At 47.0% G+C, this 57,671-nt stretch carries 40 protein-coding genes and 2 rRNA genes (1 of these 42 running past the window's edge); 23 read left to right on the top strand and 19 right to left on the bottom strand.

Annotated elements, in window-relative coordinates:
* From P3C17_RS00005 to P3C17_RS00015, 3 genes are all read left to right on the top strand, one after another.
* A 23S ribosomal RNA gene (locus P3C17_RS00005) occupies positions 1–275 on the top strand; the annotation flags it as partial.
* 79 nt (positions 276–354) lie between these two features.
* Positions 355–469, top strand: a 5S ribosomal RNA gene (gene rrf / locus P3C17_RS00010).
* A gap of 409 nt (positions 470–878) precedes the next feature.
* Complete coding sequence (locus tag P3C17_RS00015) at positions 879–2,078, top strand: hydrolase (RefSeq protein WP_300927528.1); 1,200 nt, start codon at positions 879–881, stop codon at positions 2,076–2,078.
* A gap of 18 nt (positions 2,079–2,096) precedes the next feature.
* On the opposite strand, the gene P3C17_RS00020 is transcribed toward P3C17_RS00015, so the two are convergent.
* The 5 genes from P3C17_RS00020 to ylqF all read right to left on the bottom strand — a co-directional run bounded on the left by P3C17_RS00020 (position 2,097) and on the right by ylqF (position 7,364).
* Positions 2,097–2,987 (bottom strand): DMT family transporter, encoded by an 891-nt coding sequence (locus P3C17_RS00020; protein WP_300927529.1) that lies wholly within the window; start codon positions 2,985–2,987, stop codon positions 2,097–2,099.
* Positions 2,987–3,868 (bottom strand): cysteine synthase CysM, encoded by an 882-nt coding sequence (cysM, locus tag P3C17_RS00025; protein WP_300927530.1) that lies wholly within the window; start codon positions 3,866–3,868, stop codon positions 2,987–2,989. The genes P3C17_RS00020 and cysM overlap by 1 nt, the downstream gene beginning before the upstream one ends.
* Before the next feature lie 87 nt (positions 3,869–3,955).
* Positions 3,956–4,705: an RNA methyltransferase gene (locus tag P3C17_RS00030; RefSeq protein ID WP_300927531.1), complete on the bottom strand. Its 750-nt coding sequence runs from the start codon at positions 4,703–4,705 to the stop codon at positions 3,956–3,958.
* Positions 4,706–4,724: 19 nt separating this feature from the next.
* Positions 4,725–6,389, bottom strand: a complete 1,665-nt coding sequence (locus P3C17_RS00035; RefSeq protein WP_300927532.1) for an amidohydrolase — start codon at positions 6,387–6,389, stop codon at positions 4,725–4,727.
* A gap of 39 nt (positions 6,390–6,428) precedes the next feature.
* Entirely contained in the window at positions 6,429–7,364 is a 936-nt protein-coding gene (ylqF, locus tag P3C17_RS00040; RefSeq protein WP_008900836.1) for a ribosome biogenesis GTPase YlqF, read from the bottom strand.
* 163 nt (positions 7,365–7,527) lie between these two features.
* On the opposite strand from ylqF, the gene P3C17_RS00045 reads away from it, so the two are divergent.
* Positions 7,528–8,979, top strand: a complete 1,452-nt coding sequence (locus tag P3C17_RS00045; RefSeq protein ID WP_300927533.1) for a VCBS repeat-containing protein — start codon at positions 7,528–7,530, stop codon at positions 8,977–8,979.
* A 2-nt stretch (positions 8,980–8,981) separates the two neighbouring features.
* Here P3C17_RS00045 and P3C17_RS00050 read toward each other — a convergent pair whose 3' ends face one another.
* Positions 8,982–9,467, bottom strand: a complete 486-nt coding sequence (locus P3C17_RS00050) for a hypothetical protein (protein WP_300927534.1) — start codon at positions 9,465–9,467, stop codon at positions 8,982–8,984.
* Between the two features lie 130 nt (positions 9,468–9,597).
* On the opposite strand from P3C17_RS00050, the gene P3C17_RS00055 reads away from it, so the two are divergent.
* From P3C17_RS00055 to P3C17_RS00065, 3 genes are read left to right on the top strand one after another with little or no spacing between them, the layout of a single operon-like run.
* Positions 9,598–10,170 (top strand): aspartyl/asparaginyl beta-hydroxylase domain-containing protein, encoded by a 573-nt coding sequence (locus P3C17_RS00055; RefSeq protein WP_300927535.1) that lies wholly within the window; start codon positions 9,598–9,600, stop codon positions 10,168–10,170.
* The gene (locus P3C17_RS00060) at positions 10,163–12,145 is read left to right on the top strand and encodes a phytanoyl-CoA dioxygenase family protein (RefSeq protein WP_300927536.1); all 1,983 of its coding nucleotides are present in this window, start codon (positions 10,163–10,165) and stop codon (positions 12,143–12,145) included. The genes P3C17_RS00055 and P3C17_RS00060 overlap by 8 nt, the downstream gene beginning before the upstream one ends.
* Positions 12,145–13,260 (top strand): hypothetical protein, encoded by a 1,116-nt coding sequence (locus tag P3C17_RS00065; protein ID WP_300927537.1) that lies wholly within the window; start codon positions 12,145–12,147, stop codon positions 13,258–13,260. Before P3C17_RS00060 ends, P3C17_RS00065 begins: the two co-directional genes overlap by 1 nt.
* Here the strand turns inward: P3C17_RS00065 and P3C17_RS00070 are convergent.
* Entirely contained in the window at positions 13,230–13,997 is a 768-nt protein-coding gene (locus P3C17_RS00070) for a hypothetical protein (protein ID WP_300927538.1), read from the bottom strand. The genes P3C17_RS00065 and P3C17_RS00070 overlap by 31 nt on opposite strands.
* 116 nt (positions 13,998–14,113) lie before the next feature.
* Between P3C17_RS00070 and P3C17_RS00075 the strand changes: the two genes are divergently transcribed.
* From P3C17_RS00075 to P3C17_RS00090, 4 genes are all read left to right on the top strand, one after another.
* Entirely contained in the window at positions 14,114–14,611 is a 498-nt protein-coding gene (locus tag P3C17_RS00075; RefSeq protein ID WP_300927539.1) for a GNAT family N-acetyltransferase, read from the top strand.
* Between the two features lie 173 nt (positions 14,612–14,784).
* Positions 14,785–15,384, top strand: coding sequence for a tail fiber protein (locus P3C17_RS00080; RefSeq protein WP_300927540.1), 600 nt, complete (start codon positions 14,785–14,787; stop codon positions 15,382–15,384).
* A 93-nt stretch (positions 15,385–15,477) separates the two neighbouring features.
* Entirely contained in the window at positions 15,478–25,488 is a 10,011-nt protein-coding gene (locus tag P3C17_RS00085; RefSeq protein ID WP_300927541.1) for an Ig-like domain-containing protein, read from the top strand.
* 129 nt (positions 25,489–25,617) lie between these two features.
* The gene (locus P3C17_RS00090) at positions 25,618–25,842 is read left to right on the top strand and encodes a hypothetical protein (protein WP_300927542.1); all 225 of its coding nucleotides are present in this window, start codon (positions 25,618–25,620) and stop codon (positions 25,840–25,842) included.
* Here the strand turns inward: P3C17_RS00090 and P3C17_RS00095 are convergent.
* Positions 25,833–26,498 carry a transporter substrate-binding domain-containing protein gene (locus P3C17_RS00095; protein ID WP_300927543.1) on the bottom strand — a complete coding sequence of 222 codons (666 nt, stop codon included), beginning with the start codon at positions 26,496–26,498 and terminating at the stop codon, positions 25,833–25,835. The two genes, P3C17_RS00090 and P3C17_RS00095, sit on opposite strands and share 10 nt — an antisense overlap.
* A gap of 121 nt (positions 26,499–26,619) precedes the next feature.
* Here P3C17_RS00095 and P3C17_RS00100 point away from each other — a divergent pair, with 121 nt between their 5' ends.
* The 3 genes from P3C17_RS00100 (at position 26,620) to P3C17_RS00110 (ending at position 30,566) form a co-directional block, all read left to right on the top strand.
* The gene (locus P3C17_RS00100) at positions 26,620–28,044 is read left to right on the top strand and encodes a mannose-1-phosphate guanylyltransferase/mannose-6-phosphate isomerase (protein WP_300927544.1); all 1,425 of its coding nucleotides are present in this window, start codon (positions 26,620–26,622) and stop codon (positions 28,042–28,044) included.
* Positions 28,045–28,146: 102 nt separating this feature from the next.
* A complete protein-coding gene (locus P3C17_RS00105) occupies positions 28,147–29,319 on the top strand; it encodes a helix-turn-helix domain-containing protein (protein ID WP_300927545.1) in 1,173 nt (390 codons plus the stop codon).
* An 86-nt stretch (positions 29,320–29,405) separates the two neighbouring features.
* Complete coding sequence (locus P3C17_RS00110) at positions 29,406–30,566, top strand: nuclear transport factor 2 family protein (RefSeq protein ID WP_300927546.1); 1,161 nt, start codon at positions 29,406–29,408, stop codon at positions 30,564–30,566.
* A gap of 130 nt (positions 30,567–30,696) precedes the next feature.
* Here P3C17_RS00110 and gorA read toward each other — a convergent pair whose 3' ends face one another.
* The 5 genes from gorA to P3C17_RS00135 form a co-directional block, all read right to left on the bottom strand.
* Complete coding sequence (gorA, locus tag P3C17_RS00115; RefSeq protein WP_300927547.1) at positions 30,697–32,049, bottom strand: glutathione-disulfide reductase; 1,353 nt, start codon at positions 32,047–32,049, stop codon at positions 30,697–30,699.
* A gap of 79 nt (positions 32,050–32,128) precedes the next feature.
* A complete protein-coding gene (locus tag P3C17_RS00120) occupies positions 32,129–33,325 on the bottom strand; it encodes a HAMP domain-containing sensor histidine kinase (RefSeq protein WP_300927548.1) in 1,197 nt (398 codons plus the stop codon).
* Positions 33,322–34,023: a response regulator transcription factor gene (locus P3C17_RS00125; RefSeq protein WP_300927549.1), complete on the bottom strand. Its 702-nt coding sequence runs from the start codon at positions 34,021–34,023 to the stop codon at positions 33,322–33,324. Before P3C17_RS00125 ends, P3C17_RS00120 begins: the two co-directional genes overlap by 4 nt.
* Complete coding sequence (locus P3C17_RS00130; RefSeq protein ID WP_300927550.1) at positions 34,023–34,397, bottom strand: DUF3019 domain-containing protein; 375 nt, start codon at positions 34,395–34,397, stop codon at positions 34,023–34,025. Before P3C17_RS00130 ends, P3C17_RS00125 begins: the two co-directional genes overlap by 1 nt.
* Before the next feature lie 20 nt (positions 34,398–34,417).
* A complete protein-coding gene (locus P3C17_RS00135; protein ID WP_300927551.1) occupies positions 34,418–35,257 on the bottom strand; it encodes a MipA/OmpV family protein in 840 nt (279 codons plus the stop codon).
* Between the two features lie 192 nt (positions 35,258–35,449).
* On the opposite strand from P3C17_RS00135, the gene P3C17_RS00140 reads away from it, so the two are divergent.
* From P3C17_RS00140 to P3C17_RS00170, 7 genes are all read left to right on the top strand, one after another.
* A complete protein-coding gene (locus P3C17_RS00140; protein ID WP_300927552.1) occupies positions 35,450–40,705 on the top strand; it encodes a S8 family serine peptidase in 5,256 nt (1,751 codons plus the stop codon).
* Positions 40,706–40,911: 206 nt separating this feature from the next.
* A complete protein-coding gene (prlC, locus tag P3C17_RS00145) occupies positions 40,912–42,933 on the top strand; it encodes an oligopeptidase A (protein WP_300927553.1) in 2,022 nt (673 codons plus the stop codon).
* A 126-nt stretch (positions 42,934–43,059) separates the two neighbouring features.
* Positions 43,060–43,761 (top strand): DNA-3-methyladenine glycosylase I, encoded by a 702-nt coding sequence (locus P3C17_RS00150; RefSeq protein ID WP_300927554.1) that lies wholly within the window; start codon positions 43,060–43,062, stop codon positions 43,759–43,761.
* A gap of 161 nt (positions 43,762–43,922) precedes the next feature.
* On the top strand, positions 43,923–44,807 hold the full coding sequence (locus P3C17_RS00155; RefSeq protein ID WP_300927555.1) for an ABC transporter ATP-binding protein: 885 nt from the start codon (positions 43,923–43,925) through the stop codon (positions 44,805–44,807).
* 8 nt (positions 44,808–44,815) lie between these two features.
* Positions 44,816–48,370, top strand: a complete 3,555-nt coding sequence (locus P3C17_RS00160) for a M1 family aminopeptidase (protein ID WP_300927556.1) — start codon at positions 44,816–44,818, stop codon at positions 48,368–48,370.
* A gap of 126 nt (positions 48,371–48,496) precedes the next feature.
* Positions 48,497–49,255 (top strand): class I SAM-dependent methyltransferase, encoded by a 759-nt coding sequence (locus tag P3C17_RS00165; RefSeq protein WP_300927557.1) that lies wholly within the window; start codon positions 48,497–48,499, stop codon positions 49,253–49,255.
* A 24-nt stretch (positions 49,256–49,279) separates the two neighbouring features.
* Complete coding sequence (locus tag P3C17_RS00170) at positions 49,280–49,753, top strand: peroxiredoxin (RefSeq protein ID WP_300927558.1); 474 nt, start codon at positions 49,280–49,282, stop codon at positions 49,751–49,753.
* A gap of 52 nt (positions 49,754–49,805) precedes the next feature.
* On the opposite strand, the gene P3C17_RS00175 is transcribed toward P3C17_RS00170, so the two are convergent.
* Positions 49,806–50,774 (bottom strand): hypothetical protein, encoded by a 969-nt coding sequence (locus P3C17_RS00175; RefSeq protein ID WP_300927559.1) that lies wholly within the window; start codon positions 50,772–50,774, stop codon positions 49,806–49,808.
* A gap of 207 nt (positions 50,775–50,981) precedes the next feature.
* On the opposite strand from P3C17_RS00175, the gene glf reads away from it, so the two are divergent.
* Positions 50,982–52,136 carry a UDP-galactopyranose mutase gene (gene glf, locus P3C17_RS00180; protein ID WP_300927560.1) on the top strand — a complete coding sequence of 385 codons (1,155 nt, stop codon included), beginning with the start codon at positions 50,982–50,984 and terminating at the stop codon, positions 52,134–52,136.
* A 15-nt stretch (positions 52,137–52,151) separates the two neighbouring features.
* A complete protein-coding gene (locus P3C17_RS00185; RefSeq protein WP_300927561.1) occupies positions 52,152–52,964 on the top strand; it encodes a DUF707 domain-containing protein in 813 nt (270 codons plus the stop codon).
* Between the two features lie 146 nt (positions 52,965–53,110).
* On the opposite strand, the gene gmhB is transcribed toward P3C17_RS00185, so the two are convergent.
* The 5 genes from gmhB to P3C17_RS00210 all read right to left on the bottom strand — a co-directional run.
* Positions 53,111–53,668, bottom strand: a complete 558-nt coding sequence (gmhB, locus tag P3C17_RS00190) for a D-glycero-beta-D-manno-heptose 1,7-bisphosphate 7-phosphatase (RefSeq protein WP_300927562.1) — start codon at positions 53,666–53,668, stop codon at positions 53,111–53,113.
* A 10-nt stretch (positions 53,669–53,678) separates the two neighbouring features.
* The gene (locus tag P3C17_RS00195) at positions 53,679–54,740 is read right to left on the bottom strand and encodes a glycosyltransferase family 9 protein (RefSeq protein WP_300927563.1); all 1,062 of its coding nucleotides are present in this window, start codon (positions 54,738–54,740) and stop codon (positions 53,679–53,681) included.
* Position 54,741: 1 nt separating this feature from the next.
* Positions 54,742–56,202 (bottom strand): bifunctional D-glycero-beta-D-manno-heptose-7-phosphate kinase/D-glycero-beta-D-manno-heptose 1-phosphate adenylyltransferase HldE, encoded by a 1,461-nt coding sequence (gene hldE / locus P3C17_RS00200; protein WP_300927564.1) that lies wholly within the window; start codon positions 56,200–56,202, stop codon positions 54,742–54,744.
* Complete coding sequence (locus tag P3C17_RS00205) at positions 56,202–56,795, bottom strand: SIS domain-containing protein (RefSeq protein ID WP_300927565.1); 594 nt, start codon at positions 56,793–56,795, stop codon at positions 56,202–56,204. Before P3C17_RS00205 ends, hldE begins: the two co-directional genes overlap by 1 nt.
* Positions 56,796–57,083: 288 nt before the next feature.
* A protein-coding gene (locus P3C17_RS00210) for a glycosyltransferase (RefSeq protein ID WP_300927566.1) crosses the window boundary here: on the bottom strand, positions 57,084–57,671 show its 3' portion. Its footprint extends 561 nt past the window's final position; only the last 588 of its 1,149 coding nucleotides appear in the window; its start codon lies beyond the right edge, outside the window; it ends in the stop codon at positions 57,084–57,086.

The raw sequence follows: 57,671 nt of genomic DNA on the forward strand, positions 1-57,671 counted from the left end.
GGATGATTGATTGGAGTTGTTCCTAGTACGAGAGGACCGGAATGAACGAACCGCTGGTGTTCGGGTTGTCATGCCAATGGCACTGCCCGGTAGCTACGTTCGGAACGGATAACCGCTGAAAGCATCTAAGCGGGAAGCCGGCCAAGAGATGAGTCATCCCTTGTACCTTGAGTACACATAAGGGTCGTTGGAGACCACAACGTTGATAGGTGAGGTGTGGAAGCGCAGTGATGTGTTAAGCTAACTCATACTAATTGCCCGAGAGGCTTAACCATACAACGCCCAAGGTGTTTGTGTGGGTGTGATAAAGAATTCGATTCAGCTTGCTTGTTAAAGACATAAAAACAGTTTTTGCCTGGTGGCAATAGCGCTGTGGAACCACCTGACTCCATTCCGAACTCAGAAGTGAAACGCAGCCGCGACGATGGTAGTGTGGCAGATGCCATGCGAGAGTAGTTCACCGCCAGGCTCCCAAATACAGAACCCCGCTCAGTGAGCGGGGTTTTTTATTTGCGTTGCTATAGGCGGTCGGCAGGGTGAAACAGGAAAAACGGGACGCAAACAGTTTTGCGTCACGCCTGTTTCACGCCTTGAGCTCTGCGAAAGGCCGGACAAGACGGCCTGCTGTCGCCTCACCGCCCGGAATAAGCACCCGAATTCAGAGCTAATCCGCTGTTAAAGTAGTTCACCGCCTCCGAATTCAGAGCTAATCTGCTGTTAAAGTAGTTCACTGCACCCGAATTCAGAACCGTTCCGCTTTTAAACTAATACAGGCGCAATGCCTTCGGCGATTGCACCCTACAAACCAATCCCACCTACCTTTTACCCCCCTATTTGGCTATAATGCAGCCCGTTTTTACAGCAGTTTTGGGTGTGGTTTGATCATAGTTCGTGTGGCGCAGTATATTTGGTTCAGAATGATCCGGCTTGGCTGGCGCTCATGGCTGAAATTAATCCCATTGATGTTCATCAGCCTGGTATTGATCTCTATGTTTGCTACTCCTATTCCTGATCAGCAGTACCATTTTCCTGATGAAAACACAGCAAACAGCAACTTTCATGTGGTTGAATTTAATGATGAAGGTCAGCCCCACGATGTAAAGCAGCAACAAGCTTTGTTTGACCGCATCAAAAAGCCGGATTCCGCCACTGCAGAATTGGTGATTTTTGTGCATGGCTGGCATCAGAATGCTGCGCCAACAGACTCCAATTTCGTGGCTTTTCAGCGATATATCAAAGAATTACAAGAGGTGGCGCCACAGAGAAACCTAATAGGTCTTTATCTGGGGTGGCGGGGCGATAAATACGATCCTTTATGGCTGGACGAATCCGATAAAGCTGAAGGCTGGTTAGAGCCACTGGATTTTCCTACTATTTTCCAGCGCAAAAGAGTATCACGTCTGGTTGGTGAACAAGGGGTAAGCCAGTTACTGGACAAGCTCGATGCAGTGGTTGAGCAAGGTCAGCTGAAACGTTACATCTTTATCGGTCATAGTTTAGGTGGTTCTGTGGCTTTGCATGCCAGTAAAGTTCGGGTAAAAAAAGCTATTGATCTGGGCAAAGATAATCCGAATTTGTATCTGTTATTAAACCCTGCAGTCACCGCCAAAGAGTATAAACCGCTGGACTCTTTATTAAGCGTCGACAGGCAAAAACCAAGCATGGTGGTATTGCAGTCCAAAGGTGACTTTGCGGTGAAAGAAGCTTTTAATTTCTTAAAAGATGGTGAGCAAGCTGTAGGCAATTCATGGGCTATTACCCACGATATAGATAAATGCCCGAGAGGGAACTGTGAAACCCCTCTGCATTTACACAGTAGTTTGGCTCAGCATGATGCGATACCAGGTTGTATGATGCAGCTCAACCGGTCTGGCTGGCGTATTCGCGCCAGGGTGCAGGCGCGTCGTACTATTCAAAGTTGTGATGACGCCAATATGCAGGCGGTCTGGGTACTAGCGGTGTCAGATGATATTATTTTTGGCCATAATGGCATTCTAACGCCAAACCATGCCGGTGCTTTGGCGGAAATTTTGAGTCTGATTGATTACCACAAAAACCAAATCCCAGAAGCTATTTAGCTTTCTGTTATATAGAACTTAATGCCATAAAATCAGCACTGTGCCAGCTACCGTCAGGCTGGCACCTAGCCAGGCGCCAACTGCAGGTCGTCTTTTATAAACCAGCCATAATAAAGGCACTACCAGCACAGGGCTGACAGACGACAGCATACCTATTAAACCTGCATCACCCGTTTTTAAAGCCTGTAAAATCAGCGTCATGCCAATCACCATAGACAGAGCCGCATTTACCAAAACCATGGCAAAGATTTTCTTTGTCATTGGCAAATAAACCCGCGCTACCTTAAAGCCCAGCCAAAACAACAGAAGATGAGCCAATAATGCGACCGTCATCCTTACAGCCGAAGCACTGACCGCATCAATGTCAGTTTCCATCAAAGGTTTTAACATTAAGGTTGAAGCGGCCTGGCATAAAGCCGAAGTTAAACCTAAGGCGATACCAGAACGAAGTTGGGACTGATTCGATTCCCAATGATGTTGTTCTTCTGCTCTGCGACCGAGCACTATGGCTGTCATCACTCCTGAACTTAACAAACCACAGCCGACTAAAGTCCAGCCCCAAATAGACTCGCCTAAAAACAGATAAGCCAGCAATACAGAAAACATCGCATGAGTGGCAAATAACACACCAGCACGGCGTGGTCCTAATCGGTTCATTGAGGCAAATAACGAGGTATCACCAATTAAAATACCAATAAGTGCCGAGATGGCCAAAAGTGGCAACTGAGGCAAAGCCAAAGTGCTAAAACCACCACTGAAAAAAGCCCAGAGCCATAACATGCTGGCCGCGCAGGCTAAACGCCAACGGGTAAAAGCAAAAGCGCCTAAATGACTGGAGGCTGTGGCAGATAACAAACTGCCGACAGCCCAACACACAGCAGCCAATAAGGCTAAATATTCAAAAGGCACTAATAAATTCCTGAAGATAAATACCGATCACCGCGGTCGCAGATAATGGCCACTATCACGGCGTTATCTAGTTGCTCGGCCAGACGTAATGCCGCATAGACAGCACCGCCAGAGCTGACACCACAAAAGATACCTTCCTGCTGCGCCAGTTGCCGCATGGTGTCCAGAGCCTGATCGGCCGTGATATCGATGATTTGATCGACCCGCTGCTTTTCATAAAAGCCGGGTAAATAAGCTTCTGGCCAACGGCGTATACCCGGAATGCTGCTGCCTTCAGCGGGTTGTAAGCCGATGATTTGAATATCAGGGTTGTGCTGCTTCAGATAACGCGACACCCCCATAATAGTGCCCGTGGTGCCCATGCTGGAGACGAAATGAGTTATTTTGCCCTGACTTTGTTGCCAGATCTCAGGGCCGGTAGAGGCGAAATGTGCCGCCGGATTGTCGCTGTTATTAAACTGGTCCAGCACCAAACCCACACCTTCTGTTTGCATTTGTTTGGCTAAATCACGCGCATATTCCATGCCTTGTTCTTTACTAACCAGTATCAGCTCGGCACCATAAGCCCGCATCGATGCCTTACGTTCATCTGTCATATTGTCCGGCATAATCAGCTTCATCTTGTAGCCTTTAATAGCTGCTGCCATGGCCAGAGCTATGCCGGTGTTGCCACTGGTGGCTTCAATCAGGCAGTCGCCTGGTTTGATATCGCCCCGCGCTTCAGCCTGTTGCAACATAAAAAGGGCTGGCCTGTCTTTGACTGAGCCGGCTGGATTATTGCCTTCGAGTTTTAACAGCACAGTGCTTTGCGTATGATTGGCCATACGTTGTAGCCGCACTAAAGGCGTCTGACCAACATGATCTTCGAGGGTAGGGAACATAAAACCTCAGCGGGACATAAGAAATTGAGGCTAGTGTAGCGGATCCGACTCTTTACTCACAGACGGATCCGCTATAAGTCAGAAGCTTTATAGTCTCGACAGACGTTTAAAGTTGTCACACAAAATGGCAGTGGCTATACCCACATTCAGTGATTCTGTGTCGCTGAAAGCAGGGATAGTCACAGGGTGGCTGATCACCGATTTTAATGCAGAGCTAATACCATTGGCTTCGTTACCCATCACCAGATAACCACCGGCTTTACTGAGCTTTAATTGATGCACAGACTCACCTTCAAGATAAGCGCCATAGACAGGCATAGTGCTTTGCTCTAATACTGGCAATAACTCCTGGTAATACATCTGTACCCGCAAAAACGAGCCTTTAGCCGCCGCTATCACTTTCGGGTTGTATAAATCCACTGTGTCAGTTGAGCAGAGAATGTGGCGAATACCATACCAGTCGGCAACGCGGATAATAGTACCTAAATTACCTGGGTCGTTGATTTGATCCAACACTAACACCCAGTCGCCTTGTTGCTCTTTAAATGGCAGTGCTACTGGTATTTCAGCCACCGCCAAAGCGGCGTTATTGCTACTAAAAGTACCGACCTGCACCAATTCATGCTCAGTGCATTGCTGTACCAAATCAGCTTTAGTACAAAGACCATGATGTTGTTGCAAAAACTGCTCTGTACCAAAGACTGCCCGCACTTTCCACGAACTGTGCAGCAACTCCAGCACAGATTTTTCGCCTTCGACAAAAAACAACTGCTCGGCTTTGCGGTATTTTTTTTGCTGTAAAGATCGGATTAACTTCGACCATTTCTGACTAATCATAAAAACCTATAAAAGAGACCTACATCGAGGCCTTATATTTCTGTTGTCCTGCTACCCAGCTTTGTTGCACTTTGGTTTGCCATAAAGTTTCAGCAGGAGCTTTAAAAATGTCGCGATCAACCAAAATAAAATCAGCCCACATGCCAGGTGCTAACGATCCCATACTTTGATCCTGAAAAGCGCCATAAGCTGCATCGAGGGTAAAAGATTTTAACGCCTGAGTTAACGTCAGGCGCTGTTCTGGTAACCAGCCACCTACGGGTTGATTTTGCTGATCCTGACGTGTTACCGCGGCATGAATACCGTAAAAAGGATTGGCAAGTTCTACCGGGAAATCTGAACCAGCTACTATGCGACTGCCCTGATCCACAAAGCTTTTCCAGGCATAAGCACCACGTAAACGGGCTATGCCTAAACGGTCGGCTGCCATATTTTTATCTGAGGTTGCGTGGGTAGGTTGCATTGCAGGCAGAATATGCAGTTCTGCAAAACGTGGAATATCTTTAGGCGACACAATCTGTGCGTGTTCAATACGATGACGGCCTTGTTCTAATTGCTCTTTGCTTGCGAGTTGCTCAAACCTGTCCAACACCAAACGGTTGGTTAAATCACCTATCGCATGCACATTGGTTTGAAAACCAGCATCCAGAGTCAGCTTCATGACCGCTGTTAACTTGTCTGGCTGAGTGACAAATAAACCTTTTTGGCCAGGTTGGTCGGAATACGGTTCTATTAACGCGGCACCACGGCTGCCTAAAGCGCCGTCGCCATAAATCTTTACTGAGCGGGCGACAAACAGGTCATCTTTATCCTGTATCGGACCTGCTTTTAGCCAGTCGGCTAAATTTGGATCTGTTGCCGATAACATGGCGTAAATACGCAATGGCAGTTTGTTGTCTTTACGCAGTTGCTGGTAACTTTGTAAGTTCGCCTGCTCTACACCTGCGTCGTGGACAGAAGTAATTCCCAAAGCCAATAAGTGCTCGAAAGCAGCGTCTAATGCGGCTAGACGTTCGGCTTCAGATTGCTGCGGAATATGTTGCTCCAGCAATAACATGGCGTTGTCTATTAACACACCTGTTGGATTGCCTTCTGCATCGCGGATAATTTCACCGCCAGGTGGATCTATAGTTTCTTTGGTGATGCCCGCCAACTGCAAAGCTTTACTATTGGCCCAACCTGCATGCGCATCTACCCGTGTTAACCAGACTGCTTTGTCTTTAATGCTTTCATCCAACAAGGTTTTGCCTGGAAACTGCTGTGTAGGCCACAACACCTGGTTCCAGCCACCGCCTAAAATCCATTGTGATTGCTGATGTTGTTTGGCAAAAGCTGCAACTTGAGCGACGGCCTGTGCTTCGCTGCTACTGGTGCGTAAATCGACCCGATTCAGGTTTTGGCCTAATCCCAGTACATGTCCATGGCCATCAATCAGGCCAGGTAATAACGTTTGGCCTTTGCCGTCTAGTTGTTCTGCTTTGTTGTAGGCTGCAACTGCGGCTTTATCGCCGCGAGCCAATACTTTGCCCGTCTGGTTATCAAACACAAAATGGCTGAATTCGGCAATCTGACCTTTTTCATCAAAGCCATAACCCTGAATATTGTGCAGCACTACAGGAGCTGCTGACAAAGAGCCGCTGGCAAGCAGTAACAAGCTAAGCACTGAAGGTGTAAAACGAGACATAAAGGAACCCCTGGTTGGTCCGTTGCCGGACCTGCCGGGCTAACGGTATTTTTTCTTGGCTTTTTGCTGACGGACTTTTTCCCGCTCGGCTTTTTCAGCAGCTCTGGTGGCTTCCTCTAACTTAGCATTCTGCAATTCCTCTGTCACCATATCTGGCGTTTCCAGACTGACAGGGCCAAATAAACCAGCACGAAGTTCGGTAATTAAAATGGAACCGGCTTTTTGTAAATCAACCACGCCACCTTTACGCATACAACCACGACGTTCGCCTAAGGCATCCAATAAAGCCAGATCGTTTTCTGGCTGCTCTTTTAACTGATAACGCGCCATCACTTGTTGCGGGTAGGCTTTGAGTAAGTAATCAGCTGCAAAAATAGCGATATCTGCATAATCAAAAGCTGTGTCTTTAATGGCTCCTGTCACAGCCAAACGATAGCCACAGCTGGCTGGGCTCAGCTTGGGCCATAAAAAGCCTGGGGTGTCAGTCAGAATGACATTATTGTCTAAACGAATACGTTGTTGGATTTTAGTCACACCAGCTTCGTTGCCGGTTTTAGCAATAGTGCGGCCCGCTAAGGTATTGATAATAGTAGATTTACCAACGTTAGGAATGCCCATGATCATAGCGCGTGCGCCGCGGATATCTAAATTGCGATCTGGCAGCATTTGGTTGCAAAGTTGTAATAAAGCCTTGATTTGTTCAGGGTTTTGCTGACTAATAGGAATGGCTTTAATACCTTTTTCCTGTTCAAAGCGTTCCACCCATAAGGCGGTTACAGCCGGATCGGCCAAGTCAGCTTTGTTCAGCACTTTGATGACCGGAGTGTCACCACGCAGTTCAGGCACCAAAGGGTTTTCACTGGAAAAAGGAATGCGGGCGTCCAGCATTTCGATAATGATATCGACCTGCGGCATGACCTCGGCAATTTCTTTACGGGCCTTGTGCATATGGCCTGGGAACCAGTTTATCGACATAAAAACTCTCTTGGGTTAGCCGCTTGGCGGTTGGAACAGGAAACAATTCAATATTTTACGCTGTTATCAGCTAAGGCAGGAACTTTTTTCCGGCTTAAACCTCCGATTAGCAGCTTTTTACGTAGAAGAATCTCGTAATACATATACAACGGAGTCACAGGGAATGAAGAAGTTGAAGTATCTGGCGGGTTTAGCTATCACTGCTGCTGTGTCGGCAGCACCTGTAATGGCCTCAGAGTTTAAACAGGTTCAGGTGCAACTGGAGCATCCGGCAAACGGTGATACCTTGTTTATTCCTGGCGCAAAAGCCGTGCTGCAATCTGGTCATTCGTCTAGCAGTCGCTGGCTGAGTTGGGTGGATTTAACAACCAACACCGCAAAGCAGGTACCTATCCCAACACAAGCTCAGTTTTTTCATAAAGCTCAGATCAAAAGTCAGCCAAGTGAAGTACTGGTCGTCTTTGGCAGTGAAGGCATTAGTTTTTTTAAACCTGAAGATAGCAGCTGGCATCGTTTACTCAACACTGAATCTTTGTACCGCACTGTGGATAGCAAAAGGTTGCTGAAACTGGATTTTGTGTATGACTTAAATAACGATGGCTTATCTGACTTTGTAGTGACAGATTTTAATGCTCATCATGTGTATATGCAGCAACAGGATGGCAGTTTTAATCAGTATTCTTTGGCTGTGGACGCCAAATCCCGCATTTTTGATGAAAACCCGGATTACAGCAGCCGCAAAGCACGCTTTCTGGACTGGAATGGCGATGGCCGTACTGATATTGGCTTTGCGATAGACGATAGCTTGTTGTTGTATCTGCAAACAGAAAGTGGTTTTTCTGCCCAGGGCCAGACGATTCAGCTTGGATTGGGTTTAACACCAGACGTTCAGGCTGAGCTGAGGGGCGGCGATGGCCGAAGCTTTAAAGGGTTGTCGATTAGCAGATTGTACGATGTGAAAGACTTAAATAACGATGGCGTAGCCGATTTTATTGTACGTCAGGAGCAGTTTGCTGATGCTGTGGAGCAAAGCTATAGCTACCGTATTCATTATGGAACAGTGGAGCAGGGCGCTTTGCAGTTTAAAACTGAACCTGATGCGCGGATTAACACCAAGGGGATCCAGTCCGAACCTGTATTTACCGACTTAAACAACGACAAAAAGTTAGATTTTTTCACCCCAGCTGCTGAATTTGGTATTGGTACTCTGGTACGGGCTTTACTGGCAGGTACTGCGAATATGGAACTGCAGTTTTTTCCACAGTTACCAAGCGGAAAGTTTCCGGATAAGCCTGTCTATCGGCAAGACGCTACGGCACAGGTCAGTATTGGTAACGCGCAGGTGAATTTGCCTGTACTCAAAGCGCTGGTGTCAGAGCAGGCCCCGGCTTTGTTGTTGATAGGGGATGAAGATCATTTAAAACTGTATCAAAGCGCTAAAGAAAAACTATTCAGCAGCAAAAGTGTTCGCTTAAAACAAGCCATACCGCTAAACGGTATGCTGGCATCCACAGCAGATTTAGACCAAAACGGTAAAATGGATCTGATTTTGCCTTTTACTCATCTGGATCCGGAAGCTGTGCGTAACCAGCTGCATTTTTTACTGCAGCAATAAATTTATGGCCTTAACCATAGTTTCATTTGTGGATAGCCGTCTGTAGCGGATGGTTGTTCGCACATGCCATACCAGCTTAACAGCGGATGGCCAAAACCGTTTTCAGAGGTAAAGGCGGTTATATAGCTTTCTGAGCCGCCTTTATAGCCGTCAGTATGGAATAGAAATTCAGGCGGCAAGTTTAAATACACTAAAGCCGCCCATGACCAGGCGATAGCGGCCATTTCTTCTGCCGGGCCGTGACCAGACTTACGAACATCAGCCTGTAGTTCAGCTCGTTTGGCTGACGTGGTCACAGCAATGTGTCCAGCTTCATGCAAACAGTCTCCCGGATAACTCAGTTTTTCCGGATCAATCAACAAACAACCGTTCTCGATCCGCAAGCCCGGTAAAAAGCTTACACCTGACAAGGAGCTCAGTTGGTATGGCAGCCCTATCTGCTGAAAAAAATCAATCAGTTTAGTGAGTTGCTCAGTTTTTGTTTCCACTGTCTTTGCTTCCTTTTTTAACCGTTTTCCAACCCATCAACACAAATCATGTTTGATCGCTTCAAAATTAGCAATGTTCCTTTTTTGTGCTAATCTGGTTTCTTTATAGAATAAAAAGAATAACTTAGCTATGAGCCTTTGCCTGTTTTCTTTAATTACTAAAGCAGAACACTTGCAGCAAATGCAGCAGGAATTGCAATTGCTGGCACAGCAGCACTGGTGTCAGCATGTGAATAAAGCCGATTATCAAGGCGGCTGGGATGTATTGGCTTTGCGTTGCGCCACCAAACATCAGGATGCTCACGCCATATTGCAAAGTTTTGCCATTGAAGATGGCACAGAGTGGCAGGATTTACCTTTGCTGGAACAGGCCCCTTACGTCAAAAATTTTCTGCAGCACTTACCTGTTTCAATAAAGTCTGTACGTTTAATGCGTTTACATCCAGGTGCTGTGATTCAACCCCACAGAGATCATGGCTTGTGTCTGGAACAAGGTGAAGCTCGTTTGCATTTGCCACTACAAACCAACCCTGAGTTAAAATTTTACGTGGCAGAGCAGTTGGTGCCTATGCAGGAAGGTGAGCTGTGGTATATCAATGCGGATCAAACCCATAGAGTTGAAAATAAAGGGGGAGCCGCCAGAATTAATCTGGTGATTGATTGTGAAGCGAATGACTGGCTAAAGGGGCAAGTCTATGCCTGATCAGTGGGGTAACTCCAAAAGACTTAGCCGCACTGAACTGGAACTCTATGCCAGAGCTTTGCTGCAGTGTAGTTCACCAGGCCAGGCTAAACAGCTGATAGACCCTGTGCTGCGTGCCTTATGTCAACAAATCGAACTTGATTTACATCCGGCTATGTTTACTGATCCCGGCGCCACTGTCACGGCTTATGGCAAAGCTGTCTCTCCAACTACAGCTGCACAATGTGCTGAAGATCCAGACAGAGGCCGTGTTTTTATCCAGGGCTTGCACCAGGCCATTCTCGATCAGGTACAACAACAACCAGACAGGCCAGTGCAGTTGTTGTATGCAGGTACGGGCCCTTTGGGTTGGCTGGTTTTACCTTTGTTAACTGTATTTGATGCCAGTCAGTTGCAAGTGACAGCTTTGGATATTCACCCGCAGTCTTTGCAGAGTTTTAAAGCACTGACGGAGCACTTTGGCCTGTCAGACAGAATCACAGATTGGGTTTGTGTGGACGCTACCTTATGGCAACCCGAACCTAAACCAGCCTTTGATCTGATTGTATCTGAGACCATGAAACATTTGCTGCAGCAGGAACCGCAGGTGCAGATTTTCAGCCATTTGCAGCAATTTCTGACCGTCAAAGGCCGGTTGATCCCACAACAAATTAAACTGGATGCCTGGGTGGAATGGCGGGAGCAGGGGCAACAACAACGGCACTACTTAGGGCCTTTATTTACGCTGGACAAGCAACTTTCCACTGCACTGGCAATAGGAGATCTGTCCGCATTTTCCGGTCAGTGGTCGTTACCAGAGTTTGAACCTGGACCTGTGGATTTGAAACTCACCACTGATATTCAGGTGTATGAAACATACTGGCTGCGGGAACATCAGTCGCAACTGACAATGCCACGGTATAAATCCGGACTGATGCTGGTTCCGGCTTCTGTCGTGCAGTTTCAGTATCAACAGGGGATTTACCCGGATTTTGAATTTGAGTATCAACAGCAGTGGCCTGAACTGGTCAGCAGTGACGATTTAAGCTGTGCAGGCGTATTTCACGCCAAACGATTATGGCAAAAAACACAGCTGAAAAAGTACAGGCAAGTTGATGCAGAGTACCCGGACGAATGGTTACTGGATAAGGCGGTGCTTGACCTTTGTGGAGTAGGGCTGGAACCCGGTATGCAGGCTTTGCATAGCTGCAGCAGACTAAGCGACTGTGTTGCTTTTTTGCAGCCTTATGTGTCGGATCTGTCGGTAAGAACAAGGATAAACCAGCAGCTCAAGTCGTTAAGGCAAAACAAAACTCAGGCGGAACTACCGCAGCTGTTAACCGACGCTCAACTGGAGTTCTGGCGCACTCAGGGGTATCTGGTGATCCCCGGTGTATTAAGCAAAGAGCAATGCCAGCAAAGTTGTGATCTGATTTGGCAGTATTTGCAGGCCGACCCGGCACAACCGGACAGTTGGTATCAAAGCACAGATAAAATGCAAAAAATCATGCTTCAGCTGTTCCGCCACCCTGTGCTGGATGCGAACAGGCAACAGCCTCTGATCCGCAAGGTGTACGAACAATTATGGCAACGCACAGATTTAGTGATGAGTACAGACAGGGTCAGTTTTAATCCACCTGAAACCAACAGCTGGCGTTTCCCCGGGCCTGATTTGCACTGGGATGTTGACCTGATAGCGCCAGTACCTTTTGCCACTCAAGGGCTGGTTTATTTGACGGACACTACAGAGCAACAAGGTGCTTTTTGTTGTGTGCCGGGTTTTCACCTGAAGGTTGATCACTGGATTAACAGCCAAAACAAAAACGCCATTGAACTGCAGCAGCAAAACTGGGCAGACTGGCCTGTCAAAGCCATAGCGGCCAAAGCTGGTGATTTAATTATCTGGCATCAGGCGCTGCCTCATGGTGCCAGCCGTAACACTGCAAACTCTCCTCGTATGGTGCAGTACATCACTATGTATCCTTTGGTGGATTGATGCAAAAAGTCAGTTTGTACCACGCCTTATTGCACGATGCTGTCAGGTTAAAGACCTTATGGCAGCAGGAGCAACTGGATGAGTTTGTCGCTTTGATGCGCCAGTATTTACGCTGGCCTGAACTTAACTTTGAGCAACTACAGCGTTTTTTAGCAGAGCAAAACCAGCAAGCCTTTTGCCCTGAACTGGCCTCTTTTAGCCTGTGTTGGCAACCTTATGCTTATCAGGCACAGCGTAAAATTGTACGTTGGGCTCCGGCTTTCCTGAAACCCTCTTTGCCTTTTTTTGAAGACGATTTAGCCTTGAGTCGTCAGAGTTTGCTGGCGCAGTTGATCCAGCCTTTTAGTGAACTGGAACAGTTGTTACCCCAGCGTTTAACTGTGCCTGCAGTGCAACCGGCCTTGTTGATTTTTCACTGGTCCAGATGTGGTTCCACTTTGGTTTCCGGCAGTTTTGCCTTACACCAAAAAGTGAAAGTGCTATCCGAGTCTATGCTGGCCAGTGATCTGCTGAATGACCCTTATTGGGCCGGGCAACAACCAGAGCTGCTGGATTTAGTAGTACGTTTGCAAGGGCGTTTGCGGCACAATGAACAGCGACTGGTGATTAAATGCAATGCCTGGGATTTGCAACATTGGCCTGTCTGGTTAAGTTTGTATCCGAAAGCTGGGGTGTTGTGTGTAATTCGTCAACCTGAAGCAGTGCTGGCGTCTCATCATCATCTGGCAGGCCGCCATATGGTGAGGTTACAACCCGAACTCTGGAAAGACACCAATCAATGCGCCACTTTATTGGACTACAGAATTGAGGTGGTCCGGCAAATGGCTGTTTTGATGAATGCAATGCGACAATATTGTCACTGCACAGTGTTGAGTTACGAACAATTAAAAGACTTCACACCACCGCAATTAGCCAGTCTTGCCGGATTAACCCTGACGGACGCAGAGCAACAGCTGTGGCGGGAGTTTCGGCTTTTTGATGCAAAACAGCAGGGCGTACCTTTTCAACCAACTAAAAAATCAGCAGAAGAGCTTTTTAGTCCGGCAGAGTTAAAGCAGATCCGCTCAGATCTACAACCTTTGTATCAGCTTTTACTGGCAAAAGGCGAGGGATAGCCCAACTGTTTTGCCAATACAGCAATTTCCTTCAGTTTACTTAAATGTGGGTATTCAGCAGAGGTCTGCACTAAACCCAGGCCAAATTGATCCACTTTTTTCAAAGCGGGCCAGAACAGAGGAGTCGAGCAGTCTAAAAATGCTGCCAGCTGCAGCTTACTTTGCTCTGAAAACAGCTGACTAAAACTCAGGCTAAACCAGTCCTGCTCAGGCCATTGCTGCTGATAGTTCAGTGCCTGCCATTGCACTTCCGCCCAATACCATAGGTTTTTTTCCGCCGGGTTCAGCAAGGGCCATAACTCTTTATATTGATGCAACAAGTCTTGCTCAGCACCCGGCATATACAAGTTTTTGACGGGTAAATGTGGCAACACAGGTGGCACAAAAGCATTCAGTTTTAATAACGAAGCCACTGTATCCAGCGGGTCCCGGTGAATATGGATCACTCTGATGGGACAGTTGAGCTGTTGCCTGAACCAATTCAGATGCCGCCAACATGGGAAACCTGTCTCGATATAAATTTTACCCGACGCCAGTTGCTGCCTGATAAATACCAGGTGTTGTTCCAATAGTTCAGCATTGGCCTGCAGAGGGTGTTGCACTGTATTGAGATCAGGTCGGTAGCCAAAATGCAGAGGTTCATGCTGCACCATAAAGTCTTGATGCCATTGTTGTAATGTTTCGGTCAGCCATTGAGTGCCGCATCGGCCTGTGGAGATAACAAAGTAAACAGTCATTTCAATCAGTTTCTTACATCGTAAATTATATATTTACATCACTGTATAAAATATAAACTGGAAAATCTACATTCGGTACACTATGCTGTTCCGATTAAAAGTGTCAGGTTGTTTAAGTGGTTCAAGAACTAAATCAGATATTTGAATTAAGTACCCGTATCGCTACTGCAGAGGATGAGTTGTTTTTTGAACAGTTATTTTGTTCAACCAGGGAGTTTTTCTATGAACTGCAGCTTCCCCCCGAGATCACAGAGTCTCTGCTCAAACAACAATACAGGTTGCAGCAAAGTTCATATAAAGCCGAAGCGCCCAATGCTGTTACTTATTGGCTTGGCCTATCTGAGCAGCCAGTGGGTAAAGTGATGTTAAACAGCACTGCCAGTGAAATACTGATTATGGATTTAGCTTTTATTAAGACGATGAGAAGTAAAGGTTATGGCTCTGCGGTGTTGGATGCAATTAAACAAAAAGCTGCGGCAACCGGCGTGAGGGTGAGGTTATCTGTTGATAAAAATAACGTACGAGCAAAAAAATTGTATTTACAACATGGTTTTGTAATCACAGGTTCATCTGAAAGTCATGAGTTTATGTTTTGGTCGGGTACAAAGCTTTAGCGGTTGTCAGTAATAAAGATTGTTTTATGGATGGTGAACAGCGTAATGAAAAAAGAAGTGTAGGATTTTAATGCAGTTTTTCCTGTTGTTTAGGATCGGGCCTTCATTTCTACAATGTCATTTATTATAAAAAATAATTAATAATGTGTTAAATAAACAATAAGGAAAAACCTATGTCTGAACAATTTATTGGTGAAATCCGTATGTTTGGTGGTAGTTTCGCTCCACGTAACTGGGCATTTTGTAACGGGCAGTTGTTGAATATTCAGCAAAATACGGCATTATTTTCTATACTGGGAACGACATACGGCGGCGATGGCGTAAACACCTTTGCATTACCTAATCTGCAAGGCCGTGTTCCAGTGCATAAAGGGCAAAGCCCTGGTACCAGCTTTTATAGTCTGGGCGAGGCGGCGGGCACTGAACGAGTGACGCTTACTGCCGCCGAACTACCTGCTCATACTCATACAGTGGCATTAACAGGGACCGGCAGCGCTAGTCTAGCGTTAAGCGCTTCCTCTGAGAATGGCAATACGCCTACTCCCGGCCCAACAACTGTGCCAGCTAAAGTACCAAGTGGCTTAGCCTCATTGAATGCTTATAGCACTACAGCGCCTGACACCACGCTTTTACCTGCTACAGCAACAACAACTGTGAATGTAAGTGGAAACACCGGAGTGGCGGGCAGTAATATGCCTGTTTCCGTGGTTCAGCCTTTTTTAGCCTTAAACTTTATTATCGCTACTCACGGACTTTTTCCTAGTCGTAATTAGCATTTAATACGGGGCGGGTTGATAAGTATTAGTATGAAGTGCGTAAAAACTACGCACTTCATACTAAAAAAGACATTGGAAGGGGAAGTGGTCATGCAGGAAGTTACTTTTAAAATCATTGATATGCTTAATCGCCTGATAAGGTTGTATAAACATTTTAGTGGGCGACAATGGTTTTTAGGTAGCTTGTTGGCTCTGGCATCTTTTGGTGCTATGGCGATAACTCCCTCGGATCAAGGATTTGACTCTGAGTCGGAACGGCTTCTCGTGACCAGCGGTGAAACTATTACCGGAGCAACCTATAGGCTATTTTCACCTGCAGGTTTTTTGGCTTTAACTCAAGCACCTGCCAGTGTAAGTATTACACCAGACAGCAACGACTTAGCCGTTATGTTTAACTTTGATGGGGTGAATATTAATCCGGGGGCTTTGGATGCGAGGATCACCTCGGCCGACGGTACTGAGTTCAGAATTGTTTCGATGGAAGTGGATACAGGGGCTGGTTTAAGCACCAGTTCAAATCTCGTTGTCACTGGTTATAGAGACAGTGTTCAAGTGGCATCCGATACTATTAATACGGCAAACTCTGATTCATCGGGTTCAGTCACTTATGCAAAAAATGCTGTTGGTGGTGGTTTCGGGGGGACTATTACCTTTAATTCAGACTGGCAGTATATAGATGAAATACGTTTTACTGGTACTGATACCATTGTGGTGGTTGATGACTTAGATTTTGAACCTGGCATTTCACCCAACCTTGCTCCTACAGTGGATGCCAATGGCGCTGCTGGCGGCACATCCAATACCATCACTTTTACCGAAGACGCCCCAGCTGTCCGTATTGCAACAAGTGACGCGACCGTAACTGATGACGGCAATATAGCGGGTATGACTCTGGTATTGACGGCTACACCTGACGGCGCATCGGAAGTGATAGCGTACAGCGCCTCTCTTAATGGTGGTGCTTCACTTGTCTCACAGGGGCTAACCGGCAGTTACAATAGTGGAACCAGAACCTATACCCTGACAGGTACAACTACAGCTGCTGTATACCAAAGTGTGTTGCGCGCTCTGGTGTACAACAATAGTAGTCAAAACCCCACTACAACAGCTCGTACTGTGACTATCACTGTGACAGATGCAGGAAGCGCAACGGCGCAGGCGACATCCACCATCAATATCACTGCGGTCAATGATGCCCCTGTTGTCACAGCCTCAGGTGGCACCACTGCATTTACCGAAGGCAATAACGTCGCTTCAACACCAGTTGCGATAGACACTGGCCTGACACTGTCAGACGTCGACAACGCAAACATGGCTTCGGCGACTATCTCTATCACTGGAAATCTCCAGGCAGGGCAAGACATACTGGGTTTTAGTGACCAAAATGGTATCACTGGTAGCTACGACCCAGGCACCGGAATCTTAACCCTGTCGGGCAGTGCTACTGTGGCTCAGTATCAAGCAGCGCTGAGCTCTGTGACTTACAGCAACAGCTCTGAAGACCCCAATACAAGCAATAGGACTATCAGCTTTGTCGTAAACGACGGCACTGGTAATAGCTCCGCCAGTACCAAGACGGTTAGCGTGACGGCTGTTAACGATACCCCAACCGATATTGCGCTGAGTGCGAATACTCTGAACCAAAGTGCTGCCAATGACACTGTGGTTGGTACTTTCAGCAGTACTGATGTGGATAGTGTGAGCTTTACTTACAGTTTTGCCAGCGGTGCGGGTGATACGGATAATGCTTCTTTTAGTATCAGTGGCGATCAACTGATTGCAACCACTCCTTCTGCTATTGCTGGAGGTAATCGTACAGTTCGCGTGCAGACCAGTGATGGCAATAGCAGTTTCTCTAAAGCTCTTACTGTTGTTGTGACAGATGATATAGCGCCAAATGCACCATCTGTGCCGGATCTGGCTGCTGGGTCCGATAGTGGCAGTAGCCAGACTGATAATATTACCAATGTCACTACTCCAACCTTTACCGGAACGGCAGAGCCAAACAGCACAGTCACTTTGTATGACACAGATGGGACTACTGTGTTGGGTAGTACTACAGCAACTGGCGGCAACTGGAGTATTACCAGCTCAGCTTTGAGTGCAGGCAGCCATGTTCTGACAGCAAAAGCAACAGATGGTGCTGGTAACGCGTCGGTGTCATCTGCTGGTTTGACTATTACTATTGATACTACTGCACCAGCCAAGCCTGCTACTCCTGATTTAGCTGATGCTTCGGATACGGGCAGCAGTAACTCGGATAATGTAACCAACGCCACCAGCCTGACTTTTAACGGCACTGCAGAAGATGGCAGTACCGTCAGCCTGAGCTCCAGTGTAAACAATGGCTTGGGAACGACAGCGGCCACAGGTGGCAGCTGGAGTTTAACCACTGCAGCTGTCACCAGCGAAGGGGCGCATAGCATCACACTAACGGCCACAGACGAGGCGGGTAATGTCAGTGTGGCTTCGGATCCACTGGCGATCACCTTAGACAAAACCCCACCTGCTATTGGCGGTGTGGCTTTTGATCAGGCGTCCATAACGAGCGCTAATCAGGCTGCAGTGAGCTTTACTTTGGCTGGTGCTGAGGTGGGTGCAACGGCAGAGTACGAAATTACCAGCAATAATGGCGGCACCGCAGTAAGCAACTCTTTTGTGGTTGCAAGTGCAGCGCAGCAAGTGACAGGATTGAATGTCGGTGCTTTAAATGACGGCACTTTAACTATCAGCATTATTCTGACAGACCCAGCTGGTAACAGCAGCACCCCGGCAGTTGAAGCTACTGTGAATAAAGATGCGAATGATCCTCTAGTCTCGGCAGTTGCTATTGCATCTGGCAACTACAAAGCAGGAGACAGCATTAGCTTTACAGTTACTTTTACTGAGGCTTTGGTATTATCCGGTGCTAATTCTGACTACAGTTTGGCGATAGACATAGACGGCATGACCCGGCAGGCCCTGTTAACTAATAATGCAGCTGGCGTTTTAACTTTTAGCTATACAGTGCAGGCTGGTGACAATACCGCTGCTGCTGGTGTTGCCATCGCCAGCAACGGATTGTCCTTGCTCAATAGTGCTACCATCAAAGATGCAGGCAATAATGATGCAGTTTTATCTTTCAGCGGTGTTAATAACAGTGCGGCTAAAGTAGATACTACAGCTCCTGCATTAACAATAGTGACAGATCCGGCTCAGGCAGTGTTTGTAAATGCAGCCAACTATGAAATTAAAGGCACTCATAGCGAAATTGGCCTGACTATTAACCTCTATGCAGATACAGGCAATGATGGTACTGCAGACGGTGGAGTTTTGGTCAGTGCTGTGGTCGATGCCGATGGTAACTGGAGTTTGCTCCAACCTTTAACTGCAGACAGTGCACACAATTATGTGGTGGTGGCTGAAGATGCGGCTGGTAACGAGTCGGCTGCAGCAGATGTGCCTACTATTACTGAAGACTCTATTGCCCCGGTAACTCCTGCAGTGACTACTCCTGCAATAGCAACTGTGGTTAGCGGTGTGGTGCAGCAAATTACAGGTACTCATGCTGAAGATGGCGTCACAATAGAAGTGTTTGCCGATACTGGCAATGATGGTGAAGCAGATAACAGCACAGTGCTTGCCAGCGCAGAAGTTGGAGCGGTAGCTACAGGCACATGGTCACTGGATGTCATTTTAACCGCAAACGCCGACAATAACTTTGTGGTGATAGCCAAAGACAAAGCAGCCAATCAGTCTGCTGCTGTGGATGTACCCACTATTACCGAAGATTCTGTGGCTCCTGTGGTGACTATAGCACCACTGCTGACTGCAAATCCAAGCCCTGCTTTGGTGGGCACAGTGGATGATGCCACTGCAACCTTAAGCCTGACAGTGGACGGTAACAGTTACACTCCAACCAATAACGGCGATGGCAGCTGGGTCCTCGCTGCTGATCAAATCACAGCTTTGGCTCACGGTGTTTATGATGTTGTTGTCAGTGCTGAAGACGCACAAGGCAATATTGGCACTGATGCTACAGGTAATGAGTTGACTATCGATCTGCTGGCACCTTCAGGCTATACAGTAGCTATAATGCAGGACCGTATCAGCGCCGATAACCAGGCAGCCATGAGCTTTGCTCTGGCAGGTGCTGAGGTTGGCACTGTATATAGTTATTCGGTCAGTGATGGTACTAATGTGGTCTCTGACGTGGGTCCTGTGATGAGCCCGACTCAGCAGGTAGGCCCTATTAATGTCACTGATCTCGCTGAAGGTACCTTGCAACTGAGTGTCACTCTGATGGATGTGGTAGGCAATATTGGTGCCGCAGCAACAGATACAGTAGTGAAACTTTACAACGCGACTCCGGTGATTTCCGGCAGCCCTGCAACTTCAGTTAATGAAGACAGCCTGTATAGCTTTACCCCGACTGCAACTGATGCAGATGCAGGTACCACCCTGACGTTCAGCATCAGCAATAAACCAGCATGGGCAACCTTCAACACGGCCACTGGCGCGCTGACTGGCACACCAACCAATGATCATGTAGGTGTCACTTCAGGCATAGTGATCAGCGTCAGCGACGGTACGGCAACAGCTTCACTTGCAGCTTTTGCTATTACAGTGGTCAATACCAATGATGCTCCTGTTGTCACTTCAACACCAGTCACCTCAGCGACTCAAGGTTCGCTTTACAGCTACAGCTTTGCAGGCACTGATGTGGATGCGGGGGATACCTTAACCCGCTCAGTGGTGACCAAACCAGCCTGGCTAACCTTTAATGCTGGCACAGGTGTATTGTCCGGTATTCCGGCCAATAGTGATGTAGGCGCACATGCAGTGACATTAAGAGTGACAGATGTCGCTGGTTTATTTGCAGATCAAAGCTTTACTGTCACTGTGACCAATGTCAACGATGCACCCACTATCAGCGGAACTCCGGCAATCACAGTAGCTCAGGGCGCAGCTTATAGCTTCGTACCCACAGCTGCGGATGTGGATGCCGGTACAACTTTGACCTTCAGTATTGCGAATAAACCAAGCTGGGCCAGCTTTAATACGGCGACAGGGGCCTTAACCGGTACTCCGGGTAATGCCGATGTTGGGGCTACTGCGGGTATTGTGATTTCAGTGTCAGACGGTGAGTTAACTGCAGCACTGCCAGCCTTTACGCTGACAGTGACCAATGTCAACGATGCACCCACTATCAGCGGAACACCTGCGATTACAGTCGCCGAGGGCGCAGCTTATAGCTTCGTCCCTACAGCTGCGGATGTGGACGTGGGTACAACCTTGACCTTTAGCATTGCCAATAAACCAAGCTGGGCCAGCTTTAATACGGCGACAGGGGCCTTAACTGGTACTCCGGGTAATGCCGATGTTGGGGCTACTGCGGGTATTGTGATTTCAGTGTCAGATGGTGAGTTAACTGCAGCACTGCCAGCCTTTACGCTGACAGTCACTAATGTTAACGATGCACCCACTATCACTGGAACACCTGCGATAACAGTAGCGCAGGGCGCAGCCTATAGCTTCGTACCCATAGCTGCGGATGTGGATGCCGGTACAACTTTGACCTTCAGTATTGCTAATAAACCAAGCTGGGCCAGCTTTAATACGGCGACAGGGGCCTTAACTGGTACTCCGGGTAATGCCGATGTAGGAGCGACTGCGGGTATTGTGATTTCAGTGTCAGACGGTGAATTAAGTGCAGCACTGCCAGCCTTTACGCTGACAGTGACCAATGTCAACGATGCACCCACTATCAGCGGAACACCTGCAGTGACAGTAGCGCAGGGCGCAGCTTATAGCTTCGTTCCTACAGCTGCGGATGTGGATGTGGGTACAACCTTAACCTTTAGCATTGCGAATAAACCGACCTGGGCGGCCTTTAATACAGCGACTGGAGCCTTAACCGGTACTCCGGGTAATGCCGATGTTGGGGCTACTGCGGGTATTGTGATTTCAGTGTCAGACGGTGAGTTAAGTGCAGCTTTGCCAGCCTTTACGCTGACAGTCACCAATGTCAACGATGCACCCACTATCACTGGAACACCTGCAATCACAGTAGCTCAGGGCGCAGCTTACAGCTTCGTTCCTACAGCGACTGATGTGGATCTCGGTACAACTTTGACCTTTAGCATTGCGAATAAACCAAGCTGGGCCAGCTTTAATACGGCGACTGGAGCCTTAACCGGTACTCCGGCCAATGCCGATGTTGGGGCTACTGCGGGTATTGTGATTTCAGTGTCAGACGGTGAGTTAAGTGCAGCATTGCCAGCCTTTACGCTGACAGTGACCAATGTCAACGATGCACCCACTATCAGCGGAACACCTGCAATTACAGTAGCGCAGGGCGCAGCTTATAGCTTCGTCCCCACAGCTGCGGATGTGGATGCCGGTACAACCTTCACCTTTAGCATCGCCAATAAACCAAGCTGGGCCAGCTTTAATACGGCGACAGGGGCCTTAACCGGTACTCCGGGTAATGCCGATGTAGGAGCGACTGCGGGTATTGTGATTTCAGTGTCAGACGGTGAGTTAAGTGCCGCTTTGCCAGCCTTTACGCTGACAGTCACTAATATCAACGATGCACCTACTATTACTTCAACAGCCATAACTAATGCAGCTCAGGGTACAGCTTATAGCTACACCCTTACTGCTACAGACGAAGATGTGGGTGACACCCTGACCTTCAGTGCAGCCACTAAACCTACCTGGTTAAGCTTTAACGCTGCAACGGGTTTATTAAGTGGCACACCAGCGCGGGCAGATGTAGGAAGTCATCAGGTTAGTTTAGTAGTGACTGACAGTGGTGGATTAACTGCAACACAAAACTTTAGTCTGGTGGTAATCAGCTCCAATGATGCTCCTGTTGCAACAAATCGTTCTGCCACGTTGGAAGAAGACACAAGCCTGAGTCTGACTTTAACAGCGCAGGATCCGGATCAGGATGAACTGACCTTTGAGCTTGTCACTCAGCCAGAACATGGTACAGCAACACTGCAAGGTGCCGTACTGGTGTATACACCGGATCAAGACTTTAACGGTACAGACAGCATTGGTTTTATCGCCAAAGATGCAGAGTTAAGTTCTACAGTGGCCACTATCAGTCTGACTGTTACCGCAGTGAATGATAATCCTGTAGCACTGGATGACAGCTACAGCCTGCAACGCACGAGCAACAATCAGTACCTGCTGAATGTACTGGCCAATGACACAGATGTGGATGAAGACACACTGACTATAGATGGCGCCTCTAGCACTGTAGGTACTGTGATCTTTAATGCGCAGGGCTTAACTCTTACTGCACCGGATCGTTATGTAGGGCCTGTTAGCCTGCGTTACACCGTCACTGATGGTAACGGTGGCCGTGCCAGTGCTAATGTCAGCCTGATTATTGAAGGCGGTGCGGCAGCTGATCTGCCAGTGATTACAGTGCCTGCCGACATTGAAGTCAATGCAACGGCACTCTTTACCCGGGTTCCTCTTGGCACTGCCACAGCTGTGGATCGTAATGGTCGTCGCCTGAGGGTGTCCTTGATCAACGGTAGTTTGTTCTTTGCTCCAGGCGAACATATCGTCTACTGGCAGGCTACTGATGCTGACGGCAATACGGCCACCAAAGCACAGAAAGTCAGTGTCAATCCGCTGATCTCATTAAGCAAAGATCAACTGGTGACTGAAGGCAGTGATGTGGTGGTTGAGGTGATGCTCAATGGTCCGGCTCCTGTCTACCCAGTGTTAGTGCCATACACAGTTACTGGCAGTGCAGATGCCAATGATCATACGCTGGTGTCTGGAGTGGCGGAAATCACCTCAGGCTTAAGCACCGGTATTCGTTTTGCTGTACTGGAAGATGGTCAAGCAGAAGGAGTTGAAGACATAGTGATTAGCCTGGATGCTAGCGTTAATCGTGGCAGCCAACGCAGCAGCCGTATTGTGGTGACAGAAGCCAATATCGCCCCTGTTGTGTCTTTAACTGTGCAGCAGAATAGCGAAAGTCGGCTGACTGTTGGGGAAAATGACGGTCTGGTGACAGTGACAGCTACGGTAACCGACGCCAACCAGCAGGATCAGGTTAGTGGAGTATGGAGCTTTGGTCGTCTGGACAATGTGACTACAGATCAAACTCAGTTGAGCTTTGATCCGGCTGAGCAAGGGCCTGGTTTGTATCAGGTCAGCTACACGGCGACAGACAATGGCACACCTAATTTATCTGCTACCAACAGAGTCTTTATCGTGGTCAGGCCCAGTCTGCCGACTTTAGGATCACAAGATTCAGATGGTGATTTAATCCCTGATGAGCAGGAGGGTTTTGCTGACTCAGACGGTGATGGTATTCCTGATTATCAGGATGCCATCAACGAATGTAACGTGATGCCAACCGAGTTACTGGGCCAGACTGAATTTGTTGCTGAAGGGGAGCCTGGTGTGTGTTTACGCCTGGGTACTGTAGCGGCTGAAACTGATGCTGGTGGGTTGCAGATAGCACAAGATGCTATTGAAGAAGATCCTGTGGCTGTAAATATTGGCGGTATCTTTGATTTTATCGCTTATGGTTTACCTGAACAGGGTCAAAGCTATAGCCTGGTGATACCACAACGTTTACCAGTGCCCGCCAATGCAGTGTACCGTAAGTTCAGCGATGTGGGCTGGGTAGACTTTGTCAGCAATGAGCGTAACTCAGTGGCCAGTACGCAAGGTGAACGGGGATTCTGCCCACCACCTGGCGGAGTGGAGTGGACTGAAGGTTTAACTGAAGGTCATTGGTGTGTGCAGGTCACAGTAGAAGATGGTGGTCCAAATGATGCCGACGGCGTCGCCAACAGCGCTATTGTAGACCCTGGTGGTGTGGCGGTTGAGCTCAATGGTAATAACCTGCCTGTGGCTGTGGCCGATACCGCTTCAACAGGGGTTGATATGACAGTGGTGGTGGATGTGTTGGCCAACGACACAGATCCGGACGGAGATGCTTTAACTGTCAGTCAGGCTGTAGGTAGTTTTGGTACTGTTACTGTGCTGGCTGATCAGCAATTAAGCTATACACCAAATCAGGACTTTATTGGCACAGATACAGTGATCTACAACATTACCGATGGCAGAGGCGGTACGGCCAGCAGTGAGTTGATTGTCAGCGTGGTAGCAAACAGAGCTCCTGTGGCTGTGAATGATGTAGCATCTACCGATGATAAAACTGTATTGCTGATAGCGGTGTTAGCCAATGACACTGACGAAGATGGCCATACACTGACGATCAGCAGCGCCAGTGCAGTGCAGGGCACTGTCAGTATTGAGGCGGATCAACGCCTGCGTTATGTGCCAAAAGCCGGTTTTGCCGGGGTGGACACCATCAGTTATACAATAACAGATGGTTTTGATGGAGAGGCAACAGCACAGGTTAGTGTCACTGTGCGGGCTTATCAGGACGTCGTTGTAGATAACAAATCAAGTGGAGGCAGTATGGCGTGGTGGATGGTGATGGTAGTCGCAGGAGCTGTGGTATTGCGTCGCCGTTCAGTGCTGGGGTTAGCTGCGGTAGCGTTGTTGTCGTTTAGTCCTTTTAGCCAGAGCGCTGACTGGTATCTGCAAGGTTCCATTGGAAACAGTAAAGCCGACCAGAATCAAAGTCGTTTGGTAGAGGAGTTACCTAATGGAACCATCACTGGTTTTGATGACAGTGACAGGTCTTTTGGCATCAATCTGGGTTATCAGCTGCATCCTTATGTTGCGTTGGAGGCTGGTTATTTGGATTTAGGCGAAGCCAGTAGTCAAATCACCGCAGAAAGTCTGACACCAGAGCAGTACCATGAATTGGTGAAGGCCGTCAGCCCGGTATTAGTGGATGGTTATACTGCAGCAGTGCGTTTTACTTTGTGGCAAAACGATCAGTTGAGTCTGGAAGTGCCTGTAGGCCTGCTGTTTTGGGAGTCTGAAATAGAAAGCCGAATGGATGATGAAGTACTGAAAACAGAAACGGATGGCAGTGATTTATATCTTGGCGTTCAACTGAACTATCAATTGGCGGCAGGCTGGAAAGTAGGTGTGGGGTATCAGCAGCTAAATCTTAAACCCAACGATGTAAATACTTGGCTGGTGAGTTTACGCTACGAGTTCTGAGCTCTGGTTTGATACCTGACAAGGGCGGTTTTTACCGCCCTTGTTATTTTTTGTGACAAAAAAATCTGCGGCTTTCCAGATAGCTTTGTTATGTTAAGCTGAAGCTAAAGCGAATTGGAGTAAAAATTAATGTCAGGACAAGGATCCGGCGGCAATGTATTGGCCGCATTATGTAGTTTGTTTATTCCTGGTTTAGGCCAACTGTTACAAGGCCGGTTACTGGCCGCTATACTGTTTTTTGCGATTACAGTAGTGGGTTATGCACTCTGGTGGTTAGTTATTCCTGCCATTATCGGCGCTATTGCCCACTTATTCGCCATACTGGATGCGGCGCGTTTCCGATCTTATAACTGAGACGGTACAACTAACTGACGCAATGCGGCTTCCAATTGAGGGACTAAAGCCGCATGGCGTTCATGCACATAGTGAAAGATTTCTGTTTTGGCCAAATCAGGTGCGATAGTGTAAATACCATGATTTTTCTGCTGTTTTAACTGCCATTCTGTTTCATCCCCTAATGCCACAACCACATCAGTCCGGCCGGACAACAGCCGTTGTATCGCCTGAGAAATGGTATTTACTTCGGTGTACTCCTGATCCTGCATATTCACTTTGGCCAGATAAATGCCTCGCAGTACATCAACACGAAAGGCTGATAAATCCTGCCAGCGCTCGATTTTTAGGTGGGGATTGCGGCTGAAAGCGGTAATACGGATATGGCCTATAGGCACCTCTACCCTGAGCATATTTGGCAAGATTTCAGCTGCTTGGGCAGTGCGGCTTAATTCAGCATCCAGTATCAGCCCTTTATTACTTTCGTGGGCGCTGCGTTCCAGTGGCATCACTATCAGTACCATTTGATAACCCAACTGCTGATAGGCTTTATCCATCAATAAAATACTGGAGTGATCGGCAGGTAAATTGTTGGAAGCGCCCACAGCAATTTCTGGCTCGTTGGCGAGCGCCGCACTGAATCCGATCCAACAGAAACACAAGGCAAAAAGACGCATTAGTGAGCAAAGTCCCTGAAGCTGATTTGTATTGACTATAGCAAAACAGCTAAAGTGCGGTTTTTAGTTTCATCCTGACGGCCGCGCCCGGCACTACAGATAAAACGGCGAAGGAGAACAGATGATTTTACCTGTGATTATGGCGGGCGGTTCTGGCAGCAGATTATGGCCTTTGTCGCGTGAACTGATGCCAAAACAGTTTCTAAAACTGGATGGTGATTTCACTATGCTGCAGGCAACACTGAAACGTTTGCACGGTCTGAACACACAAACTGCGCTGGTGATTTGCCATGAAGATCACAGGTTTGTGGCCGCCGAACAGTTAAGGCAAATCAATCAGCTTCATCACAATATTGTACTGGAACCGGCTGGCCGCAATACAGCTCCTGCTATCGCGCTTGCCGCATTTACCGCTATTAAAAAAGGTCAGGATCCTTTGTTGCTGGTACTGGCCGCAGATCATCTGATGGGTGATCACCTGGCTTTTCAGCGAGCCGTTGCAGCAGCAACAGAGTTTGCCGATGCGGACCAGCTAGTCACTTTTGGTATTGTGCCTGTGACCGCAGAAACAGGCTACGGCTATATCAAAAGAGGGCAAAACATAGAGCTGAACAATGCCACTGCTTATCAGGTAACGCAATTTGTCGAAAAACCACAGCTGGACACCGCACTGGCCTATATCAGTAGCGGCGACTATTACTGGAACAGTGGCATGTTTTTGTTTAAAGCCAGTGTTTACCTTAAGGAACTACAGCAATACAGACCGGATATTCATGCTGCCTGTGAGCGGGCAATGGCTGAAGTAAATCCGGACTTAGATTTTATCCGTGTCGATCAGCAGGCATTTTTAGCTTGTCCGTCTGAGTCTGTGGATTATGCAGTCATGGAAAAAACCAATGCTGCTGTGGTGGTGCCTTTGGATGCACACTGGAGTGATGTCGGCAGTTGGTCGTCTTTATGGCACAGCTCGGAAAAGAACAGCGATGGCAATGTGCATAAAGGTGATGTATTGAGTCTGGACAGCCAGAATAACTATGTCATGGCTGAAACCGGGCTGGTGGCTACTTTGGGGTTGCAGGATATGCTGGTGGTGCAAACCAGAGATGCAGTGCTGGTTGCAACCAAAGATCGGGCGCAGGACGTAAAAGCCATAGTGCAGCAGTTGAGCGAATTGGGCCGCACTGAACATCAAAGTCACCGAGAGCTATACCGACCCTGGGGCAAAAGTGATTCACTGGCTCAAGGCGCGCGGCATCAGGTGAAACATATTACGGTGAATCCCGGCCAAAAGTTATCGGTACAAATGCATCATCACAGAGCTGAACACTGGATAGTAGTGGCAGGTACAGCTTTGGTGACTATTGATGGTGTGGAAACCTTTCTGCTAGAAAATCAGTCGGTTTATGTGCCTTTAGGTGCAGTGCATTCGCTGGAAAATCCGGGGAAAATACCACTGGAACTGATAGAAGTGCAGTCCGGTACTTATCTGGGCGAAGACGATATAGTGCGGTTTTCAGATTGGTATGGCAGGGTAGAAGTTAAATAACCAAGTGATAGAGGTAATTCAGGTCAGAGAATTCCTTGAGCTGAATGAATAGGGTTAAAACTGGCTTATTAACTGGCTTAAAGTCGCTAGTTCCTGTCCCTTGTGAAATTTGTAAATTTTGCCGCTATCTTGCGCTGCTATCTTGTGGCGCTATGTTATGCTGCGACTGTCTTCTTTATAGTCAATACTCAAAATCTAAGCATAAACATGGCAATCTCAGATCAGCTAATACTTTTGTTGAGTGGCTTGGGCGGCTTGCATGGCTTGCTGCTGGCGGCTTTTCTATTCTTTCGGCCGCCTGGTGCATGGAGCAACCGTTTTCTGGCCGGTGTCATTTTTATGTTGAGTATCAGGGTGTTGAAATCGGTGTTATTCCATTTCAACCCTGCGATAGGAAAACAAATCCTGCAATTGGGTTTGTCCGCCTGTTTTTTGATTGGGCCGCTGCTGTATTGTTATAGCCTGCATTTTATGGAGATTTTTCGTCGATCTTCGCTACATCGCCTGCATCTCATCATCCCGCTATTCATCGTTATACTTATTGGCGGATTGTATCCCTATCACTTGAATCCGCAGCTTTGGAATGGGCTATTTTATAGAATCATTAACTACAGCTGGCTGGCTTACACCCTGCTGTCAGTCTACGTGTTATGGCCGAAAATTGTCAGCCTCAAGCTAACAAACTGGCGTCAACACCCTGATCTGGTCATCGTGCTTGGTATTGTGTCTGGCAGCGGGCTGATTTGGTGTGCGTATCATTTTGGCGCTTACACCTCTTATATTTCGGGCGCGTTAACCTTTAGTTTTTTGATCTGTGTCGGGGCGCTAACGGTATTTCTGCAGCTCCAGCAACAAAAAAACAAAGTGATAGGCCGCTACGCCAACAAAAAAATATCTGCTGTAGCTGCTGAACCTTTAATCTCTGAACTTGAGCAGTTTATGAGTGCAGAGCAGGTTTATTTAGATGCCAATCTGGTGATGCCCAGGTTAGCGAAAATGCTGGGTTGGCCCACACCTAAACTCTCGCAATTACTGAATGATAATCTTCATTTGTCATTTAACGATTTTGTGAACGGTTACCGGATTGAACATGCAAAAACGTTGTTGCTTGGCGAAGCTGCGATGAAGATGGACGACCTGGCGGAAAGTTCTGGCTTTAACTCGCTCTCTACTTTCTACGCCGCATTTAAAAAACACACTCAGCTGACACCGGCAAAATATAAGGCCGCACTGTTGTCGGAAGCCTTGGATAATTCCGAAACTATAAATCCGTAATCCGGAATCATCATTCGCGCTGGCTGCTCAGGTCTGTCAATCGTAGGGTTGCTCTTGGTTTTTTCCAACTGAAAACAGGAGCAACAATGCGTCACTTATTTACCCCCATATTTGCACTTATCGTGGTTATTTTTATGCATCAACAGAGTTGGGCATCCGACATAACCAGCCAAAATCAGCCAGATGTCGCCGCTATTCAGCAGGTGTTGAAAAACTATATCGAAGGCACTTCGTATAGCAACAGGCCACAAATTGCCAAAGCCTTTCACCCCGCTGCAGATTTGTTATTAGACAAGGAGGGCCAGGCTTTTAACAAAGTCCCGGTCACTGATTACCTTGGAATGTTTAATTCAGCCTATCAGGGAAAATTCAATGGACGTGTAGGTGAAATTTTGCAGATTGATGTCAGTGGAAATCTCGCCACCGCCAAGGTTGAGATCCTTATCCCCAGCCAGCAGGCCAGGTTTATTGATGTTTTTTTGTTGAAACAGATCGACAATCAATGGCAAATCATTACTAAAGCTGCGACAAAACAAGCATCAAGCCAGAACGGCGTACGAGTGTTGTTTATCCTTTCCAGTGCGCATTTTCATGGCAACTCTAAAATACCGGCAGGTGCCAGTTTTCCGGAAATCGTGAATGCTTATCACAGCTTTAAACAAGCCGGATACACAGTGGAATTTGTCAGTCCAGAAGGCGGTGCTGTCCCCCTGGCTTACATTGATACGTCAAAGCCACTGTTTAAAGAACATTTGTACGATAGTGACTTGATGTTCGCGTTAGGACACACCAAAAAAGCCACACAGTTGCAGGCGAAGGATTATCGTGCTGTGCATTACGTTGGTGGAAGTAGTGCCATGTATGGCGTGGCCGATAATGCCGAGATATCCAAATTGGTGATGGATATTTATGAAGAGCACAATGGCATCATTTCAGCTGTCTGTCATGGCACAGCGGGTATAGTTCATCTGAAGACAAAAGATGGTAAGTATCTGGTTGATGGCAAAAGAATTAGCGGTTCACCGGAAGATTACGAAATCAAGTCAGCCGACTATTTCAAGCAGTTTCCGTTCTTAATCAAACAAACTGTGCTCGATCGCAATGGAACTTTTCATTTTGGCAAACGAGATGAAGCCTATATTGAAGTCGACGGCCGTATAGTTACAGGGCAAAACCATCAATCGTCGGCACTAGTGGCTGAAGCTATTATCAAGCAACTTCAGGCAGAACAGGCGAGTGTTAAATAATACGGTTTGCGTAAAATAAGCGTCATCTGTGATCATGCGCCATACGAATGATGCGCACTAGGGTACATCCCTTGTGCCTTAAGCTCAGTACTCTGATGCAGATCAGAGCACTGAGTGTTATTTTCCAGAGCTAGTTTTTAAGGGTAACGAACTCTTCGGCAGACGTCGGATGTATAGCCACACAGTTATCAAAGTCGGCTTTGGTGGCGCCCATTTTGATAGCTACACCAAAACCCTGCAGCATTTCGTCAGCACCAAAACCTATCACATGCAAACCTACTACTTTTTCGGTAGGGCCAGCACACACCAGTTTCATTCGGGTTAACTGCCGATGTTGGGTTAAAGCCGTGTACATAGCAGCAAATTCACTGCGATACACTTTCACCTCGTCATCACCAAACTGCTGACGGGCTTCGTCTTCAGTTAAACCTATGGTGCCAATAGGAGGGTGCGAAAACACCACTGTCGGCACTGTGCTGTAATCCAGCTTGCTGTCAGGTTTGTTATTAAATAACCGTTCTGACAAACGTCGTCCGGCCGCTACTGCGACCGGAGTTAACGCCAGACGCCCAGTGTTATCACCTACCGCATAAATGCCCGGGACATTAGTATTCTGATACTCGTCTGTAGGAATGAAACCGTCATCGTCTAACTTCACACCGGCTTTTTCCAATTGCAGTTGATCGTTGGCTGGTTCACGGCCTATGGCCCAAATCAGACAATCTACAGTCAGGTTCTGGCCTGTCGATACCTGAACAGTTAAAGAGCCATCGATATTTTTACTGACAGAAGTGACTTCGGTATGGCTGTGCAACTTAGGACCATCTTTTGCCATTAGCTCAACTAAGGTGTCAGACAATATAGGGTCGAAGTTGCGCAGAGGTTTATCTTTACGTACCAACAAATGCGTTTCACTGCCCAAGGCTTTCATCACGCCGGCAATTTCTACCGCTATATAACCAGCACCTACTACAGCTACACGTTTTGGCTGGCTTTGTAAGGCAAAAAAGCCATCGCTGTCGATGCCAAACTCTGCGCCTGGTAAATCCGGGCGAACAGGACGGCCGCCAGTGGCTATGGTGATATGGTCAGCGCTATAGCGTTTGCCATCGACTTCAACAGTGTTTTTATCCACAAAACGGGCAAAGCCCCGAATGACAGTGACGCCGTTTTTCGCCAGTACTCTGTCGTAAGAGCCATGAATGCGGGAGATATAAGCTTCGCGGCTTTCTACTAATTTGGCCCAATTTAAAGCAGGCATTTCAACATCTAAGCCATAATCCGGCGCGTATTTAATGGCATCGGCTATTTGCCCGGCAAACCACATCGCCTTTTTAGGTACGCAACCTACATTCACGCAGGTGCCACCTAAAAATTTAGCTTCGATAATTGCGCATTTCTGGCCATGACTGGCCGCTCTATTGGCGCTGGCAATACCGCCGCTGCCGCCACCTATGGCGATATAGTCAAAATGTTCAGTCATTGCAGGCTCTTTTTGCTGTTGTTGTAGTTAGTTGTTATATGGGGTCGGCAGGCTGAACTCAAGGGGGATAGATGAATGGCTACTCATCTGAGACGATTTCAGCCACTGATGGCCAGCGGAGGCTGACACAGGTTCCTTGCGAGGGGGTGCTGTGGATCCGCACTTCGCCCTGGTGCCACTGAGCGACTTTATTGACAATATACAAACCTAAACCAAAACCTGAGCTGTTGCCACCCCGACGAAACAGCCGCATCAATACATCAGGATGTTCTTCAAGGCCAGGGCCATCATCAGTCACTGTCAGTTGATAATATGATTCCGTTTGTTCAAACCTGACCTGAATACTGCCTTTGGCATAACGAATTGCATTTGCCAGTAAATTTTGTCCGGCCAACAGCAGAGCTGAATAATGAAAATGAGCGATAGTCGGCTGGGACTGAAAGCTCAGTTCAAAGGCATGCTGATAAATGTCAAATCGTGAAGCCAGGTCTGCCATAAAGTCTGCAGTCTTGTGACAAGGCAATGGATTCTGATGTCGAAAGTAATCCAGTTTGGAAAAATCCAGATAGTTGCTGACCAGCGCATCAATTTCTTCAATATCATCCAGCAGGCGTTGCTGATAGCGGCTTTCCAGCTGCTGCGCAGCAAGGCTTAAAGTAAACTTCATCCGTGCTAATGGTGTGCGGGTTTCGTGGGCTATGGTGCGCGACATATCTTGATTAATCGCCATCATCTGGCTGATCTGGCTGGCCATTTGTTCCATGCTTTGTGCCAGCGGGTACAAACTGGAGCCCTGATGGATCTGGCTCTGGACAGGGGCCGGTGAGGCGGCAAATTGTTGGGTTAATAAGGTCAGGCGTCTGATATCCCGAAATACCGGCCATAACAAAGCTAAAAACAGCAGCGCCAGAGCGCCGTAGAGTAAGTAGGGCAAGCTACTGTTGGCTGCAGAAAGTGTCGGTAGTGGACCCAACTGATCCAGCATAGTAGGTTGCAGGCTTTGCCGGTAATACAAGCTTTGGCCATCAGGTAAATCTACCGCGACAATTTGCTGTTGCCGCAGCAGTGCGCTGAGTTCAGGCGGGAAATACAAGCTGGATGCAGGGACCTGCTGAATGATCTGGCCTTGTTGCTGTAGCTTAAACAGTGATTCAGCATCCAGCTGATAGTTCCAGTGTTCTTGTTGGGTTAACTGAACAATACTGCCAAGTGCCCACAACAAAGCTGCGCAGGACAACAGCAACAACAGATAAAAGCGCACAAACTGCTTTTTCATTCCTGTTGTCCGGCAGGTAAATAATTAAACAGATAGCCCTGACCCCGCACTGTCACTATAGATAAGCCCTGAACATCTAATTGCTCCAAATGCTTACGAAGTCGGCTGATCCTGACATCAATAGCCCGATCCAGGCCATCGTATTCGCGGCCGACCAAATGCTGAAACAACAGTTCACGGCTGATGATTTGTCCTGGCCGGGCGATAAAAAAGCATAAAATATCGAATTCAAGGCCTGTCAGCTGCAATGGTTTTCCTGCCAGCAAAGCCCGGTTCAAACTAAAATCAATCACCAGATCATACAGCGCCAGCTGACTGTGAGGCTGCAGCTGGCTTTGTCTGGCTCGCAGGCAACTGCGGATCTTGGCCAGCAATAAACTGGGGTCTATAGGTTTGCACAAATAATCTGCTGCGCCAGCTTCCAGGCCACAAATTTGATCTTCTGCACTACTCAAGGCAGTCAGAAATAACACAGGGCAAGACCAGCGTTGCTGCAACTGCGGCAGCAAGTTCAGGCCGTTACCATCAGGCAGCATAATGTCACAGAGTATTAGATCATAATCGCCTGTGTCAGTTAATGTGCTGCTGGCATCAGCCACATGAGAGATTTGGATCTGCTGAGCACGCAGGTATTCGCAAATCCCCAAAGCCAGGCCAGGGTCATCTTCAATCAATAAAATCCGGCTATGCTGATGCATCAGAGCATATTCCACAGATAACCACGTTTGTGTCTTTTGTGTGCACCCTGAAACTGCACCAGCTGTAATGTGGTGCTGGCTATCACTTCTCCTTGTGGGGTTTTCAGCCATAGTGGCAAATTGCGGCCTGTATGAACGTCAAGGATAAAAGCTGTGGTTTGAGTGGGAAGGTGCCATTGGCAACTGAGCTGAGTTGTATCCTGATGCAAACACACTAATTGATGCTCTCCACCTGTCACCAGCAGTCTGGCTTTGATCTGACATTGAGGTTGCTGTTCAGTCACAACGCAGGTCTGAGGTATTAATTTCAGTTGCAGTTCGGCTGGTGCTGCTTCTGCAACACAAACAAGAACCACACTGAACAGCTGAATCACAGCACTGCACCTAACCATCATCAGAAGCTGTATCTCACTCCGATAAACCTGCTGTAATAGTGGTCAGATCGCAGCAAAGGACTACGTAATAAATCCCGATCCAACTGATTCTTTTGCCAAAACGCCTGTACTGCCCATTGTGGATCCAATTGGTAGCTCAGTGTCAGACCATAAAAGTAGTTCAATCCGCCTGATAACTCGAACCAGCTAGGGTTATTTCCGAGTTCGTGCAGCCGAAGGTTGTAATAATAGTTGGTGATTTTTTTGCTTTTGTAGAGAGCGCCAAAATGCCAGCGGAATTGCCATTGTTGCCAGTTGTAACTCTTGCGAAAACTCAGATGCTGCTCTTGTCCATGATGCACACCACTAATATCTGTCAGTGAGGACAACCTGATCTCGGCTATATCAGTTAGCCAGGTCATACTTAAGCCTGCCATATAAGATAAATGGCGTTCAATATCCTGATAAGTGGGTTGTTGCTCAGGGTCTGAACCATCACCAGACTGATAGCCGCCATCCATGCCCAAAGCATCCCACCAGCCAAACTGGTTGATACCATCGAGCTCAAAGAAAAAACCATCGTCATTGAGTGAGCCGGTCAGATCCAGATACCAGTGTTGTTCTTCAAATAAGGTATAGCCAATGAAACTGTTTTCGATAAAAAAACGTTCACCATAATAGCTAACAGCAGGCAAAACTGAGCCCTGTAAATCGTCGCGGTTTGACAGGGGGGTCGTCACTTTTCCCGCACCAACAGATAAAGCAAAGTTCCATTCACCCGCTTCAGTTTGTGTGGTGTCTGCCAGTAACTTACTGCTGTATAGCGCCATGACTAAAACAAAAGTCAAAAAGAGTTTCATCAAAATCCAAAGGGTTAACAACCTGCGGCTCTTACTTTAGCAAGACTGAATACTGAAATCTGCAGTTTTATGACAATGATACAAACTGATACATGAAATGCTTCGCGCATAGGACAACTTGAATGATTAGATAAATTCAGCGACGGAAAAATAACCAGTCGCGTCGATAATAATCACAAGTTGGAGAGTCCAGTGAAGTTAAAATCCATAGCTTATGCCGTTGCAGCCGCCTTTGGTGGTATTGCAATTGCCCATGCTGCAACCAGTCATTTGCCCGCATCCTCAGCAAGTAAGACGGATGCAAATACCCTAAAACCCGTCGCTATTTCAGCCGAACAAATCAAAAAACAGCAAAATAGCAGAAGCATCAAAAACAACAGATTTGTGAATGACGGTTTAAACCTTGCGTTGCAGCCAAAAAAAGTTAACTTTGTGCGCGAAGATGGTCTCAAAGGAGAGCAAGTCTACATCGTCAGGTTACGACACAGTGCAGTAAGCCAATACAACGGCAGTATTGCCGGACTTGCCGCTACCAAGCTGGAAAAAGCGGATACAGCACAGCGTTTATTCGCGAAAGGTCAGCCCGCTACTGCTGCGGTGAAAGACTATCGGGAGTTTTTACTGGATCAGCAGCAAGTTGCATTAAAAGATATCAGTCAGTTGCTTGGTGCTAAAAAAGCCCGTATGCAATTTGTGAATGCTATCAACGGCTTTAGTTTAAGTCTGACGCAGGACGAAGCCGAACAAGTCGCTGCTTTGCCCGGCGTGGTCAGTGTACAGCGCTCAAAAATGTATCAGCTGCATACCGATGAAGGCCCGCAACGTATCAGTGCTGACAAAGTCTGGACTGGGCAAACCAGTGTAGATTTACCACTGAAAGGTGAAGGTACCATTGTTGGTATTATTGATACTGGTGTAAACAGTGATCACCCTTCGTTTGCCGACATAGGTGGCGATGGCTACAACCATGTTAACCCATTGGGCGCTGGTAACTATGTAGGAGACTGTGCGCTTGAAGAGTTCGAGAGCAGATGTAACGACAAACTGATTGGTATTCGCAGCTACTCTGTGATTACCGACACGTACGATGGTTTGTACCCTGCAGTGGGTGAAGACGTTTCAGGTCATGGTTCACATACGGCATCTACAGCCGCTGGTAACGTGCTGAGAGACGTCGATTATTCAGTCGCTGAACTCAGCCCTGCCAGCGAAGGTAAAGTGATCAAAGAAGATTTATTCCCTGAGATCTCAGGTGTGGCACCTCATGCCAATATCATTTCTTATCAGGTCTGTTACCCGTTAGAAGGTTGCCCGGGTGAGGCCTTAGTCGCTGCTATTGAAGACGCCGTAATTGATGGTGTGGACGCGATTAACTTTTCTATTGGTAATGTGATGAACGTTACTTCACCTTGGGAAGACGCCATTGAGCTGGCCTTTTTAGGTGCACATCAGGCCGGTATAGCCGTTGCGGCTTCAGCAGGTAATGCGGGTAGCAATGATGGTCAGGAAATTGGAACTTACATTGACCACGTCTCCCCTTGGTTATTAAACGTTGCCGCTTCGACCACTGGCCGCAGTATTGTGGTGGACACCAAAGCGCAGGGCTTTACCGGTGGTGACAGTCTGCCGCAAGAAGCTATAGCTGGTGGTGGTATCAATGAACAGGCTCTGACAGGTGTAGTGGTGCAGGCCGCTAATTTTGGTAATGAGCTGTGCACAGAACCTTTTGCTGCTGGCACTTTTGATAATTTAACCAATGCAGATGGCGAACCTTACCTGGATGCCGAAGGTAATCCAGCCAATATTATCGTTGCTTGTATGCGTGGCGAAAATGGCAGGGTGGAGAAATCTGCTCATGTTGCAGCAGGTGGTGCTGAAGGTTTTATTCTTTATAACGCCACAGATTGGGGGGCTGATGCGACTATCGCTTACACCGATAGTTACGCTGTGCCTGGAATTCATCTGTCTTATGGTCAGTGGTGGAATCAACTTCAACCTTGGTTAAGCTCACAAAGCAGCACTGGCCACCAGTTGACCCTGACAGTGACAGAAATCGACCGTCGACAAAACGATGCTGAAGCCGACAAACTGGCTGATTTTTCGTCTCGCGGCCCTGGTATTGCTAACCCTGAACATTTAGTGCCTTCGGTGACTGCGCCTGGTGTGGATATCTATGCCGCCATTAACGACGAAAGTCCTTTTGCTGAGCGTTTGGGGTTAAGCCCAGTGACGGGTGAGTTTGGTGTGTACAGCGGCACTTCTATGGCGTCTCCTCATGTTGCCGGCGCTTTGGCTTTGTTAACCCAGGCGCATCCAGACTGGACAGTGGCGCAAAAGCAATCAGCTTTGCAGTTAACAGCCGAACCTGTAGTGACTTATGCAGTTAATGCTGGTACAGAGTGGGAGCAAGATATTAAAGCCGAAATTTATCGTGCCGGTACTGGCCGCATTAATGTGGCCGCGGCCATAGATGCGGGCCTGCTGATGGATGAAAGTTATAACAATATGTTGGAGGCAAACCCAGCCAATGGTGGACTGGTACACAAACTGAACTTGCCACAAATGGTGAACTTCAGCTGCAAACCGACCTGTAGCTGGGTCCGTACTTTTACCGCCACTAAAGATGGTAGCTGGACAGTTTCTGCTGATGAAATTACTAACTGGTCTCCGTCTTATCAGGAACGTTATGTACAACAGGGCGCTAAGCTGGAAATTGTGCCGAATAAATTCAGCTTAAAAGCAGGTGAAACTCAAACTGTGATGGTGCGGGCTTCTATTATGAATTCTCAAGATGTGTTGGGAAATTCAGAAGTCGAGTTGCAGTCTCATCTGATGTTTAAAGAAGACAATAACAATGCGCCTGACATGCGTTTGCCAGTGGTCTTCAAATACGACAACGCTGGCCTGCCTGAACGTTTGTCTGTCATTGCCCACAGAAATGAAAGCAGTTATGTTGCTAAACAGGTGCCGGTACCAGCCATGACACAAGCTGTAACCCGCACTTATCAGCCGGTCAAAGCGGAACGTCATAGCGTTACCTTAGCAAAAGATGATGATTTCACCTTCCCATGGCCACTGCAGGACGGCGATTTGCCTGAAAATCGTCTGGATGAGGCAGCCCATAGTTTCTGGATTGATGTGCCAGCCAACAGCAAGCGACTGATTGTTGAAAATCTGCAAAGAACCCACTCCAGCAATAAAGACGCACATAACTTCGGCAATGTGATTGTCTATCTGGGTAAAGACTTCAACAACGATGGGGTGATGGATTTAGACACCGAAATGCTCTGCGTTTCATGGCATGTGGTTTATAACAACTTCTGTAATATCAATGAACCAGAAGCAGGTAAGTACTTCGCTATTTTGTACAATGCCAATGACTGGATGACACCAGGCACTGATACCTTTGAATACACTTATGCGGTCGTTGGTGGAGATCAAGCCACAGATGTCAGTGTCTCTATGCCAGTTCAAACGGATGGCAAAGAACCTGTCGATGTACAGATCAGCTGGAATAAACCTGAGATGGTTACAGGGGATGTCTACTACACAGGTTTTGATATAGGGTCTTCAGCTGCCAATGCCGGGAATATAGGTTTTGTGCCAGTGAAACTGAGTCGGGGTGATGACGATGTGACACTTAAAGCGGATAAAACTTCGGCTCGTGTCGGTCAGCCTGTCACGTTACAGTTCAATGCCTTACCTAATCAAAGTGGCGCGGACAGGGACTTTACTTTAACTGCGGTTATTCCGGCTGGTTTAGAGTTAAGTGCCGAAAACGTGCTGGCCAGTGACGATACTATAGTCACTGAGACCACACTGGAAAACGGCGTGTTGACCGTCAAAGGGACTCAGCCTGATACCAAAGACGTCAAACCTGAGTATAAAGTCACCACCAGCGATGAAGATGAAATGTGTCGTGTGCCTGATTTTGGTCAGAATAACGACCGCTATGTTAATTTGAGTGACTTTGGTGCTTATCCTATCTTTGGTGACGACCCATCTCTGCTCCGGGAAGGTACTTTAGTGCCATACAGCTTGATGTTTGGCGATGGCGGCAGTTTTGGTTTATACAACAACGAGTATGCCAATTCACGCTGGATGTCAGTGCGTGGCAACGGTCTGATTGCCTTCTCCGGCGACCCAATTTACTACCCTGCGCATTATCCATTCCCTTATAACAGCTTCCCACATGAGACTATAGGTGCATTGTGGCGTGGTTGGGGTGGGTATCCATTTATTCTGGATACAGCAGCAACACCTTTAAGCTGGGACACTGGTATGACTATTGCCAGTACTCAAACTGGCTGGGGTATTGTGGAGTGGGATGGCATGCGGACTATGCCTTACTTAGGTATGGACGAAAACTGGCAATCGATTTGGGGTGAAAGCGATGATCGCTTTGAATTCCAGGTGATTTTTAACAACAAAACCCGTTTTGGTAAAGGTGAGTATGAGCTTTACATGGCCTACAACCAACTGGATTTTGCCGGTGACGGTCGTGGCGCTGTGGGTCTGCAGGGCTATCGTGGTCAGCTGTCTGTCTATGGCCCATTAGAAGGTCATCTGGGCGTTCAATACGCTTATGAAGACTTAGATAGCAAACTCAATGTGGGTAAAGTGCTGTGTTACAACTATGTTGGCCCTGAGTCTTCTCAGTTCCAGGTGACGGTCAATGCCACTGTCGCTCAGGCAGCTATCGGCAGCTCAATGAAGGTGACAGCGACCAGTCAGGTTGCAGGTATGCAAGATATCAGTATGAGTCATGAAATCGCTGTACCTGGTAACCTGACCGTTGGTGAGATAGGTGCTATCAGCATAATGGAAGACACTGAATTGACAGGCTTGCAAGTGGTTTATGCTGATGAAAACAACAGTGTAAATACCATCACCGTCAGTGGTGAGAATTTCACGGCCACAGTGGATGGCCACACTGCAGGTTCAACCATTAATATCAAACCTGATGCCGACTTTAGCGGTACAACCACTGTGACTGTGACAGTGGCTGATGTGGAACAACCAAATGACAAAGCCAGTACCAGCTTTGAATTAACGGTCACACCAATCAACGATGCTCCTGTGGCGAAAGTAACCAGTAGCAGCGTCACTGGTAATGCTGGCAGCAACATTGTGTTGGACGCTTCCGGCAGTACAGACGTTGACGGTGATACGTTAAGTTTCAGTTGGCAACAAAGCTCAGGCAGTGCGTTAAACACTACTGCTGATGGTGCCAAACTGACGCTGAACAGTGTTCCGGCCGGCAGCTACAGCTTTGAAGTGACAGTGTCTGATGGTGAGCTGAGCAGCGCAGCTGAAGTGACTGTGACAGTACAAAACAATCAGGTCATAACTGAGGTCAAGCCTAAATCATCAGGTTCCTTTGGTGGTTGGGGTCTGTTGATGTTGGTCGCTATGGCCGGACGCTTATTTCGTCGTAAAGCGGCATAACAAGTACTGGTAGTTAAATTGGTGTGGCCATGGAAGGGCCACCAATTTACTCCTGACAAGCAGGGCGCATCAGCGCTCTGTTTTTTTATCAGTCCTATCGGAAACTGATGCCATCACGCAAAAATTTTCCACTAACTTTATTCTTCGCTTGAGAATGTGGTAAAAGCCCCAATACTGCTTTTATAAAGAGTTCACAGAGATACATCATGACCCAAGCCTTACCTGTATTTAGTCAAATTGAACCCAACCAAATCAAAGCCCGTGTAGAACAGCTGATCGCCGCTTGTACTGCAGATATCGAAGCTGTGGTGAAAGAGCCAAACCCAAGCTGGCAGTCGCTGATTGTGGCACTGGAAGAAAACAGCGATGAACTCGGCAAATTCTGGTCGCCTGTGTCGCATTTAAATTCAGTAAAAAACAGCCCTGAACTACGTGAAGCTTACGAAAGCTGTCTGCCGTTGTTGTCGGATTTCAGCACTTATGTAGGGCAGCATGAAGGCTTGTATCAGGCTTACTTAAAGCTGTCGCACAGTGCTGAATACGCCACTTTAACGACAGCGCAGCAAAAAGTGATTCAAAACGCCTTACGTGATTTTAAGTTGTCCGGTATTGGTTTATCGGATGAGAAAAAACAGCGCTACGGTGAAATTCAAAGCCGTGCTTCCGATTTAGCTTCCAGTTTTTCCAACAATACCCTGGATGCTACTCAGGCCTGGTTTAAACATATTGAAGATGAAAGCCTGCTGTCTGGTTTGCCTGAAGATGCCAAATTAGCAGCGGCCGAAGCTGCTGCACAAAAAGAATTATCCGGCTGGATTTTTACGCTGGAATTCCCAAGTTATATCGCCATTCTGACTTATGCCGATAATCGCGATTTACGCGCTGAGTTATATCAGGCCTATTGCACCCGTGCATCCGATCAAGGCCCAACTGCTGGTCTGTTTGATAACACCGCCATTATTGAAGAAACCTTAGCTTTGCGTCACGAGTTGGCTCAACTGCTGGATTTTGATAATGCGGCAGAAGAATCACTGGCCACCAAAATGGCTGAAAGCCCGGCGCAGGTACTGGAGTTTTTAGCAGATTTAGCCCGTCGCGCTAAACCTCAGGCTTTGCAGGATTTGGCTGAACTCAAAGCTTTTGTTAAAGCAGAGTTTGACGTCGATGAGTTAAACGCCTGGGATGTCACTTATTACTCAGAGAAGTTAAAACAAGCCAAATACTCCATTTCTGACGAAGCTTTGCGGCCTTATTTCCCGGAAAGTAAAGTGGTACCGGGTTTATTCAGCGTGTTAGGCAAATTGTTTGGCATCAGCGTACAAAAACGTGAAGGTGTCGATGTCTGGCATCCGGATGTGAGCTTCTACGATATTTTTGATGCCAAAGGTGAGCTGCGTGGCAGTTTTTACTTGGATCTATATGCTCGTGCGAAAAAGCGAGGTGGTGCCTGGATGGACGATTGTCAGGGCCGACGCTGGAAAGCCGATGGCAGCCTGCAGCACCCTGTGGCCTACTTAACCTGTAACTTTAATAAACCTGTAGGTGGTAAACCTGCGTTATTTACTCATGACGAAGTAGTCACTTTGTTCCATGAGTTTGGCCATGGTTTACACCATATGCTGACGCAAGTGGATGCCTCTGCAGTAGCTGGTATCAGTGGTGTGGCTTGGGATGCCGTCGAATTACCCAGCCAGTTTTTAGAAAACTGGTGCTGGCAGCCAGAAGCTTTGGCGTTAATTTCAGGTCATTACCAGACAGGTGAAGCTTTACCACAAGATATGCTGGATAAAATGTTGGCAGCGAAAAACTTCCAGTCGGCCTTGTTTTTAGTGCGTCAGCTGGAATTTGCTTTGTTTGACTTCCGTTTACATGCCGAGTACGACCCGGCTTTGGGCGGTCGTGTGCAGCACATTCTGGATGATGTACGCCAGCAGGTGTCTGTGATACTGCCGCCACGCTTTAACCGCTTCCAGCATGGCTTTAGCCATATTTTTGCCGGTGGTTATGGTGCTGGCTATTACAGTTACTTATGGGCTGAAGTGTTGTCGGCCGATGCTTTTGGCCGCTTTGAAGAAGAAGGTATTTTTAATGCTGCTGTGGGTCAGGATTTCCTGCACTGCATTTTAGAAAAAGGTGGTAGTGCAGAACCTATGGAATTGTTCAAAGCCTTCCGTGGTCGCGAGCCATCTAATGCGGCCTTATTACGCCATATGGGCATTGCAGCTTAGTTCCTTTGTACTTGAAGCTGCAGCTTTGTTGATCAGGTTCCTCGCTCAGGCAGGATGCGGGCGGGGGCAAGCCCACGCCCCTACATGAACTCCAATTACTCTGGAATATGAATAGGAGAGGCCTTGATGGCTTTTGTTGAAAAATTTGAACTGATCTACCACAGAGCAGTCGAGCGCAAAGGTGGCAAGGCTGCATTGCAGGCTTTGTTATCAAAACCCCGCACAGCTGCTCAGTTACAACAGCTGACAGATGCTGAATGTTTAAGTGAGTTCAGTAAAAAAATCTTCCAATCGGGTTTTGTCTGGTCTGTGGTGGAGAAAAAGTGGCCGGGTTTTGAAGAAATATTTTTTGGCTTTGAACCTGAAAAAATGCTGCTGATGAGTGATGAAATGTTAGCGGCCAAAGCTACAGATCCCCGTATTATCCGTAACGCGACTAAAGTTTTTGCGATACGCGATAACGCCTTGATGATCCAGCAGGTGGCTGACAAGTATGGCAGTTTTGGTGCCTTCTTAGCCCAGTGGCCTGCTGAGGACATTATTGGCTTATGGGGTTATCTGAAAAAACACGGCAACAGGTTAGGTGGTAATACCGGCGCTTATGCCTTACGTGTGCTGGGTAAAGATACTTTTATTCTCAGTCAGGATTTAGAGGCTTATCTGCGTAACCTTGGTGTGGTAGAAGGCGGCCTAAGCAGTCAGAAAAACCAAAAAGCCATTCAGCAGCAATTTAATTTGTGGCAGCAAGAGTCTGGCTTAAGCCTGCAGGAAATCAGCAAAGTGGTGGCTTTTAGCTGCGGTGATAACTATGTAGGTATGAAAAACTAAAATTGGGGTCAGATCACATTAGTTATGCGTAACAAATGTGATCTGCCCCCTTTTTAATAACTTGTTACAACTTAGCTTTAATTGTAAGCCGCTGTTTACTTTCTGCTCCTCATCCTCCGTGTTAACTTAGTGTATTCAACACCATAACAAGGAGATATCCCATGCTGGAAATTAAAGGCCTGACCAAAACCTACGACAATGGCGTTAAAGCGCTGAATAACGTCAATTTATCCATAAGCAAAGGTATGTTTGGCCTGTTAGGTCCTAATGGCGCTGGTAAATCTTCGTTAATGCGCACCATTGCTACTTTGCAGCAGCCCGACAGTGGCAGCATAGTCTTTAATGGCATAGATGTATTAAAAGACCCGCAGGCGCTTCGCAAAACGCTGGGTTATCTGCCACAGGATTTTAGTGTCTATCCACGTATCAGCGCTTTTGATTTATTGGATCATCTGGCTGTGCTCAAAGGTTTTACGCAGAAAAAAGAGCGTAAAGAACTGGTCGAAGGCTTATTAGCTCATACCAACTTGTTTCAGCATAAAGACAAAGCCGTCAGCGGTTTCTCCGGCGGTATGCGCCAGCGTTTTGGCATAGCTCAGGCTTTGTTGGGTAACCCGGATTTGTTGATTGTCGATGAACCCACTGCAGGTTTGGATCCGGAAGAGCGCAACAGATTTCATAACCTGTTGGTCAGTTTGGGTGAAGAAAAAGTCATTATTTTATCCACTCACATCGTCGATGACGTGGCAGAGCTTTGCCCTGCTATGGCGGTATTGGCCGGTGGGCAGATTTTATTGCAAGGTAACCCTCTGGATTTGATTCAGCAGGTGGGCGGTCAAATCTGGACTAAAACAGTATCACAACAGGAAGCGGCAGAACTGGAAAAAGTATTGCCTGTGATCTCCAAGCGTTTATTTGCGGGTCGTACTGTGCTGAATGTATTTGCAGAGCAAGCGCCTGAAGGTTTTGTTGCGACAGCTGCTGGCCTGGAAGATGTGTACTTCTCCTGTTTATCCAATCATCGCTCAGCACAAGCTGCGGCTTAGGAGAGGTTATGTTTGGTTTAATGACCCGCTTTGAGCTGCGCTATTATCTGAGCCAGCCATCTTTTTATGTCGTCAGTTTATTGCTGTTTTTAGTCAGCTTTTTATCTGTTGCTTCAGACAATGTCACTATAGGCGGTGGCGGCGAGGTGTTTAAAAATAGCCCTTTTGCTATTGGCCAGACTTTGCTGACTTTAAGCTTATTTGCCATGTTTCTGGTGGTGAACTTTGTTGGTAGCAGCGCTGTGCGCAATCAGCAGCACCAGATGGAAGAGCTGATCTACAGCAAACCAGTATCGCCTTTTGCTTACCAGTTTGGCCGTTTTTTTGGCAGCTATCTGGTGGTGTTATTGGTCTATATCGCTGTGCCTTTGGGTATGTTACTCGCCAGTTTTATGCCATGGGTTGATGCCAGCCGGTTTGGTCCTACCGATTTGTGGGCTTATGCTTATAACTATCTGGTGTTGTCTATTCCGAGCTTCTTTATCATCTCTGCATTATTTTATGCCATAGCAGCACGTTTCCGCTCCATGATGGCGTTGTATCTGATTGCTGTAGTATTGCTGGTGCTTTATATAGTCTCTGGTTCAGTGGCGCGTTTACCTGAGTACCGGGTTTGGGCTGCCTTGTTAGATCCTTTTGGTTTACGTACCTTTTTAGATGTCACCCGTTATTGGACTATTCAGGAGAAAAATACGCTGCTGATTGGTTTTGAAGGCGTATTACTGCAAAACCGCTTGTTATGGCTGGGTGTCGCTGTCGTCTTACTGGCGTTTTCCGGTTTATTTAAATTGCCTTCACTGGATAGGAAAGATAGAAAAAAATCTAAAAAAGCTGAACTGAAACAGCCTGAACTGTCACTGGAAACCTTGCAAAAAAAATCCTCTGCAACGGCGCTTTTACCCGCCTTTTGGGTTCGGTTAAGGTTTGAAGTAAAGCAGGTTTTATTTACAGCTCCTTTTATTATTCTGGGTTTAATTACAGTAGCTCAGTTGATAGGTCCGCTTTTTGCTGACTTTGGCTGGTATGGCACCTCAAACTGGCCTCTGACTCAGACCATGGTGGGTCATGTTATTGGCTCTGTCAGCTTGTTGATGATTATTGTTATTGTCTATTACAGTGCTGAAGTGGTGTGGCGTGAACGCAATTGTGGTATGGGCGATATTATCGATACTATGCCAGTGCCGAATTTGACTTTCTGGACCGCCAAGTTACTGGCTATGGCGCTGGTGATGGCGACTTTGATTGTGATCGGTATTTTAACCACTATCAGTTACCAGTTGATTAAAGGCATTGAAAACTTTGAGCTGGTGCAGTACCTGATCCGTTTAGGCTTTTTCTTCCTGCTGCCTTTTATCATGAGTGCTGTGCTGGCGTTTTTCCTGCAGGTGTTAAGCCCGAATAAATTTGTCGGTATGGGGCTTTTTGTTGGCTATTTCTTAAGCACCATGGTGATGGCATCCTGGGGTTTAGGTCACAGTTTATATAACTTCAGCTCTTCACCCTCCATAGGTTTTTCTGACCTGAATCAATATGCCACCAGCTTAACAACCCATTCGGTTTATATGTTGTATTGGGGAGCTATCAGCAGCATTTTATTTGTACTGGGCTACGGTTTATACCACAGAGGGCCGCTGCAAAGCCTGAAAGTACGCTGGAGCAAACTGGGTTACCACTTAGGGAAAACAGGAAAAGCAGTAATTGCTGTATCTGCAGTGGTTGCTATAAGCACTGGAGCTTTTATTTATCAGCAAACCATAGTGCTGAATAACTACGTTACCGCTGAAGAAACCACGGATTTACAGGCCGAGTATGAAAAAGCCTTTGTTCAGTATGCGGCTTTACCTGTGTTAGTGACCACCACTGTAAATGCGCAAATTGACCTGTATCCATCAGAGCAGAAAGTTGTAGCCAGGATGCAAATTCAGTGGCAAAACAAATCACAACAGCCCATCGAAAGAGTATTGGTGAACTGGCCGGAAAATACTCAGCAGATGACTGTGACTATTGAAGGTGCCAGCCTGGGTGAACGGGACGCCAAATTCCGTACTTCATGGTTAACTTTCAGCACTCCGGTCGCTCCTGGCGCCATCGTTGCAGGTGTTATTGAACTGACCCGTGAATCCAAAGGGCTGCGCGAAACAGGTTTTGATTCGTCTGTGGTTGAAAACGGTACTTTTATCAACAACAGAGAATTATTGCCAACTTTTGGTTATCAGGAAGGTTACGAGCTGCAAGACAGGCACGAGCGCTTAAAACGTGATTTAGAGCCAAACGAACGCGCCAATAAGCTGGAAGATTCTAAGTTTTATACGCAGAACTTCTTTGGCGCTGACGGTGATTTTATTCAGTTTGAAGCAACAGTATCGACTGAAGCAGATCAAGTGGCTTTAACCCCTGGTTATCTGCAAAAACAATGGCAACAGGATGGCCGTAATTACTTCAGTTACAAAATGGACCAGCCTATGGTGAATTTCTACTCCATCAGTTCTGGCCGTTATGAAGTGAAAAAAGCGCAGCACAATGGCGTGGCTATTGAAGTGTATTACCACAAAGGCCACCCGTGGAACGTGGAGCGTATGGTGGAGTCAGTGAAAGATTCGATAGACTACTTCACCGCTGCTTTTGGTCCTTACCAGCACAAGCAGCTGCGTATTATCGAGTTCCCTGGTTATCGTAGTTTTGCCCAGAGTTTTGCCAATACAGTGCCTTACTCTGAGCAAATCGGCTTTATTACCGACCTGCGTGATCCGGAAAATATCGATCCTGTGTATTACGTTACGGCTCATGAAGTGGCGCACCAATGGTGGGGCCATCAGGTGGGTGCCGCTGATGTACAGGGTAGTGCGGTGATTTCGGAAAGTTTGTCGCAGTATTCAGCTTTGATGGTGATGGAGAAAAAATACGGTGCCGACAAGATCCGTAAATTCCTGAAAATTGAGTTAGACCGCTATTTACAGGGCCGCTCTACTGAGCGTTTAGGTGAACAGCCCTTATTACGTTCAGAAGGCCAGGGTTATATTCATTACCAAAAAGGTTCAGTGGTGATGATGGCGATTAAAGACCGTTTAGGTGAAGAGCGCTTAAATGCCAACTTAAAGGCGTTTAACGAACGTTACCGTTACCGTAACGACCCTTTCCCAACCACTTTGGATTTGGTCAGCTACTTAAGCCAAAACACAGCGGCGGAAGAAAAGGCTTTTATTGACGACTTGTTTAATAACATCACCTTATATGATTTACGGGTGAAAGACGCCAAAGTCACTGAACTGGCCGATGGCAAGTTCCAGCTGAATTTGATTCTGCATGCCGACAAGTTAGTGGCTGATGACAAAGGGGTTGAAACAACCCAAGCGCTGGCTGAGCAAATAGATATTGGTGTATTCAGTGTCGACCCGGATCAAACCACGGGTGAAAGTGGCGTGATTTATCTGAAGAAGCATCAGTTGGTGACAGGAGAAAACAGCATTGAGCTGGTGCTGGACAAGAAACCGCTGTATGTAGGTGTGGATCCTTTTGTTCGCCTGATCGACCGCGACGGCGCAGATAACATCCGCAAGTTGTAAGCATAAATTGGGGTCAGCTGACATTGTTAACAGTTAACAATGTCAGCTGACCCCTTTTTTAAACAGGGTGAGGGCGGTTACACTAGCTATAGTTTTATATTTGATGTGAAAAGTTAAAGTGACACTATGTCCAGCACTTGTTATTTAACCCAGCCTGACTTTCCTCCTGAATTGGCTGAAAGCCTGCAACAGCAGTTTGGGCTGACTGCAACTCATGCGCCTCAAGGCTGGTATTTATGCTGGACAGGCGATGCCTTGGTGTTACGCAACACAGAACTAAATAAACAAGGCGATATACTGGTCGACTTCGCCAGTGGTGCTGCGACTTACAGACGTAAGTTTGGTGGCGGTAAAAGTGAAGCCATAGCCAAAGCTGTAGGTTTAACCAAAAAGCCGGGTTTAACAGTAGTAGATGCAACAGCTGGTTTAGGCCGTGATGCCTTAGTGTTAGCCAGTTTAGGCGCTAAAGTAACCTTAGTGGAGCGTCAGCCTGCAGTGGCTGCTTTATTGGCGGATGGCTTGCGCCGCGCTGCTCTCGATCCAGAATTAGCGCATTGGTTGCCTGAACGTATGCAACTGGTATTTGCCCCATCGCAGCAAGCGTTAACCCAATTGCCATCACCAGATGTGGTGTATTTAGATCCTATGTTTCCGGCTCGTGAAAAGTCGGCTTTGGTAAAAAAAGAGATGCAGGCTTTTCATCAGGTGGTAGGCACAGATGACGATGCAGATGCCTTGTTTCCATTAGCCTGGCAACTGGCCAGCAAAAGAGTAGTGGTAAAGCGGCCTGGTTATGCAGAGTTTTTAGCAGGGCAAAAACCCAGTATGCAAATCGAAGGTAAAAACAACAGATTTGATGTGTATGTCAAAGCGGCTTTGGATTAACTGAATGAAATGAGGGATAAATTGATGATCAAAATTGGCGATACCTTACCCGAAGTGACCTTTGCACGTTTAACCGACAATGGCCCTGTGAACCTGACCACCACTGAAGTGTTTAAAGGCGAAAAAGTGGTGTTGTTTGCCGTACCAGGTGCTTTTACTCCAACCTGCAGCGCAGCCCATTTACCTGGCTTTATTGAACAGGCGCAGCAGTTTTTTGATAAAGGCGTAGACCGTATTATCTGTACTTCGGTCAATGATGCTTATGTGATGGATGCCTGGGGTAAAGCTCATAACGCTGCTGACATTGTGTTTTTAGCAGACGGTGCCGGCAAGTTTGCCAAAGCTATAGGCCTGGATGCAGATACCGGCGATTTTGGTGGTGTACGCTCAAAGCGTTACGCTATGGTTGTGGAGAATGCTGTAGTGACAGCGCTGAATGTTGATGAACCTAAGCAGTTTGAAGTCAGTAAAGCTGAAGTGATGTTAGAGCTGGTGTAAGCCAGCTCTGGTCTGTCATTACCCTGATTACAGATATATCAGAGCAGATACATCAAGGCAGATAAAGAGTGCCATTGGCTTTTATCATCGCCAGCCACTGCTCTGACAAAACCTGAGCTTGTTCAATCTGATCAAGGCTAAGTTCTGACTGACGACGTTGCACAAACCAAGAGTATCTGCTTTGCAACTCATTGTCGTCCGTCAGCTCCAGGATCAGCAGGTTTAAAGCATAGGATTTAGCGCGACCATGTTCGCCATAGTTTTGTGAGTGGTGCATTTTCGACAGGGTGATCAGCGCTTTGATGCTTCCGTGTTGTGATGCAGACTCCAATAATGAAAGCTGTAGCTGAATAAAGTCTTCCCGTTTTTGGATATAAGCGCCACGTTCAAGCTCTGTTGCACCAGCTAATTTCATAAATAGCTCTGGCGTGATTGTGGCTATTTCCTCCTGAGCAGGCACATAACCCGCCTTGGCTGCAGTTTCTAAATAAGCGTAAAACTCATCGCGTTGCTGCTGATTTATTCCTTCACAAAACTCATAGCGTTCTTTGATGTCAGCTATAGCAAATCCATCATCTTTATATTCATAGGCTTGTTGCAAACGCGTGTCTAAATCGGTTTCATCCAGCGGTGCCATGGCACAAAACCTCAGGTTCATTGCCAGATTATAGGCGGCATGCAGATCGCCTTTGTCGGCCCGGTTTTTCAGCTTTGCGTGCTGAGTTCGCAGAGGCTGATCCAGTTTCCAGTCTGTTTGTTCAATAACGACCATCTGTTCAGCTGGTTCTGACGCTGCCGGATTGGAATTGAGATCGGCGGTTACGTCCTTCTCAATAGCTAAGGGCACCGGGCTGGATTTTTCAATATCAGAGTTTTGCTGTGTTTGATCTTGTGCTTGATCCTGAACGCTGAGATCACTGCTGAAGTGGTTAAAAAACAATCTGCTGCAGATCAGCAGTAACAGGACAGACAAAGCTATTTTTGTCACAGCGGGATTGAAAAAAGCGAAGAGTTTGCGCATCACATTCCTTGTAAAAGTTCAGATATGACCATACCAGAACTATCCGATCAACACCACGGCAGTGGGCAGCCTGTATTAGGGTTTTGTATCGCATAACATCAGATTGTTGTCTTTGGTGCAATATTGTTAAGTTATGTTATACAGCCTGTAGTTTTATTTTGCCCGGTGTAATATGTCGGCAAATTTCCACATTGAGACCTTTCCTTTATGGCTACACCTATAGGGATTGCCGGAGCTGGCTTTTCTGGAGCAGTCATTGCGCGTGAATTAGCAGAAGCAGGTTATTCGGTAACAGTTTTTGAGCCGAGAAACCATATCGCGGGCAATTGTTATTCAGAAAGAGATAAAGAGTCAGGCATTCTGTTGCATAGATATGGTCCCCATATCTTTCATACAGATAAGAAGCATGTCTGGGATTACTTACACCGCTACACTGAATTTAAACCTTACACTAACAGGGTTAAAGCGCAAAGTGGCGGCAAAGTCTATTCTTTGCCTATCAATCTGCATACGATAAACCAATTTTTTGACAAAACCTTGTCGCCTGATGAGGCAAAAGCTTTTATTAGTTCTTTGTCAGACACCTCTATTGTAGAGCCTGTTTCTTTTGAAGATCAGGCGTTGAAGTTTGTCGGTAAAGAGCTGTATGAAGCCTTTTTCAAAGGTTACACCTTAAAACAATGGGGACTGTCACCTAAAGAGTTGCCTGCCAGTATTCTGAAGCGTCTGCCGGTCCGTTTTAATTACGATGATAATTATTTCAATCATCAATATCAGGGCATGCCAACCGAAGGCTATACAGCTATTGTCGCTGCACTACTGGATCATCCCTCTATCACAGTCAAGTTGGGGCAAACTCTGACCGCTGAACAGGTCGATCAGTTTGAACAGGTGTTCTACTCGGGACCACTTGACTCCTATTTTGAGTTTCGCCTTGGACGTTTGGCGTACCGTACTCTTGATTTCGTTGAAATTCGAGCGACGGGAGATTATCAGGGCTGTGCAGTGATGAATTACTGTGATCAAGACATTCCTTTTACCCGGATTTCAGAGCACAAACATTTTGCGCCATGGGAAACACACGAGGGTACAGTTTGTTATCAGGAGTTCAGTCGCTTAGCTGAACCTGAAGATACACCTTATTACCCCATACGTTTGTTAGAAGAAAAAAAATTGCTCAATGACTATGTTGCCCTGGCTAATCAGCAACAGAACGTGACCTTTGTTGGTCGATTGGGTACTTACCGTTACCTGGATATGGATGTCACTATAGACGAAGCATTACAAACTGCAGAGAGATTCCTGCGGTGTCAGACAGAAAAAACGCAGATGCCTGCTTTTGTTATTTCTCCTTTATCTTAACGCGGAGCTGAAGATATGAAACCTTTTCTGGTGATTGGACGGGTAGGGGATAAGTCCTTGCATCCAGGCTGGTTGTTGGGGGCTGAACCTAATTTTGATGTGTTTTTGAGTTATTTTGGTGATGAACCAGACAAGTTTCGTGATCAGGCTACTTATTATGAGCAGGTCAAAGGTGGGAAGTGGCCAATACTCCACCGCATTATTACTGAACATTGGGATCTGATCAGTCGTTACTCAGCGGTCTGGTTACCGGATGATGATTTACTGACCAATGCACATGATATAAATAAGATGTTTGCTTTTATGCAAGCTTTTGATTTATCGCTGGCACAGCCAGCATTGTCATTAGATTCATACTTTTCGCATTCAAGTTTGTTACAACAAACGAACTCTATACTGCGCTTTACTAATTTTGTTGAAGTGATGGCACCTATCTTTTCGGCAGATGCGTTAAAACAGCTACGCAACACCTTTGGTGAAAGTCCTTCAGGCTGGGGACTGGATAATCTGTGGCCTCTGTTACTGGACAATAGTAATAAGCGCAAAATAGCAATTCTGGATGCGGTGACTGTGGTCCATACCCGCCCTTTAGGGGGGGAGCTTTACAAAAAGAACCCAGAGTTGTCGCCTGAACGTGATGTAGAAAAACTGATCCAACAATATAGTGATTTGTTCATCAGCCGCAGGAGTTTTAAAAACAAGTTCCGCATTTATGCAACGGCAAATCTTGCAGTGAACAACTCTGATATATCCGCTTTTGTGAAAGGTAAACTGTATCGCCTAATTGCGAAGCATCGTAGTTCCAGAGTGGAAAAATATTCCGCTTAACAAAATTGGGCGGCTGTTCTGGTATTTGCGGAACAGTCGCCTGATGCTGTTGGTCTATTCCGGCACAAAACTGATAGCGTTCTTTGATGTTCGCGACCGCAAGGCTATCTTCATTACAGTCCTTGTAAAAGTGTAGGCCCGGAACCTTAGTTCACCACGAATTCCAAAGCCGCTTTAATTGAAGGCCAGACTTCATCTGCGCTGGCTTTATCTTCTGCTGTCAATGTTTGGCCTGATAACACCAACACTTTACGGCCAACACCAGCAGCTTTGGCTGCTTGCATATCGGCTTTTTTATCGCCCAGCATCAGGCTTTGGCTTGGGTCTATCTGATACTTGTTTATGGCCTGCACTAACATGCCCGGCGCTGGTTTACGGCAATCGCAGTCGATTTGATAAGGCGGCTTGGCATTGACCGGATGATGAGGGCAAAAAAATACATCAGTGATAAATACACCGTGCGATTCAAACTGAGCTTTCATCCAGTCGGTCAACGCATAAAACTGCTGCTCGTTGTAATAACCCCGGCCTACGCCGGATTGATTGGTTACCACTATCAGTAAATAACCCTGCTGCTGCAAATGGCGGCAAGCGTCGAAGACTCCCTCAATAAACTCGAACTGCTCCGGATTGCTGACATAACCGTGATCGACATTAATCACACCGTCGCGATCTAAAAACGCGGCTTTTTGCATCTGTTTCATAACTGCTGGCTCATAGTTGCTGCTCTGCCACTACTTTATCGAACATAGCGGTCACAGCCTCTACAGCTATTTTTTGCATAATATCAGTGCCTTTGACGCGGGTGCCCCATTTCAGCTCTGCTGCAGTTTTGCCTTGCTGTGCCAGTAAAGATTGGTGATACACCTCGACCACATACTGACGGAACAAATAAGGGCCGGTGCGATCCGGATTACTGTGGCCATATAAACCTATCACCGGAGTTCCAACAGCCACCGCCATATGAGTAGGGCCTGTATCTGGCGCTAAGACTAAACTTGCGTGTTTCAATAAAGCCAGCAGCTGTTTTAAATTGGTTTTGCCGGTGAGGTCTGTGATGGGATGCTGTGCTGATGCCAAAATAGCCTGGCTTAAAGTACGTTCCAGCTCTGTCGGGCCACCAGATAAAATCACTGCAAAGCCTTTGGTATGGGCATAATCGGCCAAAGTCGCATAACGCTCCGGTAACCAGTTGCGTTCTGCTTTTGAAGCTGCAGGGCTGATGATCAAGACGCGTGAGTTACCGGTTGCAGCTAACTGCTGTTTTGCCCATAACTCATCGGCGTCAGGAATAGGCAGTTGCCATGTTGGAGTTTTTCCAAGTTCTTGCTCTGATACACCAATAGCTTTAGCAAACTGGCGAAAGCCATCCAGCACATGGCTACGTGGCGCTGGCTCTATCCGATGACGCATAAAAAGCGCATGTAACTCTTTGGCTGTGTGCCAGTCGAAACCAATCTTTTTGCGCGCCTTGATACAAAGCGAGGCGACATTAGCGCGAAAGGCCACCTGCATATGCAGCAGCACATCAAAATAGTCGTTTTTTAAATCCTGCTTGAGCTGGCTATAAGCCGCTTTGCCAAGCTTTTTATCAAAAATCACAAAACGTACACCGGGCAAACCTTCCAGCAAGCGGGCTTCGATTTTGCCGATGATCCAGGTGATTTGCGCTTGTGGATGCTGACGCTGAATAGATTGCACCACGGACACTGCATTGCAAACATCACCGATAGCGGATAAACGCAGAATACAAATAGAAGTTATGGGCTGCGACAAATCAGTTATTTCCCTGCAAGTCCTGAATTTTCCGTATTACTTTGCTGGTGGAGCGGCCATCAACAAAAGTCAGCACCTGCACTTCACCACCATGAGCTATCACCACGTCTGCGCCCACTATGGTTGCAATGCTGTAGTCGCCGCCTTTGACCAATACGTCAGGCAATATGCTGCTAATAAGTTGGAATGGAGTATCGTTTTCGGCAACGTCATCGCCAAAAGGCACCACCCAGTCGACACTGGCCAAGCTTGCCAGCACTGTGGCGCGGTCTTCCAACGTATTAATCGGGCGCTGTTCGCCTTTTAAGCGGCGCACTGAAGCATCTGAATTCAAACCTACGACTAAACGGTCACCCAAAGCCTTAGCCTGAGCTAAATAACGCACATGACCTGCGTGTAAAATATCAAAGCAGCCGTTGGTAAAGACAATACGTTCGCCGTTTTGACGGGCAAACTGAATATGCTGCAGTACTTTGTTAAAAGGCGTCTGGTAAAAATCGCCCTGACGGAATAAGTCTTTATTTAACTTAGCGGCCAGCTCTTCAGGAGAAACTGTCGCTGCGCCCACTTTGCCTACCACTATGCCTGCCGCCAAATTGGCCAGCTGAGTGGCATCATGTAACGACATACCAGCACTTAACATCACAGCTAAAGTGGCGATCACTGTGTCCCCAGCACCTGTTACATCACTGACTTCCAATACCTGGGCCGGGAAGTGATGATGTTCAGTGGCGGTAATAAGGCTCATACCTTGTTCGCTACGGGTTAATAAAATCGAGGCTAAACCTGCTTTTTGCATCAGCTCACGGGCTGAGCAGAGCATATCTTCCACTGAAGCTGTTTTACCACCTGCAGTTTTAAACTCACCTAAATTTGGCGTAATCACATCAGCACCGGCGTATACCGACAAATCCGCTTGTTTCGGGTCAACCAATACAGTTTTGCCAGCCGCTTTGGCCAGTTTGATCATTTTGGAAATATGCTGCAACGAGCCTTTGTTGTAATCACTGAACAGGATCACATCGTAGTTCTGATATACAGCGGCAAAACGTTCTGCCAGAAGTTCGGCGTCTTCGCTGCTGAACATTTCTTCCTGATCCAGCCGCACTATTTGCTGTTGGCGCGACACCACCCGCATTTTGGCGATAGTAGGTTTGTCATTTTGACTAAACAATTCTGAGTGAATTTGTTCACCCGCCAGCAACTGCTGCAAAGACTCGCCAGCGCTGTCGTTACCAATAATACCTAATAAGCCTACTTTACCGTCCAGATGGGCAATATTACGTGCCACGTTGGCAGCGCCACCGGCTTTGTCTTCTATTTTGCTGATTTTCACCACAGGCACCGGCGCTTCAGGTGATATACGCTGCGAGTCGCCATTAAAATAGCGGTCCAGCATCACATCACCCACCACCAGTACAGAAGCAGAAGACAAATTTTGCAGCAGGCTCAGATTAATCATCAGTTGTTTCCTACGATGGCCAGATCAAGTGCTTCGCAGAGCCAGTGGCCAATAAACATATGTATTTCCTGAATACGGGCTGTTTCGTCGTTTTTAACGATAATAGGCAGTTTGGCGATGTCTTTAACTAAACCGCCATCWCGACCAGTCAGGGCTACAGTGAAAGCACCTAAGTCATTGGCTGCTTTTAACGCTAAATTGATATTTGGGCTTTTACCTGACGTCGTCAGGCCAATCACCACGTCTTGTGGCCGCACTAAACCTAACACCTGACGCTCAAACACGCTGTCAAAATGGTAGTCGTTGGCGTGTGCTGTCAAAATAGAAGTGTCGGTTGTTAAGGCGATAGAGGCCAGCGGGCCGCGTTCTGCTTTATAACGCACCATAAACTCAGCAGCTAAATGCTGGCTGTCGGCCGCGCTGCCGCCGTTGCCCATCCATACCACTTTACCGCCTTGTTTTAGGCAGTTTTGCACTGCATCCAACAGCTGCATGGCTTCACCATGGTAGGCTTCCACTGCGGCAAAAGCGTCACGGTGACGTTTTAAACTATCTAAAAAACTTTGTTTTAAATTGGCTTTTAAATCTGACATAGGAGGCTCTGCCTGGCTGCATGAATAAAGGCATTTTAACGGATCTGGTTTATTGCAAAAGAACTTTTTCTTGCTTCGGCTTAAAAGTAAGGCTGATTATGCTGATCAACCTATACCTCTGGCTTGGCCGTCATTTTTTGTCTCAATGCTGATCCGCTCAATGGACGATACAATTCAGTAAAAGTAGTGCTGAGATAAAAGGAGAAGCTCATCCATGATGAACTTCAGCTCTATCACGCGCTTTTAGCTCTCACCTTTCATTTTTATCTGAAACTCTGTTTTAGCAATTTAGTCGGCCATATGCTTTAGTGCATGCTGAATATAAGCGTTCGCTGCATAGCTGGCCTGTATTTTTTCATACATGGGCCATTGCTCTACATCCACTTTGGGTTTGGTTTGCAGCAAAAGTTTTATTTTTTTCGCAAAAGTATCAATATCAGACATAGGCACAAGCCAGTCTTCATGGAAATTCTGTAATATTTCTGCAGGACCATGAGGGCAATCGGTTGATAATACAGGAGTTCCGCAGATCAAGGCCTCATTTAACACATTAGGTAAGCCTTCATAATCAGATGACAGCAGCAATAACTCGGCATGACGCATCCAGACAAATGGATTTTGTGTAAAGCCAATTACTACAACTTTATGCTCTAAGTCATAGTTTTTAATCAGTTTTCTTAACTTCGTTGAATCTTTGGTCAGCAATACCAATTGGGTTTCAACACCTGACCTTTTGTAGACCTCAAACAATCTGTCATGACGTTTCTGAGCACTTACTCTGCCTATATGCAATAAATAAGGCGACGTAGGAAGAGCTGGCTCAGTGGCTTGAGCTGAATTTAAGATAGCCTGAGTATCGAAGGGGTTATAAATAGT

Source organism: Rheinheimera sp. 1928-s, assembly GCF_029269265.1.
Lineage (GTDB): Bacteria > Pseudomonadota > Gammaproteobacteria > Enterobacterales > Alteromonadaceae > Pararheinheimera.

Coding starts and splice junctions, on each gene's coding strand:
- cysM (WP_300927530.1), bottom strand. CDS start 3,868: ATGTTCCCTACCCTCGAAGATCATGTTGGTCAGACGCCTTTAGTGCGG.
- P3C17_RS00030 (WP_300927531.1), bottom strand. CDS start 4,705: ATGATTAGTCAGAAATGGTCGAAGTTAATCCGATCTTTACAGCAAAAA.
- P3C17_RS00035 (WP_300927532.1), bottom strand. CDS start 6,389: ATGTCTCGTTTTACACCTTCAGTGCTTAGCTTGTTACTGCTTGCCAGC.
- ylqF (WP_008900836.1), bottom strand. CDS start 7,364: ATGTCGATAAACTGGTTCCCAGGCCATATGCACAAGGCCCGTAAAGAA.
- P3C17_RS00045 (WP_300927533.1), top strand. CDS start 7,528: ATGAAGAAGTTGAAGTATCTGGCGGGTTTAGCTATCACTGCTGCTGTG.
- P3C17_RS00055 (WP_300927535.1), top strand. CDS start 9,598: ATGAGCCTTTGCCTGTTTTCTTTAATTACTAAAGCAGAACACTTGCAG.
- P3C17_RS00060 (WP_300927536.1), top strand. CDS start 10,163: ATGCCTGATCAGTGGGGTAACTCCAAAAGACTTAGCCGCACTGAACTG.
- P3C17_RS00065 (WP_300927537.1), top strand. CDS start 12,145: ATGCAAAAAGTCAGTTTGTACCACGCCTTATTGCACGATGCTGTCAGG.
- P3C17_RS00070 (WP_300927538.1), bottom strand. CDS start 13,997: ATGACTGTTTACTTTGTTATCTCCACAGGCCGATGCGGCACTCAATGG.
- P3C17_RS00080 (WP_300927540.1), top strand. CDS start 14,785: ATGTCTGAACAATTTATTGGTGAAATCCGTATGTTTGGTGGTAGTTTC.
- P3C17_RS00085 (WP_300927541.1), top strand. CDS start 15,478: ATGCAGGAAGTTACTTTTAAAATCATTGATATGCTTAATCGCCTGATA.
- P3C17_RS00090 (WP_300927542.1), top strand. CDS start 25,618: ATGTCAGGACAAGGATCCGGCGGCAATGTATTGGCCGCATTATGTAGT.
- P3C17_RS00095 (WP_300927543.1), bottom strand. CDS start 26,498: ATGCGTCTTTTTGCCTTGTGTTTCTGTTGGATCGGATTCAGTGCGGCG.
- P3C17_RS00100 (WP_300927544.1), top strand. CDS start 26,620: ATGATTTTACCTGTGATTATGGCGGGCGGTTCTGGCAGCAGATTATGG.
- P3C17_RS00110 (WP_300927546.1), top strand. CDS start 29,406: ATGCGTCACTTATTTACCCCCATATTTGCACTTATCGTGGTTATTTTT.
- gorA (WP_300927547.1), bottom strand. CDS start 32,049: ATGACTGAACATTTTGACTATATCGCCATAGGTGGCGGCAGCGGCGGT.
- P3C17_RS00120 (WP_300927548.1), bottom strand. CDS start 33,325: ATGAAAAAGCAGTTTGTGCGCTTTTATCTGTTGTTGCTGTTGTCCTGC.
- P3C17_RS00125 (WP_300927549.1), bottom strand. CDS start 34,023: ATGCATCAGCATAGCCGGATTTTATTGATTGAAGATGACCCTGGCCTG.
- P3C17_RS00135 (WP_300927551.1), bottom strand. CDS start 35,257: ATGAAACTCTTTTTGACTTTTGTTTTAGTCATGGCGCTATACAGCAGT.
- prlC (WP_300927553.1), top strand. CDS start 40,912: ATGACCCAAGCCTTACCTGTATTTAGTCAAATTGAACCCAACCAAATC.
- P3C17_RS00150 (WP_300927554.1), top strand. CDS start 43,060: ATGGCTTTTGTTGAAAAATTTGAACTGATCTACCACAGAGCAGTCGAG.
- P3C17_RS00155 (WP_300927555.1), top strand. CDS start 43,923: ATGCTGGAAATTAAAGGCCTGACCAAAACCTACGACAATGGCGTTAAA.
- P3C17_RS00160 (WP_300927556.1), top strand. CDS start 44,816: ATGTTTGGTTTAATGACCCGCTTTGAGCTGCGCTATTATCTGAGCCAG.
- P3C17_RS00165 (WP_300927557.1), top strand. CDS start 48,497: ATGTCCAGCACTTGTTATTTAACCCAGCCTGACTTTCCTCCTGAATTG.
- P3C17_RS00170 (WP_300927558.1), top strand. CDS start 49,280: ATGATCAAAATTGGCGATACCTTACCCGAAGTGACCTTTGCACGTTTA.
- P3C17_RS00175 (WP_300927559.1), bottom strand. CDS start 50,774: ATGCGCAAACTCTTCGCTTTTTTCAATCCCGCTGTGACAAAAATAGCT.
- glf (WP_300927560.1), top strand. CDS start 50,982: ATGGCTACACCTATAGGGATTGCCGGAGCTGGCTTTTCTGGAGCAGTC.
- P3C17_RS00185 (WP_300927561.1), top strand. CDS start 52,152: ATGAAACCTTTTCTGGTGATTGGACGGGTAGGGGATAAGTCCTTGCAT.
- gmhB (WP_300927562.1), bottom strand. CDS start 53,668: ATGAAACAGATGCAAAAAGCCGCGTTTTTAGATCGCGACGGTGTGATT.
- hldE (WP_300927564.1), bottom strand. CDS start 56,202: ATGATTAATCTGAGCCTGCTGCAAAATTTGTCTTCTGCTTCTGTACTG.